The organism is Arsukibacterium sp. UBA5043 (genome assembly GCA_002415085.1).
Classification (GTDB): domain Bacteria; phylum Pseudomonadota; class Gammaproteobacteria; order Enterobacterales; family Alteromonadaceae; genus Alishewanella.
The window spans coordinates 58,545-116,215 of sequence record DIBV01000013.1 but is presented as its reverse complement, the minus strand read 5'-3'; the positions used below and the strand labels follow the sequence as shown (position 1 = coordinate 116,215).

Genomic DNA, 57,671 nt, shown 5'->3' with positions numbered 1-57,671 from the left:
ATAGTGCACCATACGCATTGCTCTGAGTGGCTCGATCAGTTTTAGTTCCGCTGGATCAAAATCACAGTATTGCTCGTACTCATCCAGCATCAGTTCCAGGGTCAGCCGTTGTTCTTGCTGATCGCCCGATAACATCATCCAGAGATCCTGAATTGCCGGCCCGGTGCGACAATCATCCAGATCAACAAAAAAGGGGCCCTTATCAACATAAAACAGGTTACCAGCGTGACAATCACCATGTAGCCGGATTTGCCGGCCAGGCTGGTATTGCCTGCTGGCTTCCGCAATAACTTGCTGCAACACAGTGTCAAAAGCCAAACGCATATAATCCGGAATCAGCTCCAGCTTTGTCAGCACCTGCTGACTTTGCAGCAGGTGGCTATCAATGCTGAAGGTTGGCCGGCTTACGAAAGTTTTTTTAGCGCCAACCTGATGCATTCTGCCAAGAAAGCGCCCTAACATTGCCAGTTGTTCGTCGTTATCTACTTCCAGAGTGCGACCGCCCCGGCTGGGAAACACCGCAAAGTAATAGCCCTGATATTGCAATAAACTGGCACCATTAAACCGCAGGGGTGCCACCATAGGGATATCCGCGTCAGCCAGTTCAAAGGCAAAATCATGTTCTTCCTGAATTTGCTGCGGGCTCCAACGCTCAGGCCGGTAAAACTTGACCACATATTTTTTTGCTTGCGGGCTATGATCAGGATAAGCCGTAAACTGATATACCCTGTTCTCATAACTGTTTAAGGCGAGTAAACCACTACTGACGTCCAGCCCTAACTGTAACAACGCGTCCAGAATAAGTTCGGGTCCGAGGGTGGCAAAGTCAAACCGGCTGATGATTTCACTGTTAACGGCCGGCAAAGAATTTATTCCCCTGGCTGACGCTATAGCCATCATCGGACAACTCGGTAACACTAAACTCAATATCCAGTATCGGTTTCGATACGCTGTAGGGATCAAGTGCCAGACTGACCGGCACATTGAGATTGTCGCCGCCGGCGATCGTGACTTCGGTTGGCCCAATCCAGCTGAAATCGTTTACCCCGGAAACCGTTAACTGATATGTTTTTGCCTGCTGCGACTTGTTAATAATACTGAGGGTATAGGTGTTTTCAATTAAACCTTCCGGTGTCTCACGATACAGTGCACCACGGTCACGAATAATATCCAGCTCAAGCGGCTTTCGCAGGTAGAGGTTTGTGCCGAACGCTGCACACACCACCAGCAGAATAATAAAGTAGCCGACCAGTTTTGGCCGCAATATCTTAGTGGGTTTGCCGTTTAAGCTATGCTCTGTGGTGTAGCTTATCAGGCCGGGTGGATAGCCCATTTTTGCCATGGTATCGTCGCAGGCATCTATGCAAGCGCCACAGTTAATGCATTCATATTGCAGGCCATTTCGGATATCAATACCGGTAGGACACACATGAACACACAGATTGCAGTCAATACAGTCGCCGAGACCTTTTTCCTTGTAGTTTTTATCTTTGCGGCTACGCGGACCGCGGTTTTCGCCTCGTTGCTCATCATAGGTGACGGTAAACGTATCTTTATCAAACATGGCGGACTGAAAGCGGGCATAAGGACAAATATGAGTACACATAATTTCCCGCATCCAGCCGGCGTTACCATAAGTACAGGCCGTAAAAAAAAGTACTGAGACTACAGCCCAGAATCCTGCTTCAAAGGTAAAAAATTCAATAAATAAGGGGCCTACGGGGGTAAAGTAACCCACAAATATCAGAGAGGTTAATAACGCGAATGCCAGCCAGCAAAAATGGGTAAGCGCCTTTTTAAAAAATTTGGTGGCTGACCACGGGGCCTGATCCAGGGTCATGCGCTGATTACGGGTGCCCTGAATCTTTTCTTCAAACCACATAAAAATAAAGGTCCATACTGACTGTGGACACAAATAACCACACCAGACCCGACCATAAAAAGCCGTGACAAAAAATAACGCATAGGCCGAAATAACAAAAATCCAGGCCAGAATAGTGAAATCCTGTGGCCATAAGGTAAGCGCAAAAATATTAAATTTCTGCTCGCCAATGTTGAGCAGGATGGCTTGTTTGCCGTTGTATTGGATCCATGGCAGAAGCATAAACAGCGCCATAAAAATAAAACCCATATTACGCCGCAAACTCTGATGTAATCCTTTAACTGAGCGCACGTAAATGCGATCGCGGGAAGCATATTTAGCTTGGTTTAGTAACTCCGGTTTATACGTTTCTACCTTCACAGGTATGTTTTTTATATCGATGCGGTTGTTATCCACGGCTACCTCTTACCAGCTGCTGCGCTGGGGCAAGTATAACAGCCTTGGCCACATAATATTTGATATAAAATAAGCATCAGAGCAGCAGATGCGACTTTGCCAAAAATACTTTACAATAGCGGCTGCGATTTTTGAGGTGCGCTATCTGATGAAAAAGTTTTTTTGGCTGGCTGTGATTGTGTTGTTGCTGCTTACTTTCTCCGATCACGAGTTACTCAGGCCCTATCGTGATCAGTTATATGGTCTGATTCTGGATAACGCTCCCAGTTCCGGTAAGATGTCTGATGAGCAGGCGTTACGGCAAATTAAAAAGCAACTGAATGCGCTTGCTGCCGACTGGGGCGAAGGTCAGCAACAACAACTGACCAAGGCGGCCGAATCGAAAAGCAGTGTCCTGATTTTTCATCAGCGCTACTGTGTCAATCGTGACTTTAACCCTATTTTATTCGGAGAGCCATTACGCCAAAGCTGCAGCATTATTAGTAGCCACTTGGAAGCTCTGACCAGCCCTTAACCAGGCAAATTTACTGAGAAATATTATGCGTGTATGTGGAATTGAAATTAAAGGCAGTGAGGCAATTTTATGCCTGATGACATTAAAAGACGGCCTGTTCGATTTACCTGAGTGCCGGCAGACCCGTTTGGCACTCAGTAACGATAAAGATGCTGAAAGCCTGCAAAAGTTTCAGTTTAATCTGGCCAAGCTGATTGAAGACTACAAAATCGAACAGGTAGTGATCAAAGAGCGTCCACAAAAAGGTAAATTTGCCGGTGGTGCTGTAGGTTTTAAAATTGAAGCGGCGATTCAGCTGATCAGCAATTGTCCCAGTCTGATATTGTCTGGCAACACCATAAAAGAAAAAATTAAGCAGCATCCTGTACCCGTCGATTTCAAAGATACAGGGTTAAAAGGATTTCAGGAAACTGCGTTTATTATTGCGTACGCCTTTTTAGCTAAATGAGTCGCTTAAGCCAGTAACACGGAAACCGGCCTAATCAGAGCCGGTTTTATTTTTTCTGTCAGATACCGAATTCAGTTCCACCTGTGCTACCTGAGTAGCCCGCAAAATTAACCGCCGAATCAATTTTGATTTGGCTTCACCCGTCAGTTCGCTAAGGTCATTTAAAGCAGCTATCGCTTCTTCACTTAAGGTAAAGGTCGCATGGCGCATCGGCAAGCGACTTTGCTCGTCTTCGTCAGCTGATTGATGACGTAAGCTAACAATGCGCGGCAAACCAAGCGCATAATTATTGGCGTCATCAATAAACTCATCCGTCGTTAAAGCCGCTTTATTTGACGGCAAACACTTTTTCTTCAGGTCGCTCAGCGCCATCTTCTTGTATCGCCTTCATTGCCAGGAGTTCTTCAATAATTGCCCGGATTTCGTTGGCAGCTTTGCCATCGCTATCGACATCCATTACCGACAAGCCTTTTTCTTCACTATCATCGTAAATATTCCTGCTGTAGGTAATATTTTTCAGTACTCTGATATTAAATGATTCGCAAACTTCCTTGGCATCAAGGATCCGGTTGGCCTGGTTAGGTAGCGAAGGACATTGGGTCATAACACAACCCACGATCATTGCCGGATTAACAATATTGCAGGCGCTGACCAGATCTTCCAGATGTTCCAGCGTTTTCAGATCTCGCCGTTTAGGACGCAAGGGAAACAGCACATGGCTTGCCACCACCATTGCGGAACGCAGAGCTACGCTATCCTGGCCACCACAATCGACGACTACCACATCGTAGTGCTTTTCCAGGCTTTGCAACTCATAACGAATTTTGCCGTACATCTGAACACAATTAATCCAGGCCAGGCTGGCATCGGTATGCCGCTCCTGCACCCAATCAGACGTTGTGCGCTGAGGGTCGCAATCTACCAGCATGACATTTGCCTGTTTCTCACGTGAGAAGTACACCGCAATATTCTGCGCCAGACAGCTTTTACCACTACCGCCTTTTTCACCACCTACTAACACGATCATTCACGCCACCTTCTTGAAATGCAATGACATACCTGTGCCATCGCGAGCACGATATGGTAAGTGTAGGCGAGGAAATGGAATGTAATGCCAACTAAGAAGAATTAATTGATATAAATATTGGTTTTTAAAGACGGTTATTTACTAAATGATGTGGCAACGATAGCCACATCATTTAGATAGAGACAGGAGTACATGCATTACTGCTGGCGGCGACGCCACCATAATAGGGGTCCCAGCAACAATAATCCGAGACTGCCGGCCCCACTACTGCTCTCAGGTTCTGGTAGCAAGGTATTGGGTTTAGGATTTAAACCTGCCGCGCTATCTGGTCTGGCATCTACCACCGTAATGCTTTCAACGGTAACCATATTTGCGTTGCTGAGCGGCACATTATTTGCCCGATCGTTGGCAGTATAGTTTCGTAACGGTAACCCTTGAATACCGTTAAAACTATAGGTTGGCAGGTTGGCAATGGCCATAACCACTTCCATGTCTGCGGCGTTTATCTGACCGAAAACCGTATAAGCTCCTTCAACACTATCCAGTTTAGGACTGCCGGCACTGTTATCCGCTAAATTGATAAACCATTGACTGGTCGCGCTATTAGGGTTGCCCGGAAGTTTTGCCATGGCAATGGTAGCCCGGACGTTAGAAAGTTTTGGTTCATTTACAATTGCGGCGTTCGTTTGAATTGGAGTTAACGGAAGTTGTTCAACAAAGCGAAAGCCGCCGCCCTGAATAATAAAACCGGGAACTGAGCGATGAACAATGGTCTGATCATAGCGGCCGCTGTTAACGTAGGCCAAAAAATTCTGGACCGTTACCGGTGTGGTTTGATCAAATAAATTGACCTCAAAATCACCCAGACTGGTTTTTACCTGAACGATGGTTGCTACAGCCTGCTGACTTGCCAGTAGCAAAGTAGCCGCAACCACAGATGAGACAAATTTTTTCTTAATCAAAGCTTTCTCCCGCACACATTGTCAAATTAGTGCGCTGAGCATAATCAGCTATAACCTCGCTTACCAGCGCTATTACACTTATTTACTAATTCATACAGTTGTCGCGGTATTTGTCCCAGCCACTACACCATCACGGGTTACTACTTTGCTGCGTCCGGGCCGCCGCTTGCCAGCCGTTTTATTGGCACTGCCTTTGGACACCACTCGTTTTTTGGTTGTTTTTTTGGTCCACTTTTTGGGCAGTCCACTGCCCAGCCCCTGAGGTATAACAGCCCCAGCCTGACTAATTAACTGCTGCAAGTTATCAGTTAAAGGTTGCATAAATGCCTGGTAGCTTTGTTCACGCTGACAAATACTATTTAAACCAGCTTCCCATTGCGCAGTCATATCTGGCAATGATGCGGCAGAGGGCAAAGCCGCTATCAGCGCCTTTCCGGCGATCGTGGATTGAATATGCTTGCCGTCCCGCTGCAAAAAATTACGTTTAAACAGTAACTCAATAATCCCTGAACGTGTAGCCTCGGTGCCTAACCCATCTGTATCTTTTAAAATCCGTTTAATCTGCGGATCGACTACATATCGGGCAATGCCGGTCATAGCACTTAACAGACTGGCGTCGGTAAATGGCGCCGGCGGCTGTGTCTGTTTTTCAAGTAATGTACTGCTAATACATAATAGCTGCTGGCCAAGTTTTAATACTGGTAAACCTGGTTGCAACGGCGGTTCAGTATCCGTTACAGCGGACTTTCGCTGCCCATTATTACTGGCCGCTGGTAACAAGGCTTTCCAGCCCGCCTGCTGCTGCTTGCGGGCCCTTGCCAGAAAACAGCCACCGGCAATCCGAACTTCGGCACTACTATCAGTAAAAGTGCACGCCGGATAAAACTGCATAAGGTACTGGCGGGCAATCAGGCCATAAAGTTTATGTTCAGTCGCTGAAAGTCTGTTTCCAGGCAGCGTTTTGGCTGTCGGAATAATGGCATGATGCGCATCCACCTTACTGTCATCCCAGGCTTTACTTTTTAGCTGTAAATTTGCGCCGGCTAACGCTGCTGCCAGTGCGGGTTCATTTGCGGTGATTGCCTGTCCGACTTTGCCCGCCTCAGTAAAATGAGCTACCGGCAAATATCGGCTGTCTGATCGTGGGTAAGTGATTAATTTATGTCTTTCATACAATTGCTGGCAACTGTCTAGCACTTGCTGAGCACTGAAACCATATGCTTTTGCTGCATCAATCTGCAAAGCCGACAAACTGTAAGGCAAAGGCGCATATTGCTTTTTATCTTGCTGCTGCAGTTTGGTCACCTCTGCCGGCTGATCTTTTACCGCGTGCTGAACTTTAACGGCCAGTGCTTTAACCAGCACCCTTCCTTCGCTATCCTGATACGGTTCGCAGGCTGCGCTGGGCTGCCATTGTGCGCTGAAGGTAGACCCATCATTGGTCTTTAGCTCTGCCTGCACCTGATAGTATGTTGCGCTGTTAAAGCTGGCGATTTCTAAATCACGCCTTACCACCAGACCAAGCAGAGGTGTTTGCACCCGACCCACCGACAGTACTCCCTGATATCCTGCCAGCTGCCCACGCAGTGTATATGCGCGGGTCATATTTAACCCATATAACCAGTCGGCACGACTACGGGCCAATGCTGATGTAGAAAGTGGTACAAAATTTTTATTGGGCTGCTGCTGTTTTAGTGCCTGGCGAATAGCTGCCGAATTCAGATCATTGATTAATAAACGTTTAACATTATCACGCTTCGCTTTCGGCACCTTGCACCAGGCAATAACCTCATCGACCAATAACTGGCCTTCGCGGTCAGGGTCGCCGGCATGTACTAATTGATCTGCTTGTTTTATTAACGTTTGCAATATCGTCAGCTGCTGTCGCGCAGACTTGCGGGCTTTCAACTGCCATTGATCCGGAATAATAGGTAGATGCGCTGCCTGCCAGCGTTTATAATCCGGGTTGTAGTCCTGTGGTTCAGCCTGCTCCAGCAAGTGGCCGATGCACCAGCTAATAACATCACCATTGGCCAGACGGATACATCCTGTATCTTTTTGCTGAGGTTTTGGCAACGCCGCCGCGATGGAGCGCGCCATACTGGGTTTTTCTGCAATGTAGAGAATCATAGCAGCCACCTATACTGTATAAATTAACAGTTAATTTAGTTGTTCTGCCAGATAAATGCAAAAATTATGTGATAAAAATTTAGTTTTCCAACAAAAAAGACTACAGTATGCTTCTTGAGCTGTTTAAAGTTGTTCTGCAAAATCAAAGTAGTGAATCGGATGTATAACCATGACCCAATATAGTGAAGTCAAAAAGATCTGTGACGAACTGCAGCAAGCTGGCAAACCCGTCTCGCTTGATTATCTTTTGGCAAAAGTATCTGGTGCACAGGCCAGTTTGGTTGTGCATTATCAGAAATGGCGCAATGAGCAGGCAACCCGAACCCCCACTGTAGCGGAAACCTCGTTTAGTGAAGACTTCATTACTGCCTTTCAGCGTGAAGCTCAGCAACATGCCAGTAAGCAACTTGAACAATTAAATGAGCAATTAGCCCAGGCTATTCAGGCAGAAGTACAAGCGGCAGAGCACAACCAGCAAATTCAGAAAGATCTGGAACAGTTACAGCAAAAACGCTCAGAGCTGGAAGTAAGCCTGGCCCATCAGCAGCAGCAACTGGCGGTGCAGTCAGAGAAGTACAGTGCCGTTAAGGATGAGCGTGACCAGGCATTACAGCATGCCAAAAGTCAGCAACAAGAGCTGGCCGACTCGAAGCAATTACAGGAAGAGCATCAGATGCGGCTGGATCAGCTGCACAATGAGCTGGAAATTGCGGCAACCGAACGACAACAAAGTGAGCAGCAGTTACAGAAACAGCTTGACGCAGCTGCCAGCGAGCTGCAACAAGGTGAACAAAAGCTGCAACAGTTGCAGCAACAGCTGACAGACACCAACAATAAACTGGCCGCTAACGAGCAGGCGGCTGCCAAAGCTGCAGATGAACTCAAAACATTGCAACAACGCAATGAACACCTGCAACAGCAGTTGCAGCAACAAAGTGAACAACACAGTGAACAGCTGGCTGAATTACAGCAACAACTTACTGCAGCGAGTTCAGAGCAACAGGCGTTACAAGACAAGCTTACTGAAGCGCTGGGCTTAGAACAGAAGCTGCTGGAGCAACAGCAACTTAATAAGCAGCAGCTACAGGATTTAGAAAAATACCAGGCTGCGGCCAAGAAGTATGCCGCTGAGCAACAACAGAGCAACAACGAAATTGTTGAACTGCAAACTATGCTCAGCGAGTTTGAAAACAAACTGCAGCAAGCCACTAAGACAGAAATGCAGGCAGTGGCGCAAAGTCGCCGGTTGCAATTACAGTTGGACCAGCTGCAACAGGCTCAGGAAGAAGGTAGCAACGCCAGCGCAGACACTAGCCAGCAAGACGCTATTATTGCTGAGCGGGACAAAGCTTTGCAGCAGGTAGCAGAACTTGAAGCACTGCAAGCCAACCTGACTGAAGAGCGTGATGCCGCGCTGGATCAGGTTGCTATCGAGCAGAAACAACTGGCAAAACTACAAAGTGCACAACAACCGGATAATAACGCCGAACTGGAAGCCGCACTGGCCGCTCAGCAGCAATTGGTGGCAGATCACAAGACGGCGTTAGACAGCCTGAAAGCAGAGCGGGAAGCTGCGCAGCAAGAAGCTGACTCTCAACGCAATCTGGTTGCTGAACTGCAGCAGCAGATTGATCATCTGCAACAAGTGCAAAGTGAGAAAGGAAGCGATCAGCCGGATCTGCAGCAATTGGTCGATCAATTGCGTGCCAGCAACAATATGATGAAAGATCAAAGCTCGATTACTGCAAATCATCAGGCAGAACAACGGGAAACTATAAAGCAGCTGCGGGATGAGTTGCAGCAACAGCGCGATCAGATGCAGGCAATGCTGGTTGATAAAAATGGCTGGTCAAAGCAAAAGCAACAATTAGAAGAGCAGGTCAGTTTTGTGAAAAGCAATGCCACGGCTACCATCGAGCGACTTACCCGCTATCGCGAACAGGCGCAGGAAAAAATTGAAAAACTGGAACAGAAGTTACGTGACCAGCAAAAAGATTCGGCTAACGCTCACTAAGTTACCTTAAAACAACGCTACGATATTTTTTTCCGGCTTAGCCATGCTAAGCCGGTCCCCTACTCCAAAATCTCATTGACTCATTTAAGGGACACTGCTAACTTCAGCTACAAATAATTAAAAAGACCTGTCCTATGCTAAACAAATTGTGCGGTACTTTTATCAACCTGACGTTTTTACTGATGGCAACAAATGCGCTTGCCAGTGCCACTCCCTGGATGGAGTTTAGCCAGCAAAATGGCCATGTTAAGGTACCGGTTACCGTCGCAGATGTACCCGGTTATGCCATTCTCGATACCGGTGCTCAGGTTAACGCCATCAACACCAGTTTTATCGGTAAAAACGAATTAAAACTGAACGCCGTTGGCAATATGAAAATACAGGGCGTGTATGGCACTGAACAGCGCACCACCTATAACGGTGTACCTATATCATTGCTGGGAATTGATACCAAACTAAATTCACTGGTGGAAGTTAACCTTGGCTTTCACGAGAATGCACTGTTACTGGGAGCAGGCTTCTTCAATATGTTTATATTGCAGTTGGATTATCCAAACCAGAAACTGCGTTTTGTTAGTCATGACGCGGTCAATATGCGCAAACTGCGGAACGTGCGGGCAGAACAAGACAAAGGCAGTGGTATGCCGATTGTCGAAGTAGAAATAGCAGAAGGCAAAAAAATCTGGCTGTTGCTGGATACCGGTAATAGTGGTGGTATGTTGATTGACCGCCTAGTTGCAGAAAGCCTGGGGTGGCTGGATGAACTTGAAGTGGAAACCAAACTGAGTGCCGGTGTTAATAAAATAGCAGTGACCGAGAGTTTTCGGATCCCTGAATTTAAAATAGGCCCTTATGTACTGGAAGATGTATTGGTTTCAATACCTGCCGAGGGTGAAACCGCCAACCTGCAAAGCCAGCATTCTGCCTTGGGTTCCCGGATCCGCGGCCGCAAAGTGCAAGGCCTAATCGGCTATGATGTGCTACAGCACTTTCTCATCACCATCGACTATAAAGGCGGCCATGTCCACATGGGATTACCGCAGTAATTACTAAGCATTAAGCCCGGAATGATAACAAACAAGTTACTGATCATCGTGGTGCTGCTTTGCAGTTTTTTGATTCTGAAAGGATGCAGTAGCAGCAATAACATTACCCAGCTTGCCGGCCACCCGGAAAATGCGGCAAAACTGCTGAAAACTAACCAGCCATTTCGCAATATGTACTATGGCAATATTCCATTTCCGGCCAATTGCGAGCAGGACTGTTACCAGCCACATCCGCTGGTTGACTGTAAAGTACCGGCTGAACAATGTCGTTATACTGGTCCTCAGCAGATCCCTGAACTGAAAAGTAGCTTTAACGTGCATTGGCTCGGCCATGCCAGTTTCAATATTACTACTCCTGATGGCCAACACGTATTGCTAGACCCGGTAACCGGCCAGTTTGACTGGCCGGTAAGCTGGGCAGCGCATTTAACGGGCATTAAACAACGGCGCAGCACACCGCAATTCAGCGCTGAACAATTACGCCGTGCTGATGCAGTATTGTATTCACACCTGCATTATGATCATTTCAGTATCCGCGACATCAAACGGATTGGCAACAACGCCCATTACTTCCTGCCCTTCGGTATGGCATCGTATATGCCAGATGGTGGCTATAACGCTACCGAGATGGCTTGGTACAGCAGCGCTAAATTGGGTGCTCTGACTATTCATGCCCTGCCTGCACGACATTTTAACAGCCGTACTTTAGGTGATGAGAATCAGGCATTATGGGCAGGCTGGTTACTTCAGCATGGTGAAAGTAAGTTATTTTTTGCCGGTGATACCGGCTATTCGCAGCATTTTAACGATATAAAGCAAAGGTTTGGCGAAATAGATATCTGCCTGCTGCCGATTGCTTCGTACCATGGTCCTAATTATCGTTCGGTGCATATGACACCGGAAGATGCCTTGCTGGTCGCAGGCGAACTGGGTTGTAAAGTAATGATTCCCTGGGGTTATGGCAATGCCAGCTGGCAAATGGGCGATCACAGCTCGCATTCTCCGTTACTGCGTGTATTAAATATGCAGCAGCAACTGAATAGCCAGGTGCCGCTGCTGATATTAAATGAAGGAGATAAAGTGGCGTTATAAGCCAGCGCTTATTCCGCCACTGGCGCCAACTTTGCCCTGGCAGCCAGTTTATCGCCCAGTTTGCCGGTAACCGCCCACACACACAATGCGACCCAGGCGATGACAGAAAAGCCTGCAGGTACATTTAGCAGCGCAATTTTACCGGCATGCCGGCGGTTCAGGAACAGTGCCAGCAGGCTGGGTAAAAACCACACGGCCAGAAAAAACAGGCCAAACAGCAGCAGAAATACCCAATCAGCGTGTTGCCAGGCGTTATTAAATATCGCGAAATAGCTTTGTATAGTTTCCATTTTTACATCCTCTTTGTTGTTAGTCAGTTTGTTAGTTTTGATACAGCGTGTGGTTACAGTTCAACTGCGGTAAACGAAGTAAGTTGCGCTTTCAGGTCATCAACCTGCCAGGCTTTACCTTGCTGTACCACGGTTTGCACGGTTGACAGGGCAGCGAGATCAATGACCGGGTTGACCGCCAGTACAATAAAGTCGGCAACAAAACCCTCTGCCAGTTGCCCGGTATCGGTTAGCTGCAGGTGACGGGCACCGCCTGTCGTAGCCAGCTGCAATACCTGCCAGTTTGTCAGGCCCGTCGCCTGACTAAGCTGCAGTTCACGCAGATAAAAGGGGCCACTGGCCACGCTGTCGGTACCGATAGCTAAGGGCACACCAGCATCGTAAAGCCGCTTAAAAAACTGTTGTACTTTGGGTAATTGCTGCTGTGCAGTTGCAAAGTCCTCTGCTGTCCAGTCATAGCTTGGCGCTGCCATCACCGCACGCCATCCTTTGCGCATTTGCGGATGAAACACCCACATATCGGTTTCCGGATAAAGGGCACCCAGCTCGCGGGCAAAGTAAAATAATTCGTTGACCACCAACGTGAGATCTATCCGGGTTTGCTGTTGTTTAAGGGTGCGGATCAAGCGCTGCATTGGCTCACTGTCATAGTCAACGTACTGAAACCAACTGTAAATAAATCTCTGATTAGCTGGGTTTTTCCTTTCAGCAAGATAAGCAGTTTTAGCGGTACCGGTTAACAGTTCAGCACTGGTTGGCAGGGCGTGAGTTAAAATATCAATCCCCGATTCTGCCCCGAACTGCCAGCTGACACTATCCAGATGCGCTACTGTTTGCAGACCTGCCTGATTAGCCAGCCGCACCCCCATTGCTACTTCTTCTTTGCTAAGACCCGCGTAAAGTTTGATGTAATCGACACCCTGTGCTTGTTGGCTGGCAATTTCCGCCTGCCAGCCCGCTTCATCTTTCGGATGGACCGAGCCGCCTATAATCGGCGTCGGTTCAAAGATATAGCCTGCATAGCTTAGCTTTGGCCCTGGCCAGCTTCCCGCCTGCTGCTGACGCACATACTCAGCATTAGCTGCAGCTTCGCCGGCAGGGCTGAACGCTGTAGTCACCCCGCTGGCAAGCGTGCTGATAGCATGATAACGGGTTATTTCGCTATCGCCTTTCATCGTCAGTACCGGCTTGCCATCCTGCATCTCAACCCGGTGAGGGCCGGCAGTAAGGTGCAGGTGCACATCAATAAGTCCCGGCAATACATACTGATCCTGTAAATCAATTTGCGTCGCCGCTGCAGGTAAACTGCCCGCTGCCTGCAGCTGGCCCGTTTGCACAATGCGGCCGTCTTTAACCAGCAGCCAACCCTCTGGCAGTTGTTGCTCCGTAGCCGGATTAATCAGGGTGGCATTGTAATACAGCACCGCGTCTTGCTCCGGGGTTAAAAGGCTGTCTGCGAAAGCGTGCGGCAGCGCTAAGCCAGCCATCAGGCAAACAAGTAGTGATTTTTTCATTATTCTCATAGTAGGACTCTCCAATTTCAGCTGGTGACAATGTGTTGTGTTTGTGGATTAAGTCGTGGTCTTTTTGTCAGCTGTTACAAAATCTTTTTATTTTTTTTATGTAACACTTTGCCAACTCCGGCAGACTTACCAATGGCATAGTGATAACGTTTACCAAAAATAAGATATTGAACAGCGGGGCTTTTTTGACTCTATCCAATTCAGGCACAGCAACGCCGGAGCAGTTTTTACTGCAGCTATGGCAGCAAAATCAGCAGGCAATCAGCCGAACCCTGATGGCATCTGAAGCAGACCCTGCAGCACGGCAGGATTTAAAGCAGGATATTTTTCTGGCACTGCACCAGTCGGCTGCCAGACTGCAGGCGGCAGAAATGCCACGCGCCTATCTGTTTCGCATTGTGCATAACGTGACGGTCGATCATATTGCCCGGGCGAAACGTCAGCAGTGGCAGGCACTGGATGAGGACACAGCACAGCAGCTGCAGCAGGACTGTCCGTCAACAGAAGTCGCTGAGCAACAACAGAGCCAGCAACTGATGCAGGCCGTTCGGCGCTTATCGCCTGCCAACCGTCAGGTGATGTTGCTGGCAATGGAAGATTTGGATGCACCGGAGATCGCAGAGATCCTGCAGATCAGCCATGGTGCAGTAAGGGTGCGGCTTAACCGCGCCAAAACAGAACTAATGGAGTTAATGCAAGATGGCAGATAATTTTGACTTTGCCGCCCTGGCAAAAAGCTGGCAACAACAGGCTACGCCTGTTGAAAATATGCCAGGTGAGGCGGATTTAGCCGGGGCCCGCCAGCGCCAGCGCCAGCAGAAACTGCTGATGTTGGGTGAATGGCTAAGCGCGTTAGTGATGGCTGCCGCCGCCTGCTGGTTGGTATTAACCATGCCGGATGCCCTGGGTTATCTGGCGGCGGCATTTCTGACGTTGGGAGCGGTCAGCACCCTGTATATCAGCTGGCAGGTGCACCGGCCAATTCTGGCGTATGACAACTGGAGCAGCAGCGGGCTGCTGCAATTCCGTTGCCGTGCTTGCCGGTTAACATTGCAGTATTATCGCTATACCCAGCTATCCTGCGTTGCCTTGATCCTGTTTGCTGTGGTGTTGTGGCTGTTACAGTGGTGGCAGCTTGCTGATGTCTCATCTGAGCTGCTGCTGTTTTACAGCCTGATTACCTCGCCGCTGTGTTTATTGGCAATTTACCGCTTACAGCAGAAAAAGCGGCAAAAAGCCGCTGAATTGACACATTTAGACAAACTGACAGAAGATTTTAATTTTATTAACGACGGCAACTAGGCAACGGCGACCAAAGCGGATAATGTAACGCCTTTGTAAATTACAAGGAAGATGGATGAAATTCTGGCCGCACCTTACAACCGGTGCTGCAACTTATCAGCAGCCAGTAGGGTTGGGGTCTGATCCGGATCCAGTTGCACGATAATATCGGCGATTGCCGGCAGCTGCTGCCAGCTGGCCTGAGTTAAGCGTTGAAACGGCAACATAAAGCGGGCCAGCTCAGGGTCAGTCATGCCGCTGCCACGCTGTTGCCATAATTGTTGTTCCTGTTTTGCCCGCCAGCGGCAGATGCAATCCCAGTCAGGGGCGTTAAGCCAGATCAGGGGTTGCAGTAAACGCCAGTAATCGGCGTAATCCGCAGCCAGCCTGGCATTAACATAACGGCGCCAGCGGCCATCAGCATCTGCCGTAGCTTCCAGTTGATTTAACGGCTGCGCCAGCTCAGCTTCAGATTGCGGCCGCACACCTAAACACCATCCCTCGACAATCAGTAAATCCAGCTGCTGCGCCGGCAAGCTCGCACCGGGCTGGTCCAGCGCTTTGTCAAACTGCGGTAAGGCTACCGGCTGTCCGGTCAATACAGCCTGTACGTCGGCAATTGCCTGAAAAATATTATGGGTGCCGGGCACGCCGCGCTGGCGAAGCAGTGGATGAACCTGCTTTGCCAGTTGCTGGCGCTGTGCTTTATTCAGATAGTAATCGTCCAGCGACACCGCAGCAGATTTAATACCCAGCGCTGAAAATTGTTGCACTAACATTGCCGCCAGGGTGCTTTTACCGCTGCCCTGAGCGCCACTGATACCGATAACTGCCGGTCCACCGCCTGCAGAGCAGCGCTTAGATTGCAGTTTCTGCACTAACTGGGCTAAGGTTGTCTGATAATCTGTGCTGGCGCGAAAGTCAGCCATCTGAAACCTCCGGATAACGATAATAACAATGAGTCTACTATGCTAAATGCCGCTGCCAAACCCTTAGTTAAACTGGTCGACCGTTACCTGCCCGACCCATATATTTTTGTGTTGTTGCTTAGCATAGTGGTGTTTGTCGCCGCGGTAATGCTGGAACAGCAAAGCCCGTTGCAGGTACTGCAATTCTGGGGCAACGGCTTCTGGGGCCTGCTGACATTCTCGATGCAAATGCTGCTGGTGCTCGTTACCGGCTTTATGCTGGCCAGTACACCACTGGTAACCGGCCTGCTAAGTCGCCTGGCAACGCAGGCTAAAACAGCCGGCCAGGCCATTATTTTGGTAACCGTGGTCTCGCTGATGGCCAGCTGGCTGAACTGGGGTTTTGGCTTAGTGGTCGGCGCCTTATTTGCCAAAGCATTGGCCCGCCAGCTGCAAGTAGATTACCGCTTACTGGTCGCCAGCGCCTATTCCGGCTTTATTGTCTGGCATGGCGGCCTGGCCGGCTCTATTCCGCTGACTATTGCCACCCCCGGTCACTTTACTGAAGCTCAAATTGGCATTATTCCGACCAGCGCGACTATTTTTGCCGGCTTTAATCTGTTGCTGGTCGCCTTGCTGTTTCTGGTAATACCGCTGGTCAATTACCTGATGCAACCCAAAGCGGGCGATAGTGTGTATGTTGACCCGGCAAAAATACAGGACGAGGTATTGCCACAAAGCAGCAATGACCGCACGGCCGATAAACTGGAAAACAGCCTGCTGCTTGCCTGGCTGGTCGGCTTTGCCGGCCTTGCCTATCTGCTGCAGTATTTTAGCAGTGGCGGCGGCTTAAATCTGAATATCGTTAATTTCCTGTTTTTATTTCTGGCTATCGTATTGCACGGCACGCCCAGGCGCTTATTGCACAGCCTGCAACAGGCGATACAGGGCGGTGCCGGTATTGTTATTCAGTTTCCGTTTTATGCCGGCATTATGGCGATTATGGTGCAGTCGGGGCTGGCACAAAGTATGTCACAGTGGTTTGTCAGCTTTGCCACCGCCGAAACGCTGGCTTTCTGGAGCTTTATCAGCGCCGGTATCGTCAATATTTTTGTGCCCTCCGGCGGTGGTCAGTGGGCAGTTCAGGCGCCAATAATGCTGCCTGCTGCGCTGGAACTGGGCGCCGATGTGAACCGGATTGCCATGGCTGTCGCCTGGGGCGATGCCTGGACCAATTTAATTCAGCCATTCTGGGCTTTACCGGTACTGGCGATTGCCGGCTTAAAAGCCAAAGATATTATGGGCTTTTGCCTGCTGCAGCTGCTGATAACCGGCATTATTATCAGCTTGGTGCTGAGCTTTGCCTGATTAAAACTTAACCGGTGCCCAGCCCCAACTGCCATTGCTGCATCAATGCCGCCAGTGCCTGTGCGCCGGGTTCCCGGTTGGCGCTTAAGGCAGAAAATACCCCCTGCTGATCGGCAGCGCTTCTGTGCTGGCCCAGCTTAAGCTTGCCGGCAAGTTCGGTAATAGTCACTTTTACGCCAACGATGCCCGCAGCTAGTTTTTGCTGATACGCGTCCGGCATTTTGGCCATCGCAGCGGCCACATCGGGTTCATACTTAGCCACCTGCTGTGCCAAATGCGCGATGGTTGCCGCGTCAGCCAGTAATTCGGCCTGGCCCTGTACCTGGGCAACGGCATAGTTCCAGGTGGGTACCGCCTGGTCGCTTTGATACCATCGCGGTGAAATATAGCCATGCGGGCCGCTGAAGGTAACCAGCACCTGTTGCTGCGCCAACTGGCGCCAATGCGGGTTTTGCCGGGCAATATGGCCATACAGTACGCCATGCTCACCTTCATCGCGCTGAAGTAGCCAGGGTACATGGCTGCAGAAAAATGGCGTACTGATAAGAGTCCCAAAACTGTGTTGTTCAATAAAATCATGCAGCGCATTTTTATCCGCAAAGGCCATATGGGGTGGGCAATACAGCATCGCTTACTCCTTTCTGGCTATCGCAAATGCATTACTTAGCGGGCTGAAACCGACTTTGGGATAATATTCCATCGCCGCTGGCGCACTTAGCAGCAATTGCTGCACCTGTGGCCCGGTAATCCGCTGCACTTCTGCCAGCAGCCTGGCGCCGATGCCCTGTTGTTGCCAGGCTTTATCCACCAGCAAATCGGCGATATACACCACGAAGTTATAATCGGTTAAGCAGCGGGCCAGCCCTACCAGCTGGTTATCCTGACGCGCTGTAACAATTAAATTGGCGTGTTTCAACATACCCTGCATCCGCTCAGGTTGATGCGTCGGCCGGTTAATGCCTGACGCAATATATAAGGCAATCGCCTCGTCCAGCTTAACTTCAGTGACCAACGATAAAGATACTGACATTGTATTTCTCCTGTTGTGCTAATTCCTGTTGTGTCTGGCGCTATTGCACCGCTAAACTGGCTTGCTATAAATAACCAGTTTTGATAAATGGAGCAGTCCAGTTGCGCAGAGAAGGATCTTTATGCCACGGTTGAATACCGATGCATTACAGTTAACTGGTGGCGGCGGGCTTTATCAGCAGCTGTATCTGAATATGCGCCAATTGTTGTTAAGCGGTCGCTGGCCCGCCGGCGCTTTGCTGCCGTCAGAACGGCAACTGGCTGCCGATTTGGCTATTAGCCGCAGCACAGTGCAACAGGCTCTGCAGCAACTGGTCGCAGAGGGCTATCTTGAGGCACAACAGGGTCGGGGCTATCAGATTGTTGGGGCGTTGCCGGATGGTTTCTTTACCGCCAGCGCTACTGCAGTGGCCGCCAGCACCAGTTTAGCCACGCAGGATTATGGTTTAACCGCCAAAGCGCCGGGTTACAGCGGCCATTTGCAGCCTGGGGTAGCCAATGTGCAGCACTTCCCGTTCAGGCTGTGGCAGCAACTGTTGCAACGTCATGCTAACCGCACGGTGTTATGTGGAATGGCTGATCCATCAGGTTATCCGCCGCTACGACAGGCACTGGTGCAGTATCTGCGTCAGTCGCGGCAACTGGTTTGCGACGACAATACGGTGTTGATCACGGCCGGCGCCCAGCAGGCGTTGTTTATCGCCGCCAAACTGGTTGCCGCCAGTCAGCAAGCGGTATTGATGGAATCGCCGGGCTACCCCAGATTAAAACAGGCATTGCAACTGGCAGAACTGAACATTGGCTTTGTGCCGGCGGCCAGCAGCAGCGGCCTGAACCCGGCCAGTTTACCGCCCGCCAGTAACGCCAAAGCATTATTTTTAACCCCATCTCATCAATACCCTTGTGGCGGCATTATGCCACTGAGCCAGCGCATGGCGTTGCTGAGCTGGGCCCGCGCTGAGCACTGCTGGCTGGTGGAGGATGACTATGACAGCGAGTTTCAGTACCGGCACCGGCCCATCGCCAGTTTGCAGGGGCTGGCCAACGGCCAGGGTGTACTGTTTGCCGGCTCATTCAGTAAAACCCTGTTCCCGGCGCTACGGCTCGGATATCTGGTCGTGCCCACTGAACTTGCCGGCCGGGCCAGTGCTATTTTGCAGGCACTGCAGGGCGATGTGCCGTTGCTGCCGCAGGCTGTACTGGCCGACTTTATCAGTGAGGGACACTTTAACCGTCATCTGCGCAAAATGCGCCGCGTCTATCAGCAGCAAAAACAACTGGCTGTGCAATTACTGCAGCAGCATTTTCCGGCAGCTACCTTACTGGCGCAGGATGCCGGACTGCATCTGACCCTGCTGTTGCCGGGCCTGACTGATGATGTCGTATTGTGTCAGTACCTGAACCAGCATGGCTTTAAAGTGCAGCCATTCAGCCGTTATTGTTTTTTAAACGAGCCGCAGCGGGGCCTGGTGATTGGGATTGCCGATGCGGATGAAGCGGCTGTATTACAGCTGACAGCTTTAGTTAACAAAGTTTTGAGCGGACTCTGACAAGCGCTGACGAAAATAGCGACCTCGCAATTTCAGCCAGCTTATTTTATAACAGTCTCGTTATCTGCCTTCAACAAAAATGGCCGCAATCGCGGCCATTTTGTATATCAGGTGCCAGTTTAAAAGCTGTAACGCAGGTTAGCACTAATCGCCCGGCGCTGACCGTAGAAACAATCTCCCCGCGCCAGGCAGGAAGTAATCACCGTTTTGTCAGTAATATTCTGCGCCTGCAGGCTAAGGCTGTATGCGCCAAAGTTATAACCGACCATCGCATCGAACAGCGTATAGCTAGCGGTGGTCAGCGGCTGGTTTAATACCTCACCGTTTTGCTCAACATAAGCAGTACCGTCTGACGTTTGACCGACATAACGCACACCGGCGCCGAACTGCCAGTTAGCCAGTGCGGCCGGGCGCCAGGTAGCCCAGATTGATGCTAAATGATCCGGCTGCGCCGATAACGCTGCGCCCAACTCACCTACCGTATTGCTCTGACTGACATAAGCATCTATGTAAGCATAGCTGGTGTAGATATCCAGCTCATCCCATGCCAGCTGGGCCTCCAGCTCAAGTCCTTTTGACGTTACTTCACCCTCCTGCACCTGGCCATTAGGGTTAATAACCGCCGGATCTGCGGCTTGGGCAGCCGATAGCGTCGTGGTACGGTTTTGCTCGGTAATATCAAACACCGCAGCAGTTAACAGATGCTCAGTACCCTTGGGTTGATATTTTAAACCCGCTTCCCATTGCTGGCCTGTTTTCGGCACAAAAGCCTTGCCAAACGCATCTGTGCCCAGCAAGGGCTCAAACGATTCGCTGAAACTCAGATAGGGTGAAATACCACCATCAAATAAGTACATTACCCCCAGCCGGCCAGTGGTGGCATGCTGGGTAGCACTGCTGCCAAATTGCGGATTGGTGGTGGAGCGGTCCCGACGCAGTGCTGCCGATAACAGCCACTTATCAGCGATTTTCATATTGTCCTGTAAATAAACCCCGGCCTGATAGGTAGTACTGGCCGGGCTGTCAGCAATATCTGCTGCTGTCGGCAGATTAGCAACCTGACCATACACCGGGTTATATAAATCCAGTAAACCGCCTGTTGCCGCATAAAAACTGTCGTTATCGGTGTAGGCATGCTGATAATCAAAACCGGCTACCAGGCTGTGCTGAACAGTACCGGTATCAAATTTACCATGCAGCTGCAAATCACTGGTCAGGGCCCGCGCATCGGCATCACTCAGGTACACCACCCGGTTAACACTGCGGTTATCATCCTGCAGCACCGGTGGCCAGCCATACATCGTATGGTAATCGGCATGGCTGTCACTGTAACGGCTGGCCAGTCGTAGCTGCCAGTCGTTAGAAAAATCATGCTCAACAATTGCCGTTACTGCAGTTTGTTCAGTATCGTACTTATCAAAACCTGGCTCTGAGACAAAGCGGTTACTTGGGATCTGACCAAATTCGTTGGGTAAAATAGTGCCCTGATGCGGGAAGAACTGGGTGCTGGAGCCAGATTCGTTCTGCTGATAATTAGCCAGCAGAGTAAGTTTGGTTGCATCAGTTGCTTGCCAGCTTAACGATGGTGCTATTACAACACTGTTATCCGGCACAAAGTCGGTCTGGGTGTCGCTGTCGCGCCATAGTGCCACCAACCTGCCCTGCAATGAAGCATCATCATTTAAGGCGCCGGTAATATCGCCGGCCAGTTGTTTGCGGGAATAATTGCCCAGTTGCGCCCATAGCTGACCACTGGTAACCGGCTCTGGTTTTTTGCTGACCAGATTAACAATACCGCCAATTGAGCCCTGACCATACAATACGGAGCTGGGGCCTTTTAAAATTTCAATTTGCTGCAGAGTATAAGGCGCTACCCGCACATTATTATAATAGCCAAACAATGATTTTAAACCATCCAGATATTGTACCGGCGACACACCACGAATTTGCGCCCAGTCGCCGCGGGTATCCAGGCCATAAGGGCCATTGTATAAACCTGATACATAGCCCAGGGCGTCCTGCACTGTCAGCGCACCAAGATCAGCAATCCGCTCTTCGGTCAGCACCGTCACTGACAGCGGCGTTTCAATAATCGGCGTATCTGATTTGGTGCCAGAGGCGCTGACATAAGAAATCAGGCCACGCTGACTTTTTACTGTGATCACCTCAATTCCGGCCTCAGTGGTGCTGGCGGGGCTGTTAGCAGCGGCCAATAATGGCAGGCTGCAGGCTATAGCAATACTGCTGGCTAATACTGAATACTTCATGCTGGCATTTCCTTGTGTTAAAAACTGCCGGCATTCTAAATGCAAATAACTCTCAATTACAACCGTATTGATAATTATTACCATTACGATTATGATAACGACCTTGTATTAACTTCAGCCACAACTTCACAGGCAAGGCTTACATGGCAAAACTCAGTAATCGCTTCTGGTTTCAATTACATGGCTGGTTTTCACTGCCAATCTGGCTGATTTTCTGCTTTGTCTGCCTGAGTGGCACCATTGCCGTATTCAGTCATGAACTTACCTGGCTAACTAACCCGGCGGCCCGCGCCAGCAACCCGGATAACCTGCCGGCCAAACCGGTAGCCGAGCTGATTGCTGCCGTACAACAGGCTTATCCGACAGCCGACGTTGGCAGTGTGCTGCTGTTTGAACCTTATCTGGTTAATGCTGTTACTTTTACCGATCACGACAAGCCGTTTGCCATTGCCTACGTTAATCAGTACAGCGGTGAGATTCAGCAAATTAATGAAGGCATGACCTTTATTAACTTTATGCGCAGTCTGCATGGCTGGTTACTATTTCCGTGGCAAAGTGGCTACAGTGTTGGCTATTACCTGGTGTCGGCGATGGCTATTGTCATGCTGGGTGCCTTAATCACCGGCCTGGTGATCTACAAAAACTTCTGGCGTAGCTTTACCCGGCCGAAGGTGCGCTTGCATCAGGGCAAAAAAACCGTGCTGACCGATCTGCACCGTTTAGCCGGCGTCTGGTCAATCTGGTTTTTAATGCTGATGAGCGCTACCGGGCTGTGGTACCTGGTGCAAGCGGTAATGTGGAACGCCGATATTGATATTGAACCGCACGCGCCGCTGGTGGCCGCTGAGCAATTGCCGGCAACCGCACAAGCACCTGTGGTCAGCTTTGCTGATGCGATGCAGATTGCCCAGCAACGTTTCCCGGAGTTTCAGCCAAGCTTTTTAATGTTGCCCGAGCATAACCGCGGCATGTACACCCTGATGGGCGGCGGCGACCATATTTTTTATGATCAGTATTCCTACAACCTGAGCATTAACCCCTGGACCGGCGAGATTGCTCATGAAAAGTCGCCAGCAACGATGACCGCGCTGCAAACCGTAATGCATATTGCCGACCCGTTGCATTACGGCACCCTTGGCGGGATCTGGACTAAGGCCATCTGGTTTCTATTTGGTTTGTTACTATCGGGCATGTCGATCACCGGCTTTATGATCTGGGGCAGCCGCACCGTTAAAGCCGTGCGGGAGAACCGCAACGCAACTTATCTGCAGGAGGTGCCGGATGGCGCACAGTAACCGTTTCTGGCAACGGCATAAGTTTAAGTTAAATGGCCTGGTGTTACTGCTGCCAATCTGGTTTTTGTACGACTCACTGACACCGGAATTCCCACCTGCCTGGCCGGCACAGCAACTGGGGCAGTTTGAAATTGCGCCGATGCCGCTGGATTTAAAGCAGCCCTATGCTCACCACGATCAGTATGTGAAAGATTTTTACTTAAGCTTTAGTCAGGGCGACATTGCCAGTATCCGCCAGGGGTATCTGAATATCGGCCCGGTACCACTACCGCTGCCAGAGCTGCAGCAGGACGAAGAAGGCATTTTACATGGCAGCCGCCATGGCCAGCATGTGCATGCTATCGCGCCGCCGCAGCTGGCAGCCACCGATAAAGTCTGGCTGACCCTGCAAACCTGGCAGGGCGAGGTGCTGACGACCAGCTGGCCGTTGCCTGATGAGCTAGTGCTACCGCAATAATGCTGGCAGTCAGCTGCTAGCTACAGCAATAACTTTACCGCCAGTGGTGTTATCAGCAATAGTCCGCAAACCAGACCAGCGGTGCGCCAGTTGCGGCTGAATTGATAAGACGTTCTTAAGCCGACCAACGGGGCCAGCCAGGGTAAGTGCCAGCACAGTAGCAGACACAAAGCCGAGCCCGCCAGCGTAAACAACAGCACCAATACCGCTTCGGTGATACCGCCGAGCCCATAAGGTGTCAGCCATAGCGCCGCCATAATAATCAGGCTCTGATGCAGCAGATACACCGGAAATACCAAACGGTTTGCCAATACCAGCTTCGGGTGTGGTTTACTGAGGTAGCGCTGTGCCAGCGCCAGTAACCAAAATAGCATTGCCACCGCCTGCACCGAGAAACTTAATTGCAGCCCGGGTTCAATCGCCGGTTGCAACAACGCGGGTAGCTGCTCTGGCTGATACACCAGAAAATACAAACAACACAGTACCCCATAGTTCAGTAAACACAGCCAACCCAGCCAGCGTCGCGACTGTGTCAGCTGCTGCCAGAAATCTGGCTGGCGCACCACCAGTAACCCCAACAAAAAAACGACAAAGCCTTGCAGTTCCCTGACCGCATCACCGCTTGCCTCTGTGCGGATAAGTAGCAGTAACGCTGACCATGCTAACAGTTGCCAGGGTAAAGCCAGCTGACAAAACCAACGACAAGTTTGTTGCAGCAGCCGGCTATGCAGTATTGGCATTAGCAGCAAGGCCAGCAGGGTAAACTGCCATAAGGATCGTAAAAACCAGAGATGGTTGACATCAACATGGGGCCAGACACCACTTTGATAATCCGCAAACAGCGGATGCTGCAAATTAATAAAGGCCTGATAAAACTGCCAGTAACTCAATGACAAGCCGTCTTTTTGCACCATTTCGGCGTACAACTGCGGCGGCACAATTAGCCACAAGCCGACCAACAGAGGTAACAACAAGATCACTGTACGTCGCAGCCCAAACTGGAAATAGTGAAGCCAGCCCGCGCAGTGTTGCATAACCGCACCCAGCGCATAACCGGAAATAAACCAGATCAGCAGCATCCGCCATGGTGTTGACAGCAGCATCAGATATTCCAGCGAGGAAGATAAATACTGGCTTTTAAAATGAAAACCCCAGCGCTCCACATACAGCATGCCGATGTGATAAAAAATCAGCAAACCAAAGGCGAGCACCCGTAGCCAGTCCAGCTCGAAGCGCCGCTGTGCGGCTTGGGTATATTCAGTTGCCGGAGGTATCATATCCAATAATCGCCTTTTCGTTATTACTGCGGGTTGCCTGAATGCTTCGATTGCCAGTATGCTTGACTGACATGGCCCTTAACCAGCTCATACTAGGCAAACGGTGGCAAACAGGGATGAAAGGTGGCTAAGGCGTGACAACAGATCAACAAACCAACTTAACCGGGCGGCTGATCCAGCATCCGCAGCGCTATGGCTATCTGCTACTCGCTGTATTTTTGCTGATCAACGCCGCGGTAAATGCCAGTTCAGTCTGGGCAGATTTACAACGTAATGACGCAAACGACAGTCTGTGGTGGCATCCGGTGTTGTGGGAATACAGCAGTGCGGTTAGTACCTTGCTGTTATGCCCGCTGCTATTCTGGTGGTTCCGGCAACTACCACTGGGTCTGACGGCGGTTGGCCGCCAGCTGGCTTTTCATCTGGCGGGTTCATTGCTATTTGCTTTGCTGCATATTGTGTTAATGGTGCTGCTACGCCAGCCAATCTATGCCCTGGCAGGTGACAGTTATGGTTTTGAGCCGCTAACCGCGGACTTTTTCTACGAGTACCGTAAAGACGCCTGGGCCTACCTGTTTTTTCTCTGCTGTTACACTTTGGCAAGATTTTTCTATTCACGCTTAAGTGGCGAAGCACATCAGTTGAGTCAGTCTGATGATGCCGGTACAGCAGTGCAGACCGACAACCATAACGCCCCAGAGCACTATCTGGTTAAAAAGCTTGATCGTGAGTTTTTGCTGCGAAGTCGCGATATTGAGTGGCTGGAGGCCAGTGGCAATTATGTGAACTTACACAGCAAAGGCCGGATTTATCCGTTACGGGCGACCTTAAGTGCCACGTTGCAACAACTGGAACCGCTGGGGTATTGCCGTATTCATCGTAGTTTGGCTGTAAACCTGGGGCAGATAGACAGCCTGCAGTATCAAAGCAGCGGCGACGGCGGAATTACCCTGAAGTGCGGTACCACCTTAGCGCTGTCCCGCCGCTATAAAGACGAGCTGAAAAGCCGTCTGAACATGGGATAGCAGATGTTGCCAATGACCAATAGTCAAACCACACCTTGAATTGATCACAGGGTGGCCGGATATCCTTGCTATAACCATTATCATTTAGCAGGAGCAACACTATGCAACATGTCGTGATTACCGGCGGTAATAAAGGAATTGGTCTGGCGCTGGTGAAGCAGTATCTGGCAAATGGCGACAAGGTATCGGTGCTGTGTCGCCAGCCTTCAGCCGAGCTGGCCGATTTGGACGTGACCCTGTACAGCGGCGTTGAACTGAGTGATCCGGAGAAAATTAAAGAAATTGCGGCTAAATTCGCCGATAACAGCATAGATGTGCTGATTAACAACGCCGGTATTTTCTGCAACGAAACCCTGGATAACTTTAATGACGAAACCATTTTAAAGCAGTTTCAGGTAAACAGTATTGCCCCTTTGCTGCTCAGCCAGCAGTTGCTGGGCGCACTTAAAGACGGCGGCAAAATAGCAATGATCACCAGCCGGATGGGCTCTATCAGCGATAACAGCTCCGGCAGTTATTATGGCTACCGGATGGCCAAAGCGGCGTTAAATGCCGGCAGTATGTCGCTGGCGAAAGATCTGGCGCCACGCAAAATCAGTGTCGGCATTTATCACCCGGGCTATGTCCAGACCGAGATGGTCAGCTATGGCGGTGATATCAGCCCTGATGAAGCCGCCCGCCGTTTAAGTGGTCTGATAAGCGAACTAAGCCCGGCTAACAGCGGCAAGTTTTACCACAGCAATGGCAGCGAGTTACCCTGGTAAGCGTTAAAAATCCGGCCCGGATTAGCGGGCCAGCAAAGCGGCATTGGCTCTGAGAAAAGGTCACAGATCAAAGCCGTTAACGCTGGTTTGCTGGTAAAATTTAATGCTTACTGTCCAACAACGCCTGCAATTGTTGCAGCTGATCTTTAGTAAGCTCGGCGTTTTCCAGCAAATGCTTAATAGCGCTGAAGCTGTGTTCACCCACTTCACGCTGAATTTCAATGTGTCTTAACTTTGCATGCTCGCCGGCGCGGCGGTGAATTTCAATCAGTTGCTGCTCCTCGGCGGCCTCACCCTGCTTGCGGATAACAATATGCTGGATCCCATCATGGTCCTGCCAGCTGACTTTTGGCGGATGTGGCGGCATTGGCGGTACCGGTGGTGCCTCTGTTAACAGTTTTTCCAGTTTATGCCGCTGCTCCGGCGCTAATTCAGCACTGAATTGCTGCCACTCTTCACTGTCGCGCCAGTTTTCACCGCTGAAGCGCCACTCTTTTTTCTCGCCGTCCTGCATCACCACAATCCGGGTTTCGTGCTCGGTCTCCGGCGCAGGCTGCTCTGCTATTGCCTGAGGTAAGGCACAGCCGGTTAATAAAGTAATCAGTGCGGCACTAAGTAGGCTAATTTTCATGATATTGCTCCTTCCGTTTATCGGTTGTTCTGCGTTGCTGTCAGCAGGATAATGAAAGTTTAATGCCACTATTTTTAACTTTAAATATCAACAACTTAAATTGGCCACTTATCAGGACATCCCGTTATCTGCATTACCAACTCCCGATATCGGGATATTTTTGCTGACAAATAGCCCTGGTCAGGCCTGCCCCTGCCGGCGGCGGCCAGCAACAGCGACTTTGGCAAACTGGCACAGTGGTTGTAAGCTAGCCGGTATCTGAATACTTTTTTGTGTGGTTTTATGTCAATCCGGCTGGCATTAAGTTTAGGTATCATCTGTTTATTATTGCTAATGGCACTAAGCCAGATATGGCTGGTACGGCTGTTTCAGGGCCAGATAGAACAGCAAATCAGCAGCAGTAGCAGCGAAATGACCCGGGTGGTGCTGGCGCAAACGGCAAGCCAGCTGGAAGAGATAGTCAGACATCCGCCACCACCACCGCCACCGCCGGCGCCCGGAACAGCGCCCAGGCAGCGTCAGGTGCAAATCATTGAAATAGAAAGGGACGGTAAACGGTTGAATATTGAAGAGCTTGCCGAAGCCAGCAGACACGAGCAACTGGCGGTAGAGCGTATTCTGGCCCAGATAGATGCGGAAAAACTGCACGCCCGGGCTGCCCAGTTGCGCCACAGCAGCCGTTACTATGACGCTAACCCGCTGATCGCCAGATTTACCCAATACACCATGTTGCTGATTGCTGCCAGCACCGCACTGGCCATGCTGATTGCGCTGTGGCTGGGCCATCGGCTTATTCAGCCTTTGCAGCGGTTAGTTGCCGGGTTTAAGCAGTTGCAACATGGCCGGCTTGGCCAGCAGGTAGCCGTGGCGGGTTTGACAGAATACCGCTATGTCAGCGAGCAGTTTAATCAGATGAGTAGTCAGTTAGCCGCACTGGCCGCCCAGGCAGAGCAACATCAGCAACAGCAGCATTTGGCAGAGCTGGGTGAAATAAGCCGCGGTATGGTGCATGCATTGCGTAACCCCATTCACACCTTAAGTTTACTGCTGGAGCAGGTGGCCAGCAGTGACGACCCTGAGTTACGCCAGCGGTTAAGCGAGCAGGCCGAGCAGAAAATGCAGCATATCAACCGCAACCTGACGGCGATGTTAACCCTGAGCTGTGCCGACATTGATCGCAGCCAGCAGGTATTGCTGCAGAATGTACTGGATGATTTGCTACTGGAATTCAGCAGTGACCAGCTGCGCTTTGTCGTTTGCGGCGATAGCCAGGCCAGTGTGGCCGGCGCCGAAGCCGAATTACGCAGTATTTTTCATACTCTGCTGGCCAACGCCGTTGAAGCCTCTGGTGGCAAAGGCCAGATTAGTATCGATGTGCAAACCACAGCGCAGCAAATGCAGGTAACGATTTGCGATGACGGCCCAGGGCTTAGTGCCGATATTGTGCCGCGACTATTCAGCCCGCATTGCTCCAGCAAGGCAGATGGTGCCGGCATGGGGCTGTATATCAGCAGCCGGCTGCTGAAGCTGTATTATCAGGGGTCGATTGAACTGAAAAACCGGCCGCAGGGCGGTTGCTGCGCGATTGTCACTCTTAGCGAAGCATTTACCGGAGTATCTGGCGGAGCAGCGCAATGACGGCAACTATCCTGCTGGTAGAAGATGATAACGAACAGCGCCAGCTGCTTGGCAAGCTGTTGCAGGGTGAGCAGTATCAGGTATTCAGCGCCGCGACCGTGGAAGATGCGCTGGTGCTGCTAAAACAGCAGCCACAAATTGAGCTGGTGTTCAGTGACTGGAAGCTGGGCAATTACACCGGCTTAACCATTTTGAATTATGTGCGCACCAACCTGCCGGAACTGGGCTTTGTTGTCGCAACGGCCTATGGCTCGGTCAGCCATGCAGTCGAGGCTATCCAGGCCGGGGCCGATGACTACTTAACCAAGCCGTTTAAACGCCAGGAACTGCTGCTGGCCGTTAGCAAGGGGTTAACCGCCAAGCGGTTGCGCAGCCAGAATCGCCAGTTAAGCCAGCAGCTTAGCGAGCAACGCCAGCTGGTCGATTTAATTGGTAAAGCGCCCTGCATGCAGCAGTTATTTCAGCGGATTAACCGGGTATCGAACAGCGATGCTACTGTGCTGATCAGTGGCGAAAGCGGTACCGGCAAAGAGCTGGCAGCCCGTGCGCTGCATCAGCTGTCGTCCCGCTGCAAAGGGCCTTTTATCGCCATTAACTGTGGCGCCATCCCTGAGCAACTGGCTGAAGCAGAGCTGTTTGGCGCGGAAAAAGGCGCCTACACCGGTGCGCACCAGGCCAAAGCCGGTAAGTTTGAAGCGGCAGCCGGCGGCACCTTATTTCTGGATGAAGTGGCCGAACTGCCGTTAAGCCTGCAGGCAAAATTACTGCGCCTGCTGCAGGAAGGTAAAGTCACCCGGCTGGGCAGCCATCAGGAGATCACGCTCGATGTGCGGTTAATCGCCGCCAGCCATCAGGACTTAGCCCAGGCTGTGCAGGATGGTCGCTTTCGGGAAGACTTATATTACCGGTTAAATGTGGTGCCCCTGCATATGCCGGCGCTGCGTCAGCGCAGCGAGGATATTCCGCAGTTAATTCAGCATTTTCTGCAAATCAGCCAGCAGCGTTATCAGCTTGATGCACCCGCCTTAACCAAAGCGACGCTGAAACAACTCATGGATTACCCCTGGCCGGGCAATGTGCGCGAGCTGGCCAACCGGATTGAACGCTTTGTATTACTGGGCGATGAGCAGGAACTGCTGGCGGGGTTAACGACCAGCACGGCCAGTCCCGGGCAATTTGTATTGCCACCGGAAGGCCTGAACTGGCAGCAACATGAACGCGATTGCCTGTTACAGGCTTTGCAGCGGGCAGACGGCAATAAAGCCCAGGCCGCCAAACTGTTGCAATTGCCCTATAAAACGCTGTTATATCGATTGGATAAATACCGACTGACATAGTGCCAGTCGCTGGCGGCTCTGTGGCAGTTTCCTTTGCATCTGCCATGGCTTTTGATTATGTTGCATACTGCATGGAGGGCGAATGTCAGCATATCAACCCAATCAATCAGCTTATCAGCATAATAAAACGTTGGCTGCTACGCTGGCGCTGGTCAAACGACGCAGCGACAAGCTTACAAGTAAGGCTGAGCTACTGCAGTTGCTGGATAAACTGGCGACGCTGCCGCAGCCACTGGCCTATCGTCACCTGCCGTTGTGGTTTAGCAGTGCCGGCTTAGTTGCCGCTGCACTGGGTTGCCTGTGGCTGTATCATTATTTAGTTGAACTCACCTGGCTGCCTGCTATTGGCTGGACCCTGCTGGGCCTGAGCCTGCTGCCGCTGCTGGTGATTGGCTGGCGTTATGCCAGCCTGAAAAAACTGGGCCGGCAGCTTTACTGGCACAATGCACTGTTGGACAACCAACTGCAGTTGCTGCGCCCGGGCCAATGGCCGGACAGTCGCAGCTGGCAACAGCAGTTTGCCGAGTTTGACCGTGGCAACCATAAGCGCGGGTTCAAACAGATTATCGCCGGTCATTATGCCGGCGCCGAGCACCAGTTTGACTATCACTACTGGCATTTTCACTATGTTGACCGGCGCACGGTAAGCCGGGCCAATGGCAAAGGCACCCGCACCGAGTATACCCATTATGACCGCTATGGCTTAATGTTGCCCTTTCGCTTTGTGCAGAACCTGTTTATCTGTGCCTTTGCGCCAAACGGCTTTAATGGCGAAAAATACCAGAGTGACTCAGGGCGTTTTAATAAAATCTTTAAGGTGCGCGCCAAAGAGCAAATGCAGGCCGCGCGCTTTTTAAAACCGGCTGTGGTGGTGGCGCTGGAAGATTTAGCCGGCCAGTTGCGCCAGCTTAACCTGGAGTTCAGTGCCGATGGCATGCTCTGCATTAGTTTCGCCAATGCTGACCTTTTGGATGCCCGGCCACCCTGTGGCCTGGATCAGCTCAGCCGGTTCCGGCAAAGCATTGAGCAGGCGACGGCGCTGCCCAAATTGCAACAAACGCTGGCCAGCATTCATCAGTTAATGCGACACTCTGATTCAAACTTTTAATGTTAATACGTTTAATTATGTAGCGCGGCAGGAGCAGCAGATGACAACAGGCATTATTATCGGCGTAATTATTCTACTGGCAGTGTTGGTGGTGGTGATTTACAACGGCATTATTACCAGAATGAACGCGGTAGAGCGCGGCTGGGCTAATGTGATAACCCAGGAGCGGCAGAAAAATAAAATGATCCCGCATCTGGAGCAGGTAGTCGCCCAATTTCAGCTGCATGAAGCCGGATTACAAACCCAGATTACCGAGCTGCGCAGCGGCATTGCTAAATTGCACAGCGATAACATTGACGCCGGCCAGTTAGAGCAGGTAGAAAGCAAAACTAAAGATCTGATGCAGGGTTTGAATATCGCGGTAGAGGCCTACCCGGAATTAAAAGCCTCAGAGGTATTTAATAACCTGATGCGCGAAATTGCTGAGCAACAGGAAAACATCGGCGCGGCCATCCGGATTTTTAACCAGAACGTGGAAGACTTTAACAACGGCATTCAGGTATTTCCCAACTCACTGGTCAATGCCAGCCTGAATAAAAAAAGCCGGGTTACACCCTTCCATGACAGTGAGGCAGAAGCCGGCTTTGAATATAAGTTAAAGTAGTTTGAAATCTTTATTTTGCGCCGGTATAGCGGCGAAAGATCAGCAAACATAAGCCGGTAAGCAGTGCTGTGGTCAGTAGCAGTATGGTCAGATGCAGCAGCACCGGCTGGCCCTGATCCATAGCCAGTAATTTTAATCCCAGCTGCGACAGATGATAACTTGGCCACATCCAGGCCAGCTGCTGTAAAAATTGCGGCAGCAGGTGAATAGGCAGCCACAAGCCGGATAAAAAGGCCATCGGCAGGTACAACAGGTTTACCACACCTGGCGCGGCTTTGTCACTGAGGGTTAAGCCTAACAGCAAGCCGATAAGGGCAAAAGGTACAGTACCCGCCAGCAACAGCAGCGCTAAACCAAGCCACTGGCCTTGCTCCAGCCGAACGTCGCCAAAGATAGCGGCTACGCTGAATAGCATCAGAATAATCAGCATAGCAAACGCCAGGCTGGTAACCATTTTTGCCAGTAAATAAGCACTGACCGGCATCGGTGACAGCCGCTTTAAGGTTAACCAGCCCTGCGCCCGATCACTGGCGATATTCATGGCAAAATTAAACATCGCCGGCCCCATAATGCCAAAACAGCTGTAGGTCACCAGCATATAAGCTGCATGGCTGTTACTGCCCGCCGGGCTGAACAGCACCCCGAAAAACAGATAAAACACCACAGGAAATGCCAGTGCCGGCAACACAAAACCCGGCGTACGCCAGACGCTGATTAAGTCGTACCAGGCTTCTTTCTGATATATCGTTAAGCTACTCATGCGGCCTGCTCCTTATTTGTGCTGGTCTGTTCAGCGGTCGGTGCGGTAAGTTGTAAAAACGCCTGCTCTAACGCCACCGGTTTTACTTCCAGCTGGCTGATTGCAGGGTCCTGATTAAATAAAGCTTTGACAGTGTGTTCGGCCTGGCTGCTATGCAGCGTTACCAGCCCCTGCTGCCGGCTAAGTTGCAGTACGCCCGGCAATGCCTGTAACTCGGCATCAGTTAAACTGCAGCAACACTGCACTACTTTATATTGGGTTAAGGCTTTCAGCTGCTGCGGGCTGCCATTGGCAATAAACTGGCCCTGATGCAGCACCATAATCCGATCAGCCAGCTGCTCCGCCTCTTCCAGATAATGGGTGGTCAGCACCACAGCAACCCCTTGCTGTTTAAGCTGACGGATCTGCTGCCATAAATTGCGCCGTGCTTCGACATCCATGCCCAGGGTCGGCTCATCCAGAAATACCAGTTTCGGTTTGCCGGTCAGTGCCAGCGCAAACAACAAGCGTTGCTTCTGACCGCCGGATAGGTTGCCAAAGCGCACTTTGGCGTGTGCGTCCAGCCCTGCCAGACTTACCAGCTCACTGGCGCGGTATCCATTCTGATAGTAACTGCTGAATAAATCACACTGTTCGGCGACGGTTAAATTAGCGCTCAGGCTGCCAATTTGCATCATCACCCCGCATTGTTGGCGCAACACCTTGCTGCGGCTTGTTCCATGCTGCGTCTGGCCCAGTAGCTTTACTTCGCCGCTATCGGCCGCAACCAGTCCCAGAATGGCCGAAATAAGGGTGGTTTTGCCCGCCCCGTTGGGGCCGAGAATACATAACACCTCACCGGCGGCCAGCGTCAGGTCAACGCCGGCCAGCACAGTAACGTCAGCAAAACGTTTACTCAGCGCGGTAACGGTTAACGGTGATTGCAGCTTGCTCATCGGTTACTCCTTACCACGTTGTGATAAAAACCGGCCAATTTGCTGATTCAGCCACTCTGGCGCATCGGCCATAATAAAATGCTTAGAGTCACGGGCGAAGGCAAAGCTGTGATATTGCGCTGGCGCATTGGCCAACTGATTTTCATAGTTTTGCTGTACCTGTTCAGGTGTGCTGTAAGGCGCACCATGTTGTAAGGCGCCGAGGGTTAGCACCGGTACCCGGATATTGGTGAGCTGCCCCCGCAGGTCTGCCTGCATTAACTCGCCCATTACCCTGCCGGAGGTTTGGCCGTCTGAGCTCATCATATTGCTGACGATCCGCTGCTGCCAGTCTTCAGCCGTTGCCATACTTTTCGCCATCGCCATCGGGTCAAAACGTCGTGGCTGTTGCTGTCCGGTGTTATTGCTGGCGGCAGCCTGGCTGAACATGGCGCCTAATGCCGGTAAGCCATCAACATTAACCGCACCGCCAATCTGCTCTGGCGCATTCGCCGCCAGCGCCAATGCCAGATACCCACCCAGGGAATGGCCGACAATAACTGGCTTTTCCAGCTGTTGCTCGCTGATATAGCGCAAAATAGCGTGCTGCTGGATTGCCAGATAACCGTCACCCCAGCTTTGCATCGGTATCGGTTTTACCCCGGCAAAACCGGCCAGCGTCAGCACATGCAGCTGATAATCTGCCTTTAGGGTGTCAACGGTGCTTTGCCAAACCTCACCAGATGAGGCGACCCCCGGGATTAAAATAACAGCAGGGCCCTGACCCACTACGTTTACCTCGAAACAGGCACAAGCTTGCTGCTGCACTGCAGACCCAGCGTGTTGTGCTTCAGCCTGCTGGCTAAACAGACTGCCGGTTAACCCTAACGCCAGCGTTAAAATCTTAAAGTTTGCTGCTTTCATTATTATGTATCCTGTTTTGTTGATGCGTGTTTGATATTGAGGTTGTCAGCTTAAGGGCGCGGGCGGTCAGACGCAGGTAATGTTTGTCAGCAATTGCGGCTGACAACTGTCACAGCGTCGAATGACAGTTGTCACTGGCGTACCCCCCCGGTTGCTGATTACACTGGTAGTCCAAACAGCCTGGGAGAAGTAGATGGCGTCATTCGACAAACTGGAAAGTAAACTAAGTTGGATTTATCTGATAAACCTTATTTTCTATATTATTCCACTACTGACAGTAGACTTTGCCCCGTGGCAGTACCTGAGCATGCTAACGGCGCTGTTGTTGTTTCTGGGCTGTTATTTCTGGGCTTATCGTTGCAGCCGCCAGACGATGCACTGGCCCATAGCCGGTATCGTGCTGGTAGCCGCTCTGATAACCCCGGTTAACCCGGGCTCTATCGCCATGTTTGCCTACGCCGGCTTTTTTATCGGTTTCGCCTATGCGCTTAAGCGCTATCTACTGCTGATAACAATGCTGCTGGGGTTACTGGTGTTGCTGGATTTAACCCTGACTATTCACTGGGATCTGTTTTTAATAATGGGCATTCCGATTGTGCTGGCGGTGAGCTTTCTGGGCCGGGCCGAGCAGGCCAAACTACGTCATCGCCTGGCAGAACGGCAAAGTAACGATGAAATTAAACAACTGGCTACCGTAGTAGAGCGTGAGCGAATCGCCCGTGATTTACACGATATTCTTGGCCACACCTTATCCAGCATTGTTTTAAAAGCTGACCTGGCAGAGAAATTACTGGCGCGCCAGCAGAATGAAGCCGCCCAACAACAATTAATTGAATTAAGCCAGATAGCCCGCGATGCCCTGGCACAAGTACGGCAAAGCGTCTCGGGCTATAAGCATCAGGGGCTGCCGGCAGAAGTGGCCAAACTGTTAAACCGGTTGCGCGAAGCTGGCTATACTGCGGTGCTGAGCGGCGAGATCCCGCAGCTGGATAACCGGCGGGAAACGGCAGTGATTCTGGCACTGACCGAATTGGTAACCAATGTGATGCGCCATTGCAAAGGCGATCAATGTCAGCTTCGTTTCGCCCGTCTGGGGAACCGGCTTATTATCAGCCTGGATGACAACGGTCATACGACCGAGCTGAACGAGGGGAACGGTATTGCCGGTTTACGTGAACGGCTGGCCGCTATTGGCGCCACCCTGAAGCTGCAACTTAATCATGGCGTAGCGGCCACTATCGAACTACCGCTGCAGGAGGCAGCTTAATGAATATATTGTTAGCTGAAGATCAGACTATGGTGCGCACGGCCCTGGCCAGTTTGCTGCGATTGGAAGCGGGTTTTGAGGTTACAGAAGCCACTGACGGCAGCGCGGCATTAGCGCTGCTGAAGCAACAACGGTTTGATTTACTACTCAGTGACATTGAAATGCCAGGTCAAACGGGTATTGAACTGGCGCAATATGTACAAAAACAACAGCTGGCTACAAAAGTGGTTATCATTACCACCTTTGGCCGCGCCGGCTATGTGAAACGGGCCATGGACGCCGGAGTGGGCGGTTTTTTACTAAAAGACGCCCCGGTAGAAGAGCTGGTGCAGGCGATAAACCAGGTGATGGCAGGTAAGCGGGTGGTCGATAGCGAGCTGTTATTGAATTCGTTGGGCGAACAGGACCCGCTGAGCGACAAAGAACGTCAGGCGCTGCGCCTCGCCGCTGATGGCAAAAGCACCAGTGAGATTGCTGCCGCCCTCTATATTGCGGAGGGCACTGCCCGTAATTACTTATCAGAAGCCATTAGCAAATTGCACGCAGCAAACCGGATTGACGCTGCGAGGATTGCCCGGCAGAAAGGCTGGTTGTAAGCCACTGCTTTACAGCGGGCTTAGGTTTGGGTCACACTGAGCCCACTTAAGCACCGCTGGAAACCATGATGGATTTTCACAATAAAATCAAAGCCGACCGCGCACTGCAAAGCAGTAGTAGTGATTTACAAAGCGCTTTAGAAAGTGACCGCGGCCGGATTATTAATTCTGCCGCTGTGCGCCGGTTGCAGCAAAAAACCCAGGTGTTCCCGCTGGAGCGCAATGCCGCCGTCCGCAGCCGGTTAACCCATTCGCTGGAAGTGCAGCAAACCGGTCGTTTTATTGTGCAAACGGTATTTCGCCTGCTCTCTGAGCAACAGCAGGCTGAATATGGCCTGACCGCACTGGAGCGGCCAATAGAATCACTGGTTGAAATGGCCTGTCTGCTGCACGATGTTGGCAACCCACCCTTTGGCCACAGCGGCGAAAGCGCAATAAACAGCTGGTTCAGCCAGGCATTGCCTGAGTTAAGCCGCTGCCATCAGCTGGCAGATAACACGCTATGGCAGACACTATGCACCGAGCTGGCCCAGTTTGAAGGCAATGCCCAGGCCATCCGGCTGGTGCAAAGCCTGCAGCGGATGAACCTGACCTATGCGCAAACCGCCTGTATTCTGAAATATACCCGTTGCGCCACCAACCCCAAACCAGATAAACAGCAACCGCTGAGCTATTTACAGAAAAAACCGGGCTATTTTTTCAGCGAGCAGCCGTTTGTTGAGCAACTGTGGCGTGAGCTGGAAACGCCCCCTGGTTGTCGCCACCCACTGACCTACATTATGGAAGCCGCTGATGATATCTCTTACTGTCTGGCCGATATTGAAGATGCAGTAGAGAAAGGCTTATTCAGCCTGAAAGAACTGGCGCATCAACTGAATACTGCGTTTGCAGCACTGGAACCGCAAGCACGCTTAATTACCACTCAGCGTGGCGGCAGCGCCAGTTTTTCCGCACTGATCAAAGCGGCGTTAGATAGTGCCGATGCTGAACCTGTCAACTGCACTTCTGCATTTTTTATCAGGCTGCGGGTGATGATGATCCACCCTTTGGTACGTCATGCTGCACGTCAGTTCGTCAGCAATATCGGCGCAGTATATGACGGTAGTTTGAACCGGGCGCTGTTGGAAGATAACAGCCAGTACCATGCCATTACCAGTACCTTCAAACAGGTGGCGAGGCAGTTTGTATTTAAACAGCCCGAGGTAGAAACCCTCGAGCTGCAGGGCTTTCGAATTATTGCCGGGTTGCTGGATAGTTATCAGCCGCTGCTGTTATTAACGCGTCAGGACTTTACTGCGGTGCTGCAAAACCGCGGCTATCATTTCGTGCAGCAACAACGGCTGGCCCATCGCTTGCCGAATAAACATGTTGCCGCTTATCAGCTGGCCACTGCGAATATTAGCCCGGACGACAATGCTCTCGAACTGTATTACCGCTGCCGGCTATTGCAGGATTTTATCAGCGGCATGACCGATCATTTTGCCTTTGATGAATACCAAACCCTGGTGCAATGCGCTAACTAGCCGGCTGTTGTGCCGGCAGTAACTAAGAGCATTGCGCTTTTACGGCACTAAGGTCTTCAGCCCTTTACTTTGCGATTTTTGTGGATAGCTTCTATGCTTGCAGTTTGTTTTAGTCGTCTTGTTTAACTGTCATGGAGGATTATCATGCAAGATTGTAAAAAACTACGCCAACGCTTTTTAACCACCATTTTCTGGGCTGCTGTTACAGGGGTTAGTTTGCCCGGCAATGCCGAAACCCTAACGCTGGATGTCGAACCCGGCTTATGGCAACATAGCTTCAGTATTAAAACGGCCAGCGGTGAGCTGGAACGCGCCATGCAGCAACTGGAGCAGCAACTGGCCAGTATGCCGGCGGCCCAACGGCAGATGATGGAAAAAATGATGGCCAGCCAGGGTATGTCGTTCGACTTAAAAGGCAGCTCGGTGCAGGTATGTCTTACCCAGCAGCAGATTGATCGTGGCCAGTTGCCGCAACAAGATGGCTGTCAGCAAAAAATCAATCAGACCGGCAACAACAGCTATCAGTTTTCTTTCAGCTGCGATACCAAGCCACCAACCAGTGGTGAAGGTGAAATGACCTTTAGCAGCCGCAAAGCCTATAGTGGCAATGCCAGTTTTACCACTAAAGTAAATGGCAAAACCGAACAAATGACCATGCAGCAAAGTGGCAAGTGGCTCCAAGCCGATTGCGGCTGATTTCTTTAATATTTTAGGACCCGCTATGCCCGAAACTGTTACGATCCAGAAAAGTTATCCGCTGGCAAACCAGCTGCGCCAGCACAGCCCGTTAGTATTTGGTTGTATGAATTTAGGCGGCGGTTGGAACAGCAACCCGCTGACAGCTGCCGATATTGCCCAAACTCATAAAGTAATAGACGCTGCTCTGGATGCGGGTATCCGGATATTTGATCATGCTGATATTTATACCTTTGGCAAGGCAGAGCAGGCTTTTGGAAAAGTATTAGCAGAACGGCCGGAATTGCGTCAGCAAATGGCGCTGCAATCTAAGTGCGGCATCCGTTTTGCTGATGACTCGAGCCCGCAGCGGTATGACTTTTCTGAGCAGTGGATAACCGAGTCAGTTAATAATATTTTACGCCGGCTGCAAACCGAGCAACTGGATATCTTATTGTTGCATCGTCCGGATCCGCTGATGGAGCCAGCAGAGGTTGCAGCAGCTTTTGCAAAGCTAACGGCCAGCGGTAAAGTAAAACATTTTGGCGTCTCTAACATGCAGCAACATCAGATAGCGCTGCTGCAGGATACGATACTGGAGCCATTCGTTGTTAATCAACTGGAATTAAGCCTCAGCCATCTTGCCTGGTTAGATGAGGGTACAACAGCGGGTTGCAGCGGTCAGCCACCGGTTAACTTCAGTGCCGGCACGATTGAATACTGCCGGCGCAATAACATTCAGCTGCAAGCCTGGGGCAGTTTAAGCCAGGGTTTGTTCAGTGGTAAAGATGTCAGCCAACAACCCGCCCATGTGCAGGCAACGGCAAAGCTGGTACAGCAGTTAGCTGCTGAATATCAGGTAACCAACGAAGCAATAGTGCTGGGCTGGCTGATGCGCCACCCGGCAAATATTCAACCGGTAATCGGCAGCACCAGTATTGAGCGGATTAAAGCCTGTGCAGAGGCTCCGACGGTGCAGTTAAGCCGCGAACACTGGTATGCACTGTACCTCAGTGCCCGCGGCGAGGCGCTGCCCTAATTTAATCCGTTTTAAAGCGGCTTACCTGGCCGCTTAAACCAGTGGCTACCTGCTGCAATGCCGCGACAGCACCACGATTCTGCTTCATCGCAATTGTAGTTTCGCGCGACATCGTGGCAATCTGTTCAATATGCCGGGCCAGTTCAGATACCGCTGCAGATTGTTCATTGGTCGAGCGCGATACATCCCGAACATTGTGCAGTGAGTCTTCCGCCTGTAAGCGAATTTGCTCCAGCATGGTAGCCGCCTGATTAGCCAGCGCCAGACCCTGCGCCACACGCGGTGCTGACGTTTCCATCCCTTGTACCGCCTGCTGGGTTTCATCCTGCACCAACTTAATCATTCCGGCAATTTCAGTCGTCGCCTTGCTGGTGCGCTCTGCTAACTGCCGCACCTCATCTGCGACCACGGCAAACCCGCGGCCTGACTCACCAGCGCGAGCTGCTTCTATGGCGGCATTTAATGCCAACAGATTTGTTTGTTCAGCTATGCTGCGGATCACACCGGCAATACCCGCAATATCTTTAGAGCGCTGCTGCAGACTACCAATCTGGCTGGCCGATTGCTGCACCGTGTCAGCGACGACTCCTATCTCGGTAGCGGCTTCTTTCACCAGCTTCGCTCCCTGCGCCGACAGTTCTGCGGTTTTCTCTGAATTCTGCTCGGTCAACTGCACAGTGTTGGCCACTTGTTGCAGGCTAACGGTCATCTCTTCAATACTGGCTGCAGAGGCAGTCGATGATGTCGCTTGCAACTCAGAGGCTTGCAGCGCTTCTTTTGAAGCAAGATCCAGTTCTGTTGCCTGTGCTGAGACTGTATTGGCGGCACTAATCACCTCTTTTAACGTTTGCCGCAGTTGCTTTTGCATACCCGCCACCGCTGCCAGCATACTGTCTGGCTGACTGTCTTTAATCGAGGTCGTCAAATCACCACCGGCAATCTGGCTGACTATTTCTGCTGCCAGCCCGGGCTCACCACCCAGTGAGTTACGTAAATAGCGGCTGATATACCAAGCTGTGATACTACCAATAACAATAGCCAGCAAGGTCAGCAATATCATCGACAAGGTAAAGGTTGCTGCCACATCGCGGGCATAAGTGGTAGCCTGCTGGTTTTTCTGCTCCTGATAATCAATAAAGGCGTTGATACTGGCCAACCAGTCAACAAAGGCCGGGCTCATCTGCTGCAACAGCAGCTGCTGGGCTGCTGCCTGCTGGCCTTGCTGGCGTAACCGGATCACGTCTGCAGCTAACGGCTGGGCCCGTTGCTCTACCTGATGTATTGTCTCCAGTAAGCGTCGCTCATTTGCACTGATATCAGCAGTTGTCTGGAAGAGTTGGTCCATGGGCTGGCGGGATGTGAGATAAAACGCTTCAAGCTGCTCGATATTGGTTAAAACAGGCGCAAGATCTGCGATGTTTGGCACTAAAGTAACATCGCGCAGAGCAATAGCTCTGTCATGCACGCTGCCTCGAAAATTTATGGCGTAGCGTTGCTTTACAGAATTTACCTCAGTAATTTCAGTCAGGGTCTTATTTATCTGGCTTACCCGTTGCACACCAAAAAAAGTCAGCGCCACCATTAGCAGCAGAACCACGCCAAACCCCAGAGCCAGCCTCATTGCGACGGTCATCGACTGTGTATTCTGCATAACTATTCCTCTACTGCAAACGGGCAACATGCTCATTAAAGCATGTACTATACGCTGTTGCTTTAATCAAAACTAATGAAATTAACCCGAAAAAAACATCGAAAAAATAGATTAATTCTTATCAGCTTCAGGCTGTATCAAGTATCAGGTCACGGTTGCTGCTGCCACAGAATCGCGCGGGATAAGATGAGGGTTAAAAATCTGTTGTACGTCAATACTGCTTTGCTGGTAAACCTGTTTCAGTACCCAGCGTGCCGCCATCTGGCCCATGGCGCTGACCGGGTAATTGATGGTGGATAATTTCGGATAGGTATAATAGGCAAAATTAACGTTATCAAAACCCATTACCGAGAAGTCCGCCGGCACTTCATAACCCAGCTCGCGCGCTGCGGTAAGGGCGCCGGATGCCATTTCGTCATTAGCACACACTATTGCACTGAACGGTCGGCTGCTGGCCAGCAACGCATCTAAACCCTTGCTGCCCCCGGTTTCCCGGAAATCGCCTTCAAAAAACAGGGCATCGTCAGCCGATAGCTGATATTCAGTCAGCGCACGCTGATGGCCGTGAAAACGATCGCGGGCGTCTGCTTTCCACATCGGGCCAGCAATATAGGCAATATTCCGGTGTCCCTGTTCAAGTAAATGACGCGTTGCCAGATAGCCCCCCAGCTCATTATCCAGACTAATGCAGCGATCAGCCAGCGCCGGTACCTGCCGGTTTAACAGCACGAAAGGGGTTTCTTTTTTACTTAAATCGACTAAAAACTGATCGCTGACTGCCTCAACATGCAAAATAAGCGCATCACAATTGCGGCTGCGTAAAAAATCGATACCATCTTCTTCTGTGGCCCGCTCACTGTGACCGGCAGCAATAATGACGTGTTTGCCGGCGGCCCGGAACTCCGCTTCAATACCTGTCAGCATTTCGCCATAAAAAGGACCGTGTAATTCAGAAACCAGAATACCGATGCTGTTAGACCGGCTGGAAGCCAGCGACTGGGCAATAGAATTTGGCCGGTAACCCAGCTGTTCCATGGCCTGCAACACCTTATTGCGGGTGGCTTCACTGACCCGGACATTGTTGTTCATCACCCGGGATACAGTTGCCAGTGAGACCCCTGCTAATTCAGAGACCTGGTAAATAGTCGCCATTTTTTGCCTGTACTCATTAGATTAGGCGTCTACTCTAGCATGCTCTGGCGCAGTATCACCAGATTGCCGCGCCAGTTGCCGGTGAATATCCAGCACCCGCTCGCTACTGAGCCGATACCGGGTCATAACAAGTGCCACCACTATCGAACCGATAGCAGGTAACAGGGTAAAACTAAGCAGAATACCTTGCTGCGTCTCCGTGTTTTGAACTGTGTCAGGTTGATAACCAAAACCGGCCAGCAGCCAACCCGCTAAAGCACCACCTAATGCCAGCCCCAGCTTGATAAAAAAGACGATTGATGAATACACCAGGCCGGTGATCCGGATACCGGTTTTATAATGGCCATAGTCTACGGTATCGGCCATTTTGGCCCATAACAGTGGTGTGGCCATCTGTAAAAAGAAGCCCCATAAAAAATACAAAATAAAGGCCAGCAATAATTGTTGCGGGCCAATAAAAAAGCTGACAACACAGATAGCTGCCGAGATAAGCTGTAAACCAATATACGCTTTCACCTTATCAATAAACCGACTTAGCCACTGCGCCACGGCGCAGCCGGCAATATTGCCAAGCATACCCAGGGTAATAAAAGCAGTGATTAAATCTTCCCGCCCGAGAAAGTACTTAACATAGTAAATGGCCAGGGTAGTACGCAGCACCATGCCGGTTAGCAGAAAAAACGCTGCCACAGATAAAATCCGCCACTGATCATTCTGCCACAACGAACTAAAGCTGTTGCTAAGGGTAAGTTGCTGATTAACCGGGGCATGCACCCGCTCGCGGGTACCGTAAAAACACAGCAAAAATAGGATTAAACCCAACACACTCATGGCGGCGATGGTTAGCTGATAACCCCTGGCATTATCGCCATTACCAAAGTAATTCACCAACGGCAGGGTGCAGGCCGTTACCAGCAGGCCGCCCAGCATGCCGAACACAAAGCGGTATGATTGTACCGATACCCGTTCTGTAGGATCAGCAGTTAATACGCCTCCCAGTGCCGAGTAAGGAATATTAATGGCGGTATACGCCAGCATCAGCAAGGTATACGTCGCAAAGGCATAAATCACTTTGCCATTGGCGGATATGTCGGGCGTGGTAAAGGCCAGCACACTGCACAGCGCAAACGGCAGTGCCAGCCACAATAAGTAGGGGCGGTATTTGCCATGCCGGCTGTTTGTTTTATCGGCCAGCGCGCCCATTAGCGGATCGGTTACGGCATCAATAATACGTACCAACAAAAACATACTGCCGACCACTGCCGGCGAAATGCCAAAAATGTCGGTGTAGAAAAAGGTTAAGAACAGCATGACCGTCTGAAACACGATATTACTGGCCGTATCGCCCAGGCCGTAGGCCACTTTTTCCTTTTTTGTCAGCATGCTAACCCCATGATGGCGTATTAATTCTACTTATTGTTATTTGTTAGCAATTTGTCTTTCTGTAGCTACCCGATTGGCAAAACAGTCGCGTAAGGCAACAGCACTGGCTTTTAAGGTGCGTTGCTGGGTCTTATAATCAACATAGACTATACCAAACCTTTTAGCGTAGCCTTCTGCCCATTCGAAATTATCCATTAGGCTCCAGGCGAAATAGCCGTCGATACGCATGCCTGTCGATATTGCATCATCCACCGCTTGCAGATGTTGCTGAAAATAGGTAATCCGTGTTGTGTCCTGGATCTGGCCATGCTGCAGGCTGTCCGGCATCGCCGCGCCATTTTCGGTAATATAAACAGGCGGTAACTGATAGCGCTGGTTTATATCCAGCAAAATCTCAGTCAGCCCGGCCGGGTAAATTTCCCAGCCCATATCGGTTAATGGTGGGCGAGTTGGCGGTACGTCGCTAAACCAGCCTTTGCCGTTGTCCCGGTATACTGTGCGGGTATAGTAATTAACCCCGAGAAAATCCAGCGGCTGGGCAATAATAGTCATATCGCCGGCGGCAATGTCCGGTTGCTCGCTAAGCGCTAACTGCTGCAATAGCTCTGGATAACGACCTTCCATTAACGGCTGAATATACCATTGATTATGATACTGATCGGCCATCCGGGCCGCCCGCCTATCAGCATCGCTGTTGCTGGCCGGATGACAGGGGCTGAAATTGAGCACAATGCCGTTCAGCGCCTGAGGAGCATTCTGTTGTAAAACCTTCATAGCCAGACCATGCGCCAGCAATAAATGATGGGCGACCTGGCGGCCCTGCTTCCGGTTTTGCACACCCGGCGCATGGATACCGGCTTCATAGCTTAAGTAAGCACTGCAAAAGGGCTCGTTTAATGTGGCATAAGAATATACCCGATCACCAAAAGCCTGGCTTACCTTGTCTGCATAGTCTGCAAATTTATACGCCGTTTCCCGGTTTAACCAGCCACCGTTATCCTGCAAATACTGCGGTAAATCCCAGTGATACAGGGTAACAAAAGCCTTAATATTGCGTGCCCGCAGTGCGTCCAGTAATTGCCGGTAAAAATCCAGCCCTGCCGTGTTAACACTACCGTCGATATTAATCACCCGGCCCCAGGCAATTGAAAAACGATAGGCATCAACGCCAAGTGAGGCAATAAGCTCAACATCTTCGCGCCAGTGACTAATATGATCACAAGCTACCAGACCATCGGAGCCGTCTTTAATCCGGCCTGGTTCGGCACAAAAGGTATCCCAGATACAGGGTAACCGGCTGTCCGCAGCCCCTTCAATCTGAAACGAGGCTGTCGCCACACCAAAAGTAAAATCGGGTTTAAGTAAGGCTGAATTGGCAGCTAAGGAGATTTTCATCAATTTGGCTATCTTCCGAACGTAAAGTTACTGGCAGCTGGACGACAAAAAATTTGCCAACAGCGTGATATATGCTATAAATGAAAGCGCTTACATAATACTAGACGGCTCTCAGCAGCACGTCAATAAAAAACACTATTCACCCGAGGGGGACAAGATGGCAACTTCACCATTACCAAGCACGGCAGGCCTCAGTGCCAGCGGCGGCAATGAAAATTACCGCTTCGCACTGACTGCCCTGACCTCACTGTTTTTTATGTGGGGCTTTATTACCTGTCTTAACGATATTTTGATCCCCTATTTAAAAATTTTGTTCGACCTGAATAACTTTAAGGCCATGCTAGTTCAGTTTTGCTTTTTTGGTGCCTATTTTATTGTCTCAGTACCGGCTGGCATGCTGGTCAGTAAAATTGGTTATAAAGCAGGTATTGTTACTGGTCTACTGATCGCCGGTGCTGGTTGTTTATTGTTTGTACCTGCCGCCGCCATGCATGTCTATGCCATGTTCCTGTTAGCACTGTTCGTATTAGCCTCAGGCATCACTATTTTGCAGGTGGCGGCTAACCCCTATGTCAGTGTGCTGGGCAAACCGGAAACGGCATCCAGCCGCTTAACCATGACCCAGGCCTTTAACTCTGCTGGTACAGCATTAGCGCCGATTTTTGGTGCCTGGCTTATTTTTGGTGGTATGGATGCGCCCGAGCCGGTACCCGGCGCCGTTACCGAATCGACTGTCCAGTTACCTTATTTAATTCTGGCCGCCAGCCTGATTGTGCTGGCGCTGATTTTTGCCTGGTTAAAACTGCCGGCAATGGGCAAGAAAGACCCCGCCGAAGCCTTGCCTCTGGGCGGCGAAGCCTGGCGGCAGCGGCATTTAATGCTGGGTGCCCTGGGTATTTTTGTTTATGTTGGTGCTGAAGTGGGTATCGGTAGCTTTTTAGCCATTTATCTGTCGATGCCGGAAATTGGTGATATGACTACCGCCGCCGCTTCACATTATATTTCCTGGTACTTTTTTGGTGCTATGGTGGGCCGCTTTATTGGGGCGGTGGTAATGCAAAAGGTCAACGCCGGTAAGGCACTGGCTTTTAATGCTATTTGTGCGGTAATACTGGTAGCAATTACTATTTTATCGTCCGGCAAGCTGGCGATGTGGTCACTGCTACTGGTCGGCCTATGTAACTCTATTATGTTCCCGACTATTTTCAGTTTAGCTATTGCCGGCTTAAAGCAATATACCAGTCAGGGTTCAGGTATTTTATGCCTGGCCATTGTTGGTGGTGCCATTTTACCCGTGCTGCAAGGCTTGCTAGCGGACAGGGTCGGTGTGCAGCTAGCCTTTGTTCTGCCGTTGCTGTGTTATATCTATATTGCTTTTTACGGCCTCAATGGTTGCAACCCCCGCGGCTCGATGACTGAAACCATTGCTGCGACGAAGGAGGCGTTATAATGCTCCACAGATCATCATTATTGTTAAAACCATTGCTGCTGGTCATGAGTGGCAGTCTAATCCTTGCGGCATGCAGCAAACCTGCGCCGGTATCGACAATTACTGAAGATACTGCGGCTACGACCACACAAATTACGATCTGGCCCAAGCTTGAATTGCCCGTGTCGCAAGATCCGGCCATTGAGCAAGCCATTACTGATTTAATGGCCGATATGAGCCTGTCGCAAAAAATCGCTCAGATGATCCAGCCGGAAATTCGCGACATTACCGTTGACGATATGCGCCGGTATGGTTTTGGCTCCTATTTAAATGGTGGCGGCGCTTTTCCAAATGACGACAAGTATGCCACCCCGGCCGACTGGATCGCCTTGGCTGACGCGATGTATCAGGCCTCGGTGGATGCCATTCAGGATGGCAGCAGTATTCCGACTATGTGGGGCACCGATGCGGTGCATGGCCATAACAATGTGATTGGCGCCACGATTTTTCCGCATAATATAGGTCTTGGCGCGGCCAATAACCCCGATTTGATTGAGCAGATAGCTAAAGTCACCGCCCGCGAAGTGATGGTAACCGGCATTGACTGGGTATTTGCGCCAACTGTCGCGGTAGTGCGGGACGATCGCTGGGGCCGCACCTATGAAGGCTATTCAGAACATCCGCAAATTGTGCACGATTATGCCGCGGCCATTGTTACCGGTTTACAGGGTGCTGCCGCTGGCGACTTTCTTGGTGCTGATAAGGTTATCAGTACCGTTAAGCACTTTGTGGGCGATGGCGGCACTACCGGCGGCATTGACCAGGGCAATACTGAAGTCACTGAACAACAGCTGTTTGATATTCATGCCCAGGGCTATGTCGGCGGCCTGCAGGCCGGCGCCCAGTCAGTAATGGCGTCATTTAACAGCTGGAATGGCAGCAAAATTCATGGCGATAAGTATTTACTGACTGACGTACTGAAAAACCAGATGGGCTTTGATGGCTTTATAGTAGGCGACTGGAATGGCCATGGCCAGATCCCGGGTTGCACAAATGAAAATTGTCCGCAAGCCGCGAATGCCGGGCTGGATATTTATATGGTGCCCACTGCCGCCTGGAAGCCGTTGTACCATAACCTGATTGCTCAGGTTGAAGCCGGTGACATCAGTATGCAACGGGTAGATGACGCAGTACGGCGGATTTTGCGGGTTAAAATGCGTGCCGGCTTGTTCGATAAAGCCAGCCCGGCTAAGCGGCCACTGGCCGGGAAAACCGAATTAATTGGTTCAGCTGAGCATCGGGCAGTGGCGCGTGAAGCGGTGCGCCAATCGTTGGTATTGCTGAAAAACCACAACCAGTTATTACCGGTAAATCCCACACAGCGGCTGCTGGTGACCGGGGGTGGTGCAGACAATATTGGCCAGCAAGCCGGTGGCTGGACCATCAGCTGGCAGGGTACCGGTAACACCAATGCTGATTTTCCGGGTGGCAGTTCCATTTATGCCGGTATTGCCCGCCAGGTTACCGCAGCTGGCGGCAGCGTTGAGCTTTCAGCCGATGGCAGTTATCAGCAAAAACCTGATGTGGCTATTGTGGTGTTTGGTGAGGAGCCTTACGCTGAGGGCAATGGCGATATCGATAACCTGGAATATCAACGCGGTAATAAAACAGACTTAGCCCTGCTTAACAAGTTAAAGGCAGAGGGTATATCGGTAGTATCGCTGTTTATCAGTGGCCGGCCGCTGTGGGTAAACCCTGAGCTTAATGCCTCTGATGCCTTTGTCGCCGTCTGGCTGCCGGGCAGTGAAGGCGAAGGGGTGGCAGACGTGATTCTGGCCAATGCCGATGGCACTGTGCAGTATGATTTTCATGGTAAGTTGTCTTTTTCCTGGCCTGCCAGTCCGCAGCAAACGGCTGTTAACTATGGCGATGCCGATTACCAGCCGTTGCTGCCTTATGGCTTTGGCCTGCGTTATGGCGATAAAGACGTACTGACCGGCGAACTGTCTGAGCAGGTAGAGCAAAGTAACCAGTTAACTGAACTGGCTATTTTTGAACGCTCCCCCCGCTCGCCCTGGCAGTTACAACTGCAAAGTGGTAACGCTAATGCCAGCGAAAGCACCATGGTCAGCAGCAGTATTCAGCAGTTGGGGGCGATCAACAGCCGCACCTTTGATAAAGAGGTGCAGGAAGATGCCCGCCGTTTTGAGTTTGATGGCAGTGCCAGCGCCGCGTTCAGCTTTATCAGTCCGTTTCCGCGCGATTTAAGAGCCTACGCCGAAGCTGACAGCCAGTTAACGTTACTGGTAAAGCGCCAGGGTGAAGTACCTGCAACGGTTATGCTGGGCATGGCCTGTGGCGAGGATTGCGGCGGTAGGGTTAATATCAGCGAAGCACTGGCTGCCATGCCGGACGACCAATGGCAACCATTGGCAGTAAATTTAAGCTGCTTACAGCAGCAGGGGCTGAAGCTGGGCCAGGTGTTTCAGGTGTTATCAGTGCAAAGCAGCGGTAAGTTAACCCTGAGCCTGGCTGATGCCAGAATCAGCCCGCTAGCTGATAAGCAGCATACTGTGGTGGCATGTCAGTAAATTAGTTAACCAGGCCAGCACTTAGCCAAAGGGCGCCAGCAGGCGCCCTTTTTTATACCTTCACAACTGTCGGCCTTCAGAAAACCGAGACTAACACCAACTCTGAGAGGCAGAGTGGCTGGTGTGCTGTCAAAGCAACAGCGGGTGTAGCCACTAACTTTTCAGCAGAGGCTGGGTGGCTGGAGATACTTACTTCACCGCCTTCAAGGATCACATCCCTGTGCCCTTTCAGGCTGCGCGGCATCCATGCCGCTGTTACGTAAGCACACCAGCCCCACAGCGGTGCAAGATCGATCTAAATATCAAGTCAGTTGAGAAATTCAGCATAAAAAAAGTGCCCGCAAGCGGGCACTAATCCGGAGTTACAACAGGAGGGTATTACAGTATGATCAATTGCCCATGGTGTATCTGACACCAATAGCATACCTTGGGCCATATTGCGCAGCACTTAAGAACTGCCTTTCGAACCGGCCAAAACTGCGCTCAGTTTCATTGGTCAGGTTAATGCCTTCGAAGAATACGGTCAGGTTATCATTAATGTCGTAGTTAACGCTTAAATCCCACTGTAAGTATTCTTCAACATAATTAGGCGGCGCATCGGTGGTGTCCGGCTGGCCCTGACCTGCCAGATACTCGTCACGCCATGCGGCCGTTAACCGGACCGACAAGCCTTCTTTTTCGTAGAAAACCTGCCAGTTGGCCGAGTTACTCAGGCCGGGCAAAATCGCCTGGTTCGCCAGCACGAAATTATCGTACTCTACATCACCGTCCACCAGAGTGGCGTTTATTCCCGTGCCGAACCCACTGTCCCCAAACACGTGCTGTACCGCAAACTCCAAACCGTTTACCTTTCTGGCACCGACGTTTTCAGGGGAGTTAATTGTCCACGCAATCAAAGGATCGGTAGCTGGGTCTGGTAAGACACGGTTGTTTTCACCTATGCCTACACCGTTGGCAACAATCTCATTGTAAATAGCGCCGTCGGTGACCTGCTCGCCACGCGCCTCAATGGCCGCAACCGCATTATTCCAACGCTGGCCCAGATAAACGTCATGTAGGCCTTCGAAGGTTGTGGTGACTTGTGAGTTATCGATCCAATCGTCAACGTCTTTCCAGAACAGCCCTATGGCCGCATAGCTGGCATCGCCATAATAATATTCTAGCGACAGATCGAGGTTGGTTGACTGAAACGGCTTCAGATTAGGGTTGCCGCGGCTACCACTTCTGGAACCAATCTTCGGTGAAGGCGTCAGACTAAGGTTGCCCAGCATTTGCCCTAAGTAGGGCCGGGTAATGGTCTTACCGGCAGAGAAGCGTCCAACCCAGTCATCGGTAATATCCACTTTCAGGTCAAACATCGGCAACAGTAAGTCATAGTTGCCGGTGAAATCGACCTCTACCAGGTCGCCACCGCCGGCGAACTGAGTCAGCCACTCTGACCCACCGGCCCAATAGACAAACTCAGCCACACGGCTCTTCGCGGGGCTGAGGATGTCGGTTTCTTCGTAGCGCAAACCAAGGTTAACATCGATATAGTAACCTTCAACTTCAAATTCCCACTCTGTTGAAACATAAAGGCTGACCGTTTCTTCTTCGATGCTATTCACCGGAAACATCTCCGGACCGAAGGTGCCGATCTCGTATGCATCAGCGCCCAGCACATCCTCTGTCAGGAAGGCCAGTTGGCGGATGATGGCTTCATCGATATCATAGGTATATGCATAGCCAGGCGATACACCCTGTGGTCCGAAGGAAAATTCATCCAGGAAGTTACTCAGATCCACACGGGTAAACATGCTATCCGGGAAGATTTCGGCAAAGGTGCCATTATTGAAACCCGGCGCGTTGGCGTTGTTAGAGCCGCCAGACCCACTAAGAGATTGTTCAGTGTAAGCCGCACCGAATGATACCCCCCTCAGACCATAACCAACATCGGGCAGCCAATTGCCGTCAAACTGATACTGAGTGACTTCTGATTCACCCGGGGTGCGGGTGAAGATGCTGAAGTTTGATCCTATATCATTGGGGCTTAGTTCATTGGAGCCATTTTGCCACCTGATATTGTAGCCAGGAATATCACCCTCGCGGAAAAAATATTCCTTGGATGACAAGGCAGCCGACCCCAGAATAACCCGAGCCTGCGCCCCCAACCCTTTATCCTTACCATTGTCTGTGGTGGTTTTGGACGTATGTGCGTCAAAGCTGAAGCTTAATGAATCAGAAAACGCCCACGCCATATTAAGGCCAGTGGCTTTTGAGTCGACTTCGCTGGTTTCCCTGAACCCGGTAAAAGAGCCATCATCGCCGGATGAGTTATAATAAATGGCCGTACCATTTTCATCCAACTCATAGGCATTGGCGTTGCCGCCGAAAGAACCGTTCCACACCCCCCAGGATAGCGAGTTATTACCAGTCACCGCATTGGAGACGGTGTGATCAAGGGTAAAGATCAGATCATCCGTTGCCGCAAACTGAAAGGTTACCTGGCCATTGGTTCGCTCACGCTCAATATCATCGCGGGCGAAACTGATTTCCTGAGGAAAGAAAGCGGCCGCAATAGGTTGTAAAACACCATCGTCATCGGGTGCCCAGAAACGGGGAATCACTTCGCCGTTGCCATCCACCGGCCGGCCATCCACAATATCCGACTCATCCACCGACAAGGCAGGGTTTAACTGCCAGGAACGAACATTGGCCGACTGGCGCTGGAAGTCTCTGCGATGATAAGAGAAGTTAGCAGTGACGCCGAAACGGTCATCCATAAAGGTATTGCTGTAAATACCCGCCAGTTCAGGAGTCAGATCGTCACCGACCTTATTCGAGGAGTCATGCAGCCCCTTCGCCATAATAGAGTAGCGCTCACCCGGATTTTGGAAGGGTTTAGCGGTAACAATATTGACCGTTGCACCCAGGCCGCCTGTGGGTACATCTGCCCGCGCGGTTTTGTATACTTCTAACGCACTAACCCCCTCAGAAGATAAGTTTTCGAAGTTAAATGACCGTGAAAAACCTGTTCCCGCCATCTGACGGCCATTAAGGGTAACCAGGTTGAATTCAGGACCAAAGCCCCTTACGGTAATCTGACTGCCTTCACCGTTGGCCCGACTCACCGATACCCCGGTAATACGCTGCAACGATTCAGCCAGGTTAGTGTCCGGGAACTTACCCATTTCCTCTGCAGAAATGGCATCTACCACGCCCGAGGCGTCGCGTTTCACGTCCATCGAGCGCGCTAAACTGCCGCGAATACCCTTAACCTGAATAATTTCGACATCTACATCCTGTGCCTGCCCTTGTGCTGCGTCCTGCGCCTGCACCGGCATTAGCAGGCCGGCTGTCAGTACGACTGATACCGCAATGGCAACCTGGCTTTTATTAAATAATATTGGTTTCATAATGGTTTTACTCTCGTCGCACTGATTAGTTATTAGAAATTTCAACGTTATCAATCTGATATACTGCACCCGAACCAGTACCCCAGGCCGGGAACACCATAATCACGTTGATGTCGCTGATATCTAAGCCAGCGTCAAACAGGCTTTGCAGCGAAAAGCTATAGCGCTGCCACTCACCGGTAACCGGGGCCTGGTCATTGTTGCCAGCGGCTAATGGCAGCTCAACCTCACTGGCAGCATCAGTTGATTCAATTTTAAATATCCAGCTTGAGTCCGGATTAGCCGGAGCATCCACCACCCGCATATCAAAACTGACGCTGCCGCTGGCCAATAATGGCGTGGCGTCGTACGACACATTTTCGTTGGCTATGATACCCTGCACCGTTTCTGGCGAACCCAGCACTGAAAACTGCGCTACATTGCCATAAGGGGCACCGGCATCGACTACCTGCGGGGTGGAACCAGCACAGCAATCCCACAGGCTCCAGTCTGGATGAACTGCATCGCGGAACAGGGTTATCGGACCATTTGCGCTGGCATTAGGATTAAAGATCCGGACGTTGTCCAGCCGGTAAACCGCACCATTACCGGTATCCCAGGCTGGGAACACCAGCAGCACGTCAATAGCACTGATATCCAATCCGGCGTCAGACAAGCTTTGAAGGCTAAACGTATAAGTGGCCCACTCACCAGTAACCGGCTCAACGCCACCATTGCCAGCACTTAATGGCAATTCAACGAATGATTCACCACCGTCTGCTTCTATTTTAAACAGCCAGCTTGAATCAGGATTTGTAGGTGCATCAACCACTTTTACTTCAAATTGCACGACGCCTTCGCTTAATAACGCTGAAGCATCAAACGGTTCAGCAGCGGCCTCAAGCAAACGCGTATTAAAGCCCATTACTGTTGGTGTGGCGCCAATAGCAAACTCGGCAGTAAGACCATGCGCTTGATCATCCATTGCTTCAACCGGGGTAGTACCGCCACAACAATCCCACATTGGCCAGGCCGGGTTTTGCTCATCTGTAAAGATAGTTAACTCTGGTGAGGCAGCATCAGGCTGGGCGATTTTGACATTATCTACCCGGTACACAGCACCATTACCGGTATCCCAGGCCGGGAAAATCATCACCACATCAATGGCAGATAAATCCAGGCCAGCATCAGCCAGCATTTGCAATGGGAAAGTATAGGTTTGCCATTGGCCCGTTACAGGTGCCACACCTTCTGCACTTGTTGTAATAGGGATTTCAACTGCAGTACCACCTCCACTAACACCACCATTACTTTCAACTTTAAATATCCAGGTTGAGGCTGGGTTAGACGGCGCAGATACCACCTGCATATCGAAGCTGATGCTGCCGTTTTCAATTAATGGCGAGGCGTCAAACGGGCTGGGCACCCCTTCCCCCTCATCATCGATAAAGGCCGATCGGGTAATAAAGCCATTTACGGTTGGCTGGGCATTGACCACAAACTCATACACATTGCCACGGTCTGCTACTTCAATCAGCGCCGGGGTAGAACCACCACAGCAATCCCAGGCAGGCCAGTTCGGATTCGGTGTATCAGCAAAAATCGTCAGGTTTTGCGCGACACCGGTAGAAGGAGGTGTAGGAATTGGCGCTTCGCCCATTACCAGCGTGGCTTCATCTTTGTAGCCGGCACGTACCGTTTCACAGCCTTTGCCGCTGTCTAAATCCTGGCCACACTGGTATACCCGCACGTAATCTATTTCATAGGTCTGGCCATCAGCAAAGGCTTCGGCATCAATACCCAGGTTATTGACGTTTTCTGGCCAGTTGCCACCCACGGCCAGGTTCAGCAATAAGTGAAAACGCTGATCAAAGGGTGCGCTGCTCCATTGGGTTGTCAGCTCGCCGGTAACGATGTCAAAATTTTCTGAAAACCAGCCGCGATGACTCAGGCCAACGGCCTCGCCACGGCTGTTAAAGCGTACTTTTGACGCCATTTGCGTCTGATACAGATAACCGTCAACGTACCAGCGAATTTCACCTTCGTTCCATTCAATGGCATAGGTATGGAAATCATCAGCCGGGTTCATTCCCTCTGCCAGTTGATACGCTTTACCCGAGCTGGCATTATTCGGCCAGGCACGGCCGTAATGCAGAGTGCCATGAACGTTAGCTTCCGCCACGCCATCTTCACCGGCCACCTTCAGGTTAACCGCTTCAACAATGTCGATTTCGCCAGATTTCGGCCATTCGCCGTAAACGTTATCAGTAGGCAGCATCCAGAACGCCGGCCAGCTGCCCTGGCCTGACGGTAACTTAGCACGCATTTCAAAACGGCCGTATTTCCAGTCACCCTGGTACTTGGTATTTAACCGGGCCGACGTATAAGGCAACGGCGCCCCGTCTTCTGCCGGCAGGGCAACGATTTTCAGGGTGCCGTCTGACACAAACGAATTGTCCGGGCTGTCGGTATAGCATTGTTTTTCGTTATTACCGCCGCCGGCGCAATTTATTTCATGCGTCCATTTATCGTCATCAATGCGGGTGCCGTCAAATTCGTCACTCCATACCAGTTGCCAGTCACTAACCGGCTCGGTCGGGTTAACCGCCGTAAAATCGGTAGTGGTAGCAGTATCACCACCACAACCGGCCAGGCCTGCCGCCATTAATAAGGCGGTTAACGTTGAAATCTGTTTCATTTTAATAATCATCCCCTGGGTCTTTGCTACCTGCTGACTGAATACGCCAACACCAATAAAGGTATCTGCAATATAAAATGTAAGCGCTTACAAAAGGTAGATGATTAAATTTAAGCCGTCAATAGCACTGCGATAAAAAGCCGATCCAAAGCGGGGCAAATTATTGCAGCAACATGACTTTTTCATTAAATTTCAAAGATTAAGCATGCACCAATAAAAAAGGGCCCTAAGGCCCTTTGCTAAATTTTGGTGCAGCTTATTCGACAGTTACCGACTTCGCCAAATTGCGTGGCTGGACTTGCGTTAAGATGATGACAAGAGTAAGCAGGCAAGTCTTATGTACAATATCCTTACTTGTTAACTAAAATGGCTTTTCCGTACGTTTCAGCTTTTCAGATATAGAAAATAAAAAAAGTTATACATATTCGCCTCGACATGTATAACTTTAAGAGTTTTTTAAACATACCCCAAGCTTTTCTATGGCATTAGCGGCAATCACGATAGCCTAAATTATCTAATTCTGGCTGGGGAACTGGAAGGTAAAACGGCTTGTGAGATAGTGTTATCAAAAGAGCAAGGCAGATGACGCACAAAGGTTGCTATATCAATTTACAACGTGAAAGACCTCATTAGGCTTGCTGGTTACCAAACAAACGCTCGTAGTCGGCTTTAAAGTTGGCTGGCAGGTCAGCAATATATCGCCAGTAATCGCACAGGCCATTAATGGTTTTCATATCGGAATGGCCGCAATCCAACATGATCTTAAGCAGCTCAAGTGTAGACATAACATCGGCAGCAAAAACATTGGCCAGCGCCGTCATATCCTGATCATCAGTAATCACTGGCACGCCTAGCTCCAACGCATAGGCGATATACCAGACATCTACTCTGGATGGGCCTTGCAGTTCTGTTTGCACATAATCCCAAATGTAATCAAAGTTTTGCTGTATGGAAACCTTTTGCTTTCGGCCAATCTTGGGGAAGTGTTTTCGGTTTTCTGAAAATTCATCTTCCTCTACCCAAGGAAACTTGCTTTGCAGCTTGCGGTTTTCAAGCTCCTGATTTAACTCTGGCAGGATGTACAAACAAAATTCGTTGTCCCCAAAGGGCACAAACAATAAGGGGCGTATCGTTTTCGCTAACCTCAGGTAAGCGTTGGTATCAACCAGAATTTTAGATTGTGGCATCAGGTTAGCTCTGCGTGGATACTCCGTGCGTCAAGTAACGGCATATCCAATACAGTATGGACAAACCCCGGGCCTTTGTTGTGCTCTTTAAGATACTTCCTGAGCATAGTAAAAAAGGGAGTCTCAAAAGCAGCCTCGCTTTTAGCGATATATTCACGGGCACTGGGCTTACCTTGCGCATCCAGATCAGCATCACCAAAAAATGCTTCACTCAAATTTTTATATTTCTTATTAAAATTAGTGACCGCTCCGGGAAAAGCCTTTTCACTCAGCTTAACTACCGGTTTGTTGACTGCAACAGCATACTTGTTTACCTGCCCCAAGACAGTGTAAGGCGAAATGGTTAAATCATCCGCTAAGGCAAGAACATGATTTATTTTTGCTGCAGCGGAAGGCTGTGCCGTGATAGACATATACGCCTGTTCTGCCATTTCATGCGGATACAACAGAGCGGCAGCAAACGCATCAGCAAAATCTTCGGCGTCGTCACCTTCAAGGCTTGGTGACAGGCAGTGACCCAGCTCATGCGCCATCCAAAATTTAAAATCATGAATGTTGGTATCAAGGTTTAGATAAACCCAGGTAGTCTGCGAGTCTGGCAGGTAGATATGTACGGCATTTTCATGTCGCTGTTTATTACCCCACATTACCGGTACAACCACAGTTTGCAGCTCGGAAAACCGGCGTATCAGATGAGTAAAGTCCACACACTCTGCCAAGCCTAAGTTGATATCTTCTCTTACCTTGGCCGTTACTGTGCGCAAATAATCATAGTTGTTTTGCGGCGCCTTCAGTACTGGTGGCATTTCCAACGTATCAAACGGCACATAAGGCACCAGATGACGCAAAAAGCGGCCGATATCCTGAGCTTTCTCAATATGTTGTTCTTTGGTTTTAGTGCCCTTCATCTTTCTGAACGCCACTTTGGGCGCAAAAGGGTCTTGCTTGGTGACTAACTCGCTAAAAGACAAGTTTAACAACTTGCCAAACTGCAACAACTTGTCAGGGCGCGGGAAAGATTTCGCATTTAGCCACTGCGATACCGCCTCTTTAGACACGCCGAGCTGCTCCGCCACAGAAGTTTGTGACAGACCAGCAGTTTGCATCGCCTTAACGGCGTTATCAGTATTAAGTATTTTTTGCATCCGCGAATTGTAAGACAACGTCAAGTTTTGTCAAGTTTTCCGCGTGACACATTTCAAATTTCTTCCTCCGAACCGTCAAAAGCAACTCCGTAAGTTCCCGGATTA

Annotated in this window: 50 protein-coding genes (2 of these 50 cut by a window edge); 24 read left to right on the top strand and 26 right to left on the bottom strand. The window is 50.7% G+C overall.

The window, feature by feature from the left end; translation table 11 throughout:
- Positions 1-864: the 5' portion of a serine/threonine protein kinase gene (locus tag B2Q61_RS12010; protein WP_290620665.1), read on the bottom strand. Its footprint begins 156 nt before the window's first position; 864 of the gene's 1,020 nt are visible here — the first part of the coding sequence; the start codon lies at positions 862-864; the stop codon falls past the left edge of the window.
- Positions 851-2,278, bottom strand: coding sequence for a cytochrome c oxidase accessory protein CcoG (gene ccoG / locus B2Q61_RS12005; protein WP_290620667.1), 1,428 nt, complete (start codon positions 2,276-2,278; stop codon positions 851-853). The genes B2Q61_RS12010 and ccoG overlap by 14 nt, the downstream gene beginning before the upstream one ends.
- Before the next feature lie 148 nt (positions 2,279-2,426).
- On the opposite strand from ccoG, the gene B2Q61_RS12000 reads away from it, so the two are divergent.
- Positions 2,427-2,792: a hypothetical protein gene (locus B2Q61_RS12000; RefSeq protein WP_290620669.1), complete on the top strand. Its 366-nt coding sequence runs from the start codon at positions 2,427-2,429 to the stop codon at positions 2,790-2,792.
- A 25-nt stretch (positions 2,793-2,817) separates the two neighbouring features.
- Positions 2,818-3,240, top strand: coding sequence for a DUF3010 family protein (locus tag B2Q61_RS11995; RefSeq protein WP_290620671.1), 423 nt, complete (start codon positions 2,818-2,820; stop codon positions 3,238-3,240).
- Between the two features lie 30 nt (positions 3,241-3,270).
- On the opposite strand, the gene B2Q61_RS11990 is transcribed toward B2Q61_RS11995, so the two are convergent.
- From B2Q61_RS11990 to B2Q61_RS11975, 4 genes are all read right to left on the bottom strand, one after another.
- Positions 3,271-3,582, bottom strand: coding sequence for a replication protein RepA (locus tag B2Q61_RS11990; RefSeq protein ID WP_290620673.1), 312 nt, complete (start codon positions 3,580-3,582; stop codon positions 3,271-3,273).
- The gene (locus tag B2Q61_RS11985; RefSeq protein WP_290620675.1) at positions 3,569-4,267 is read right to left on the bottom strand and encodes an AAA family ATPase; all 699 of its coding nucleotides are present in this window, start codon (positions 4,265-4,267) and stop codon (positions 3,569-3,571) included. Before B2Q61_RS11985 ends, B2Q61_RS11990 begins: the two co-directional genes overlap by 14 nt.
- Before the next feature lie 197 nt (positions 4,268-4,464).
- Positions 4,465-5,229, bottom strand: coding sequence for a peptidylprolyl isomerase (locus B2Q61_RS11980; protein WP_290620677.1), 765 nt, complete (start codon positions 5,227-5,229; stop codon positions 4,465-4,467).
- A 90-nt stretch (positions 5,230-5,319) separates the two neighbouring features.
- Positions 5,320-7,359 (bottom strand): DNA topoisomerase III, encoded by a 2,040-nt coding sequence (locus B2Q61_RS11975; protein WP_290620679.1) that lies wholly within the window; start codon positions 7,357-7,359, stop codon positions 5,320-5,322.
- Positions 7,360-7,528: 169 nt separating this feature from the next.
- Here B2Q61_RS11975 and B2Q61_RS17830 point away from each other — a divergent pair, with 169 nt between their 5' ends.
- The 3 genes from B2Q61_RS17830 to B2Q61_RS11960 all read left to right on the top strand — a co-directional run bounded on the left by B2Q61_RS17830 (position 7,529) and on the right by B2Q61_RS11960 (position 11,511).
- A complete protein-coding gene (locus B2Q61_RS17830; protein WP_290620681.1) occupies positions 7,529-9,373 on the top strand; it encodes a hypothetical protein in 1,845 nt (614 codons plus the stop codon).
- Between the two features lie 134 nt (positions 9,374-9,507).
- Entirely contained in the window at positions 9,508-10,419 is a 912-nt protein-coding gene (locus B2Q61_RS11965) for an aspartyl protease family protein (protein WP_290620683.1), read from the top strand.
- 21 nt (positions 10,420-10,440) lie between these two features.
- Entirely contained in the window at positions 10,441-11,511 is a 1,071-nt protein-coding gene (locus B2Q61_RS11960; RefSeq protein ID WP_290620685.1) for an MBL fold metallo-hydrolase, read from the top strand.
- An 8-nt stretch (positions 11,512-11,519) separates the two neighbouring features.
- On the opposite strand, the gene B2Q61_RS11955 is transcribed toward B2Q61_RS11960, so the two are convergent.
- Both B2Q61_RS11955 and B2Q61_RS11950 read right to left on the bottom strand, forming a co-directional pair.
- Positions 11,520-11,801, bottom strand: coding sequence for a superinfection immunity protein (locus B2Q61_RS11955; protein WP_290620687.1), 282 nt, complete (start codon positions 11,799-11,801; stop codon positions 11,520-11,522).
- Positions 11,802-11,854: 53 nt separating this feature from the next.
- Positions 11,855-13,315, bottom strand: a complete 1,461-nt coding sequence (locus B2Q61_RS11950) for an amidohydrolase family protein (RefSeq protein WP_290620689.1) — start codon at positions 13,313-13,315, stop codon at positions 11,855-11,857.
- Between the two features lie 194 nt (positions 13,316-13,509).
- On the opposite strand from B2Q61_RS11950, the gene B2Q61_RS11945 reads away from it, so the two are divergent.
- Both B2Q61_RS11945 and B2Q61_RS11940 read left to right on the top strand, forming a co-directional pair.
- On the top strand, positions 13,510-14,034 hold the full coding sequence (locus tag B2Q61_RS11945; RefSeq protein ID WP_290620691.1) for an RNA polymerase sigma factor: 525 nt from the start codon (positions 13,510-13,512) through the stop codon (positions 14,032-14,034).
- Positions 14,024-14,626, top strand: coding sequence for a hypothetical protein (locus B2Q61_RS11940; RefSeq protein ID WP_290620693.1), 603 nt, complete (start codon positions 14,024-14,026; stop codon positions 14,624-14,626). Before B2Q61_RS11945 ends, B2Q61_RS11940 begins: the two co-directional genes overlap by 11 nt.
- 74 nt (positions 14,627-14,700) lie before the next feature.
- On the opposite strand, the gene B2Q61_RS11935 is transcribed toward B2Q61_RS11940, so the two are convergent.
- Positions 14,701-15,534, bottom strand: coding sequence for a kinase (locus B2Q61_RS11935; protein WP_290620695.1), 834 nt, complete (start codon positions 15,532-15,534; stop codon positions 14,701-14,703).
- Between the two features lie 39 nt (positions 15,535-15,573).
- Between B2Q61_RS11935 and B2Q61_RS11930 the strand changes: the two genes are divergently transcribed.
- A complete protein-coding gene (locus tag B2Q61_RS11930; RefSeq protein ID WP_290620697.1) occupies positions 15,574-16,881 on the top strand; it encodes a short-chain fatty acid transporter in 1,308 nt (435 codons plus the stop codon).
- Between the two features lie 7 nt (positions 16,882-16,888).
- Here the strand turns inward: B2Q61_RS11930 and B2Q61_RS11925 are convergent, their stop codons facing one another.
- Together B2Q61_RS11925 and B2Q61_RS11920 are read right to left on the bottom strand one after the other, a co-directional pair.
- The gene (locus B2Q61_RS11925) at positions 16,889-17,509 is read right to left on the bottom strand and encodes an FMN-binding negative transcriptional regulator (protein ID WP_290620699.1); all 621 of its coding nucleotides are present in this window, start codon (positions 17,507-17,509) and stop codon (positions 16,889-16,891) included.
- 3 nt (positions 17,510-17,512) lie between these two features.
- On the bottom strand, positions 17,513-17,911 hold the full coding sequence (locus B2Q61_RS11920) for a GNAT family N-acetyltransferase (protein WP_290620701.1): 399 nt from the start codon (positions 17,909-17,911) through the stop codon (positions 17,513-17,515).
- Between the two features lie 121 nt (positions 17,912-18,032).
- Here B2Q61_RS11920 and B2Q61_RS11915 point away from each other — a divergent pair, with 121 nt between their 5' ends.
- Complete coding sequence (locus tag B2Q61_RS11915; RefSeq protein WP_290620703.1) at positions 18,033-19,460, top strand: PLP-dependent aminotransferase family protein; 1,428 nt, start codon at positions 18,033-18,035, stop codon at positions 19,458-19,460.
- A 119-nt stretch (positions 19,461-19,579) separates the two neighbouring features.
- Here the strand turns inward: B2Q61_RS11915 and B2Q61_RS11910 are convergent, their stop codons facing one another.
- Entirely contained in the window at positions 19,580-21,727 is a 2,148-nt protein-coding gene (locus tag B2Q61_RS11910) for a TonB-dependent siderophore receptor (RefSeq protein WP_290620705.1), read from the bottom strand.
- 143 nt (positions 21,728-21,870) lie between these two features.
- Here B2Q61_RS11910 and B2Q61_RS11905 point away from each other — a divergent pair, with 143 nt between their 5' ends.
- Together B2Q61_RS11905 and B2Q61_RS11900 are read left to right on the top strand one after the other, a co-directional pair.
- A complete protein-coding gene (locus tag B2Q61_RS11905; protein ID WP_290620707.1) occupies positions 21,871-23,022 on the top strand; it encodes a PepSY-associated TM helix domain-containing protein in 1,152 nt (383 codons plus the stop codon).
- Positions 23,009-23,479 carry a hypothetical protein gene (locus B2Q61_RS11900; RefSeq protein WP_290620709.1) on the top strand — a complete coding sequence of 157 codons (471 nt, stop codon included), beginning with the start codon at positions 23,009-23,011 and terminating at the stop codon, positions 23,477-23,479. The genes B2Q61_RS11905 and B2Q61_RS11900 overlap by 14 nt, the downstream gene beginning before the upstream one ends.
- A 20-nt stretch (positions 23,480-23,499) precedes the next feature.
- On the opposite strand, the gene B2Q61_RS11895 is transcribed toward B2Q61_RS11900, so the two are convergent.
- Positions 23,500-24,756 carry an acyltransferase family protein gene (locus tag B2Q61_RS11895; RefSeq protein ID WP_290620711.1) on the bottom strand — a complete coding sequence of 419 codons (1,257 nt, stop codon included), beginning with the start codon at positions 24,754-24,756 and terminating at the stop codon, positions 23,500-23,502.
- A gap of 134 nt (positions 24,757-24,890) precedes the next feature.
- Between B2Q61_RS11895 and B2Q61_RS11890 the strand changes: the two genes are divergently transcribed.
- A complete protein-coding gene (locus tag B2Q61_RS11890) occupies positions 24,891-25,781 on the top strand; it encodes a LytTR family DNA-binding domain-containing protein (RefSeq protein ID WP_290620713.1) in 891 nt (296 codons plus the stop codon).
- Positions 25,782-25,882: 101 nt separating this feature from the next.
- Positions 25,883-26,545, top strand: a complete 663-nt coding sequence (locus B2Q61_RS11885) for an SDR family oxidoreductase (protein WP_290620715.1) — start codon at positions 25,883-25,885, stop codon at positions 26,543-26,545.
- A 100-nt stretch (positions 26,546-26,645) separates the two neighbouring features.
- Here the strand turns inward: B2Q61_RS11885 and B2Q61_RS11880 are convergent, their stop codons facing one another.
- Entirely contained in the window at positions 26,646-27,176 is a 531-nt protein-coding gene (locus B2Q61_RS11880; protein WP_290620717.1) for a hypothetical protein, read from the bottom strand.
- Between the two features lie 282 nt (positions 27,177-27,458).
- On the opposite strand from B2Q61_RS11880, the gene B2Q61_RS11875 reads away from it, so the two are divergent.
- The 4 genes from B2Q61_RS11875 to B2Q61_RS11860 all read left to right on the top strand — a co-directional run bounded on the left by B2Q61_RS11875 (position 27,459) and on the right by B2Q61_RS11860 (position 31,863).
- Positions 27,459-28,814: a sensor histidine kinase gene (locus B2Q61_RS11875; protein WP_290620719.1), complete on the top strand. Its 1,356-nt coding sequence runs from the start codon at positions 27,459-27,461 to the stop codon at positions 28,812-28,814.
- Positions 28,811-30,151 carry a sigma-54-dependent transcriptional regulator gene (locus B2Q61_RS11870; RefSeq protein ID WP_290620721.1) on the top strand — a complete coding sequence of 447 codons (1,341 nt, stop codon included), beginning with the start codon at positions 28,811-28,813 and terminating at the stop codon, positions 30,149-30,151. Before B2Q61_RS11875 ends, B2Q61_RS11870 begins: the two co-directional genes overlap by 4 nt.
- Positions 30,152-30,233: 82 nt before the next feature.
- Positions 30,234-31,259: a DUF3137 domain-containing protein gene (locus tag B2Q61_RS11865; protein ID WP_290620723.1), complete on the top strand. Its 1,026-nt coding sequence runs from the start codon at positions 30,234-30,236 to the stop codon at positions 31,257-31,259.
- Between the two features lie 40 nt (positions 31,260-31,299).
- Entirely contained in the window at positions 31,300-31,863 is a 564-nt protein-coding gene (locus tag B2Q61_RS11860; protein WP_290620725.1) for a LemA family protein, read from the top strand.
- Between the two features lie 10 nt (positions 31,864-31,873).
- Here the strand turns inward: B2Q61_RS11860 and B2Q61_RS11855 are convergent, their stop codons facing one another.
- From B2Q61_RS11855 to B2Q61_RS11845, 3 genes are read right to left on the bottom strand one after another with little or no spacing between them, the layout of a single operon-like run.
- Positions 31,874-32,623, bottom strand: coding sequence for an ABC transporter permease (locus B2Q61_RS11855; RefSeq protein WP_290620727.1), 750 nt, complete (start codon positions 32,621-32,623; stop codon positions 31,874-31,876).
- On the bottom strand, positions 32,620-33,558 hold the full coding sequence (locus B2Q61_RS11850; RefSeq protein ID WP_290620729.1) for an ABC transporter ATP-binding protein: 939 nt from the start codon (positions 33,556-33,558) through the stop codon (positions 32,620-32,622). Before B2Q61_RS11850 ends, B2Q61_RS11855 begins: the two co-directional genes overlap by 4 nt.
- A gap of 3 nt (positions 33,559-33,561) precedes the next feature.
- The gene (locus B2Q61_RS11845) at positions 33,562-34,461 is read right to left on the bottom strand and encodes an alpha/beta fold hydrolase (protein WP_290620731.1); all 900 of its coding nucleotides are present in this window, start codon (positions 34,459-34,461) and stop codon (positions 33,562-33,564) included.
- Between the two features lie 193 nt (positions 34,462-34,654).
- On the opposite strand from B2Q61_RS11845, the gene B2Q61_RS11840 reads away from it, so the two are divergent.
- The 5 genes from B2Q61_RS11840 to B2Q61_RS11820 all read left to right on the top strand — a co-directional run bounded on the left by B2Q61_RS11840 (position 34,655) and on the right by B2Q61_RS11820 (position 39,561).
- A complete protein-coding gene (locus B2Q61_RS11840) occupies positions 34,655-35,728 on the top strand; it encodes a sensor histidine kinase (RefSeq protein ID WP_290620733.1) in 1,074 nt (357 codons plus the stop codon).
- The gene (locus B2Q61_RS11835) at positions 35,728-36,324 is read left to right on the top strand and encodes a response regulator transcription factor (RefSeq protein ID WP_290620735.1); all 597 of its coding nucleotides are present in this window, start codon (positions 35,728-35,730) and stop codon (positions 36,322-36,324) included. The genes B2Q61_RS11840 and B2Q61_RS11835 overlap by 1 nt, the downstream gene beginning before the upstream one ends.
- A gap of 65 nt (positions 36,325-36,389) precedes the next feature.
- On the top strand, positions 36,390-37,847 hold the full coding sequence (gene dgt, locus B2Q61_RS11830) for a dGTPase (protein ID WP_290620737.1): 1,458 nt from the start codon (positions 36,390-36,392) through the stop codon (positions 37,845-37,847).
- A gap of 144 nt (positions 37,848-37,991) precedes the next feature.
- Entirely contained in the window at positions 37,992-38,543 is a 552-nt protein-coding gene (locus tag B2Q61_RS11825; protein ID WP_290620739.1) for a DUF3617 domain-containing protein, read from the top strand.
- Positions 38,544-38,568: 25 nt separating this feature from the next.
- Positions 38,569-39,561, top strand: coding sequence for an aldo/keto reductase (locus B2Q61_RS11820; protein WP_290620741.1), 993 nt, complete (start codon positions 38,569-38,571; stop codon positions 39,559-39,561).
- Between the two features lies 1 nt (position 39,562).
- On the opposite strand, the gene B2Q61_RS11815 is transcribed toward B2Q61_RS11820, so the two are convergent.
- The 4 genes from B2Q61_RS11815 to B2Q61_RS11800 form a co-directional block, all read right to left on the bottom strand.
- Positions 39,563-41,212 (bottom strand): methyl-accepting chemotaxis protein, encoded by a 1,650-nt coding sequence (locus B2Q61_RS11815; protein WP_290620743.1) that lies wholly within the window; start codon positions 41,210-41,212, stop codon positions 39,563-39,565.
- Positions 41,213-41,356: 144 nt separating this feature from the next.
- Positions 41,357-42,364, bottom strand: coding sequence for a LacI family DNA-binding transcriptional regulator (locus B2Q61_RS11810; RefSeq protein WP_290620745.1), 1,008 nt, complete (start codon positions 42,362-42,364; stop codon positions 41,357-41,359).
- Between the two features lie 21 nt (positions 42,365-42,385).
- Positions 42,386-43,747: a glycoside-pentoside-hexuronide (GPH):cation symporter gene (locus tag B2Q61_RS11805; protein ID WP_290620747.1), complete on the bottom strand. Its 1,362-nt coding sequence runs from the start codon at positions 43,745-43,747 to the stop codon at positions 42,386-42,388.
- 36 nt (positions 43,748-43,783) lie between these two features.
- The gene (locus B2Q61_RS11800) at positions 43,784-45,142 is read right to left on the bottom strand and encodes a GH1 family beta-glucosidase (protein ID WP_290620749.1); all 1,359 of its coding nucleotides are present in this window, start codon (positions 45,140-45,142) and stop codon (positions 43,784-43,786) included.
- Between the two features lie 157 nt (positions 45,143-45,299).
- Between B2Q61_RS11800 and B2Q61_RS11795 the strand changes: the two genes are divergently transcribed.
- Together B2Q61_RS11795 and B2Q61_RS11790 are read left to right on the top strand one after the other, a co-directional pair.
- On the top strand, positions 45,300-46,592 hold the full coding sequence (locus B2Q61_RS11795; protein ID WP_290620751.1) for a sugar MFS transporter: 1,293 nt from the start codon (positions 45,300-45,302) through the stop codon (positions 46,590-46,592).
- Positions 46,592-49,162, top strand: coding sequence for a glycoside hydrolase family 3 N-terminal domain-containing protein (locus B2Q61_RS11790; protein WP_290620753.1), 2,571 nt, complete (start codon positions 46,592-46,594; stop codon positions 49,160-49,162). The genes B2Q61_RS11795 and B2Q61_RS11790 overlap by 1 nt, the downstream gene beginning before the upstream one ends.
- 389 nt (positions 49,163-49,551) lie before the next feature.
- Here the strand turns inward: B2Q61_RS11790 and B2Q61_RS11785 are convergent, their stop codons facing one another.
- The 5 genes from B2Q61_RS11785 to B2Q61_RS11765 form a co-directional block, all read right to left on the bottom strand.
- On the bottom strand, positions 49,552-52,557 hold the full coding sequence (locus B2Q61_RS11785) for a TonB-dependent receptor (protein ID WP_290620755.1): 3,006 nt from the start codon (positions 52,555-52,557) through the stop codon (positions 49,552-49,554).
- 25 nt (positions 52,558-52,582) lie between these two features.
- Positions 52,583-55,234 carry a glycoside hydrolase family 16 protein gene (locus tag B2Q61_RS11780; protein WP_290620757.1) on the bottom strand — a complete coding sequence of 884 codons (2,652 nt, stop codon included), beginning with the start codon at positions 55,232-55,234 and terminating at the stop codon, positions 52,583-52,585.
- Positions 55,235-55,863: 629 nt separating this feature from the next.
- Entirely contained in the window at positions 55,864-56,421 is a 558-nt protein-coding gene (locus B2Q61_RS11775; RefSeq protein WP_290620759.1) for a DNA-binding protein, read from the bottom strand.
- Positions 56,421-57,566, bottom strand: a complete 1,146-nt coding sequence (locus B2Q61_RS11770) for a helix-turn-helix domain-containing protein (protein WP_290620761.1) — start codon at positions 57,564-57,566, stop codon at positions 56,421-56,423. Before B2Q61_RS11770 ends, B2Q61_RS11775 begins: the two co-directional genes overlap by 1 nt.
- Positions 57,567-57,619: 53 nt before the next feature.
- Positions 57,620-57,671, bottom strand: partial view of a GmrSD restriction endonuclease domain-containing protein gene (locus B2Q61_RS11765; protein WP_290620763.1) — the 3' portion only. It continues 1,541 nt past the right edge of the window; the window shows 52 of its 1,593 coding nt (coding positions 1,542-1,593); the start codon falls outside the window, past its right edge — the gene reads right to left on this strand; its stop codon occupies positions 57,620-57,622.

Bases quoted from the DNA above. Each gene is read 5' to 3' on its own strand.
- B2Q61_RS11915 (WP_290620703.1), top strand. From the start codon at position 18,033: ATGCCACGGTTGAATACCGATGCATTACAGTTAACTGGTGGCGGCGGG.
- B2Q61_RS11790 (WP_290620753.1), top strand. From the start codon at position 46,592: ATGCTCCACAGATCATCATTATTGTTAAAACCATTGCTGCTGGTCATG.
- B2Q61_RS11810 (WP_290620745.1), bottom strand. From the start codon at position 42,364: ATGGCGACTATTTACCAGGTCTCTGAATTAGCAGGGGTCTCACTGGCA.
- B2Q61_RS11905 (WP_290620707.1), top strand. From the start codon at position 21,871: ATGGCAAAACTCAGTAATCGCTTCTGGTTTCAATTACATGGCTGGTTT.
- B2Q61_RS11775 (WP_290620759.1), bottom strand. From the start codon at position 56,421: ATGCCACAATCTAAAATTCTGGTTGATACCAACGCTTACCTGAGGTTA.
- B2Q61_RS11880 (WP_290620717.1), bottom strand. From the start codon at position 27,176: ATGAAAATTAGCCTACTTAGTGCCGCACTGATTACTTTATTAACCGGC.
- B2Q61_RS11770 (WP_290620761.1), bottom strand. From the start codon at position 57,566: ATGCAAAAAATACTTAATACTGATAACGCCGTTAAGGCGATGCAAACT.
- B2Q61_RS11950 (WP_290620689.1), bottom strand. From the start codon at position 13,315: ATGAAAAAATCACTACTTGTTTGCCTGATGGCTGGCTTAGCGCTGCCG.
- B2Q61_RS11855 (WP_290620727.1), bottom strand. From the start codon at position 32,623: ATGAGTAGCTTAACGATATATCAGAAAGAAGCCTGGTACGACTTAATC.
- B2Q61_RS11820 (WP_290620741.1), top strand. From the start codon at position 38,569: ATGCCCGAAACTGTTACGATCCAGAAAAGTTATCCGCTGGCAAACCAG.
- B2Q61_RS11835 (WP_290620735.1), top strand. From the start codon at position 35,728: ATGAATATATTGTTAGCTGAAGATCAGACTATGGTGCGCACGGCCCTG.
- B2Q61_RS12000 (WP_290620669.1), top strand. From the start codon at position 2,427: ATGAAAAAGTTTTTTTGGCTGGCTGTGATTGTGTTGTTGCTGCTTACT.
- B2Q61_RS11845 (WP_290620731.1), bottom strand. From the start codon at position 34,461: ATGAAAGCAGCAAACTTTAAGATTTTAACGCTGGCGTTAGGGTTAACC.
- B2Q61_RS11875 (WP_290620719.1), top strand. From the start codon at position 27,459: ATGTCAATCCGGCTGGCATTAAGTTTAGGTATCATCTGTTTATTATTG.
- B2Q61_RS11930 (WP_290620697.1), top strand. From the start codon at position 15,574: ATGCTAAATGCCGCTGCCAAACCCTTAGTTAAACTGGTCGACCGTTAC.
- B2Q61_RS11815 (WP_290620743.1), bottom strand. From the start codon at position 41,212: ATGCAGAATACACAGTCGATGACCGTCGCAATGAGGCTGGCTCTGGGG.
- B2Q61_RS11785 (WP_290620755.1), bottom strand. From the start codon at position 52,557: ATGAAACCAATATTATTTAATAAAAGCCAGGTTGCCATTGCGGTATCA.
- B2Q61_RS11850 (WP_290620729.1), bottom strand. From the start codon at position 33,558: ATGAGCAAGCTGCAATCACCGTTAACCGTTACCGCGCTGAGTAAACGT.
- B2Q61_RS11975 (WP_290620679.1), bottom strand. From the start codon at position 7,359: ATGATTCTCTACATTGCAGAAAAACCCAGTATGGCGCGCTCCATCGCG.
- B2Q61_RS11805 (WP_290620747.1), bottom strand. From the start codon at position 43,747: ATGCTGACAAAAAAGGAAAAAGTGGCCTACGGCCTGGGCGATACGGCC.
- B2Q61_RS11865 (WP_290620723.1), top strand. From the start codon at position 30,234: ATGTCAGCATATCAACCCAATCAATCAGCTTATCAGCATAATAAAACG.
- B2Q61_RS11780 (WP_290620757.1), bottom strand. From the start codon at position 55,234: ATGAAACAGATTTCAACGTTAACCGCCTTATTAATGGCGGCAGGCCTG.
- B2Q61_RS11860 (WP_290620725.1), top strand. From the start codon at position 31,300: ATGACAACAGGCATTATTATCGGCGTAATTATTCTACTGGCAGTGTTG.
- B2Q61_RS11960 (WP_290620685.1), top strand. From the start codon at position 10,441: ATGATAACAAACAAGTTACTGATCATCGTGGTGCTGCTTTGCAGTTTT.
- B2Q61_RS11925 (WP_290620699.1), bottom strand. From the start codon at position 17,509: ATGCTGTATTGCCCACCCCATATGGCCTTTGCGGATAAAAATGCGCTG.
- B2Q61_RS11920 (WP_290620701.1), bottom strand. From the start codon at position 17,911: ATGTCAGTATCTTTATCGTTGGTCACTGAAGTTAAGCTGGACGAGGCG.
- B2Q61_RS17830 (WP_290620681.1), top strand. From the start codon at position 7,529: ATGACCCAATATAGTGAAGTCAAAAAGATCTGTGACGAACTGCAGCAA.
- B2Q61_RS11965 (WP_290620683.1), top strand. From the start codon at position 9,508: ATGCTAAACAAATTGTGCGGTACTTTTATCAACCTGACGTTTTTACTG.
- B2Q61_RS11795 (WP_290620751.1), top strand. From the start codon at position 45,300: ATGGCAACTTCACCATTACCAAGCACGGCAGGCCTCAGTGCCAGCGGC.
- B2Q61_RS11870 (WP_290620721.1), top strand. From the start codon at position 28,811: ATGACGGCAACTATCCTGCTGGTAGAAGATGATAACGAACAGCGCCAG.
- dgt (WP_290620737.1), top strand. From the start codon at position 36,390: ATGATGGATTTTCACAATAAAATCAAAGCCGACCGCGCACTGCAAAGC.
- B2Q61_RS11935 (WP_290620695.1), bottom strand. From the start codon at position 15,534: ATGGCTGACTTTCGCGCCAGCACAGATTATCAGACAACCTTAGCCCAG.
- B2Q61_RS11825 (WP_290620739.1), top strand. From the start codon at position 37,992: ATGCAAGATTGTAAAAAACTACGCCAACGCTTTTTAACCACCATTTTC.
- B2Q61_RS11995 (WP_290620671.1), top strand. From the start codon at position 2,818: ATGCGTGTATGTGGAATTGAAATTAAAGGCAGTGAGGCAATTTTATGC.
- B2Q61_RS11940 (WP_290620693.1), top strand. From the start codon at position 14,024: ATGGCAGATAATTTTGACTTTGCCGCCCTGGCAAAAAGCTGGCAACAA.
- B2Q61_RS11910 (WP_290620705.1), bottom strand. From the start codon at position 21,727: ATGAAGTATTCAGTATTAGCCAGCAGTATTGCTATAGCCTGCAGCCTG.
- B2Q61_RS11840 (WP_290620733.1), top strand. From the start codon at position 34,655: ATGGCGTCATTCGACAAACTGGAAAGTAAACTAAGTTGGATTTATCTG.
- B2Q61_RS11955 (WP_290620687.1), bottom strand. From the start codon at position 11,801: ATGGAAACTATACAAAGCTATTTCGCGATATTTAATAACGCCTGGCAA.
- B2Q61_RS11800 (WP_290620749.1), bottom strand. From the start codon at position 45,142: ATGAAAATCTCCTTAGCTGCCAATTCAGCCTTACTTAAACCCGATTTT.
- B2Q61_RS11885 (WP_290620715.1), top strand. From the start codon at position 25,883: ATGCAACATGTCGTGATTACCGGCGGTAATAAAGGAATTGGTCTGGCG.
- B2Q61_RS11895 (WP_290620711.1), bottom strand. From the start codon at position 24,756: ATGATACCTCCGGCAACTGAATATACCCAAGCCGCACAGCGGCGCTTC.
- B2Q61_RS11900 (WP_290620709.1), top strand. From the start codon at position 23,009: ATGGCGCACAGTAACCGTTTCTGGCAACGGCATAAGTTTAAGTTAAAT.
- B2Q61_RS11985 (WP_290620675.1), bottom strand. From the start codon at position 4,267: ATGATCGTGTTAGTAGGTGGTGAAAAAGGCGGTAGTGGTAAAAGCTGT.